At 71.1% G+C, this 56,905-nt stretch carries 55 protein-coding genes and 2 riboswitches (1 of these 57 only partly in view); of the genes, 35 read left to right on the plus strand and 20 right to left on the minus strand.

All coding sequences use genetic code 11. The features are described from left to right. Together BM290_RS34785 and BM290_RS34790 are read left to right on the plus strand one after the other, a co-directional pair. A protein-coding gene (locus BM290_RS34785) for a beta-phosphoglucomutase family hydrolase (RefSeq protein WP_093620168.1) crosses the window boundary here: on the plus strand, positions 1-167 show its end. It extends 568 nt beyond the left edge of the window; 167 of the gene's 735 nt are visible here — the last part of the coding sequence; its start codon lies off the left edge, out of view; its stop codon occupies positions 165-167. Positions 168-190: 23 nt separating this feature from the next. Further along, complete coding sequence (locus BM290_RS34790) at positions 191-2,554, plus strand: glycoside hydrolase family 65 protein (protein ID WP_093620169.1); 2,364 nt, start codon at positions 191-193, stop codon at positions 2,552-2,554. A 61-nt stretch (positions 2,555-2,615) separates the two neighbouring features. Here BM290_RS34790 and BM290_RS34795 read toward each other — a convergent pair whose 3' ends face one another. Continuing rightward, complete coding sequence (locus BM290_RS34795) at positions 2,616-3,644, minus strand: coiled-coil domain-containing protein (protein ID WP_093620170.1); 1,029 nt, start codon at positions 3,642-3,644, stop codon at positions 2,616-2,618. 6 nt (positions 3,645-3,650) lie between these two features. After that, positions 3,651-3,782, minus strand: a riboswitch (cyclic di-AMP (ydaO/yuaA leader). 207 nt (positions 3,783-3,989) lie between these two features. Then, positions 3,990-4,126, plus strand: a riboswitch (cyclic di-AMP (ydaO/yuaA leader). Here BM290_RS34795 and BM290_RS34800 point away from each other — a divergent pair. Further along, positions 4,125-5,159: a coiled-coil domain-containing protein gene (locus BM290_RS34800; protein WP_093620171.1), complete on the plus strand. Its 1,035-nt coding sequence runs from the start codon at positions 4,125-4,127 to the stop codon at positions 5,157-5,159. It overlaps the preceding riboswitch by 2 nt. Positions 5,160-5,183: 24 nt before the next feature. On the opposite strand, the gene BM290_RS34805 is transcribed toward BM290_RS34800, so the two are convergent. Both BM290_RS34805 and BM290_RS34810 read right to left on the minus strand, forming a co-directional pair. Further along, the gene (locus BM290_RS34805) at positions 5,184-5,954 is read right to left on the minus strand and encodes an ABC transporter ATP-binding protein (protein WP_093620172.1); all 771 of its coding nucleotides are present in this window, start codon (positions 5,952-5,954) and stop codon (positions 5,184-5,186) included. Beyond that, positions 5,947-6,843, minus strand: coding sequence for an ABC transporter permease (locus tag BM290_RS34810; protein WP_093620173.1), 897 nt, complete (start codon positions 6,841-6,843; stop codon positions 5,947-5,949). Before BM290_RS34810 ends, BM290_RS34805 begins: the two co-directional genes overlap by 8 nt. Positions 6,844-7,030: 187 nt before the next feature. On the opposite strand from BM290_RS34810, the gene BM290_RS34815 reads away from it, so the two are divergent. From BM290_RS34815 to BM290_RS34835, 5 genes are all read left to right on the plus strand, one after another. Continuing rightward, a complete protein-coding gene (locus BM290_RS34815) occupies positions 7,031-7,630 on the plus strand; it encodes a TetR/AcrR family transcriptional regulator (RefSeq protein WP_373871125.1) in 600 nt (199 codons plus the stop codon). 118 nt (positions 7,631-7,748) lie between these two features. Continuing rightward, positions 7,749-8,111, plus strand: a complete 363-nt coding sequence (locus BM290_RS34820) for an Atu4866 domain-containing protein (RefSeq protein ID WP_093620253.1) — start codon at positions 7,749-7,751, stop codon at positions 8,109-8,111. Between the two features lie 42 nt (positions 8,112-8,153). After that, positions 8,154-8,780: a nicotinamide riboside transporter PnuC gene (gene pnuC, locus BM290_RS34825; protein WP_093620175.1), complete on the plus strand. Its 627-nt coding sequence runs from the start codon at positions 8,154-8,156 to the stop codon at positions 8,778-8,780. After that, entirely contained in the window at positions 8,777-9,895 is a 1,119-nt protein-coding gene (locus BM290_RS34830; protein WP_093620176.1) for an AAA family ATPase, read from the plus strand. The genes pnuC and BM290_RS34830 overlap by 4 nt, the downstream gene beginning before the upstream one ends. Beyond that, entirely contained in the window at positions 9,892-10,482 is a 591-nt protein-coding gene (locus BM290_RS34835) for a hypothetical protein (RefSeq protein ID WP_239143909.1), read from the plus strand. Before BM290_RS34830 ends, BM290_RS34835 begins: the two co-directional genes overlap by 4 nt. 4 nt (positions 10,483-10,486) lie before the next feature. Here BM290_RS34835 and BM290_RS34840 read toward each other — a convergent pair whose 3' ends face one another. Next, on the minus strand, positions 10,487-10,942 hold the full coding sequence (locus BM290_RS34840) for a cysteine dioxygenase (RefSeq protein ID WP_093620178.1): 456 nt from the start codon (positions 10,940-10,942) through the stop codon (positions 10,487-10,489). 345 nt (positions 10,943-11,287) lie between these two features. Between BM290_RS34840 and BM290_RS34845 the strand changes: the two genes are divergently transcribed. From BM290_RS34845 to BM290_RS34855, 3 genes are all read left to right on the plus strand, one after another. Beyond that, positions 11,288-12,385 carry a neprosin family prolyl endopeptidase gene (locus tag BM290_RS34845; protein ID WP_239143908.1) on the plus strand — a complete coding sequence of 366 codons (1,098 nt, stop codon included), beginning with the start codon at positions 11,288-11,290 and terminating at the stop codon, positions 12,383-12,385. Positions 12,386-12,537: 152 nt separating this feature from the next. Further along, positions 12,538-13,059 (plus strand): sigma-70 family RNA polymerase sigma factor, encoded by a 522-nt coding sequence (locus BM290_RS34850; protein WP_093620254.1) that lies wholly within the window; start codon positions 12,538-12,540, stop codon positions 13,057-13,059. Beyond that, positions 13,056-13,778 (plus strand): zf-HC2 domain-containing protein, encoded by a 723-nt coding sequence (locus tag BM290_RS34855; RefSeq protein ID WP_093620180.1) that lies wholly within the window; start codon positions 13,056-13,058, stop codon positions 13,776-13,778. The genes BM290_RS34850 and BM290_RS34855 overlap by 4 nt, the downstream gene beginning before the upstream one ends. A gap of 10 nt (positions 13,779-13,788) precedes the next feature. Here the strand turns inward: BM290_RS34855 and BM290_RS34860 are convergent, their stop codons facing one another. Beyond that, entirely contained in the window at positions 13,789-14,262 is a 474-nt protein-coding gene (locus BM290_RS34860) for a response regulator transcription factor (RefSeq protein WP_093620181.1), read from the minus strand. Between the two features lie 83 nt (positions 14,263-14,345). Here BM290_RS34860 and BM290_RS34865 point away from each other — a divergent pair, with 83 nt between their 5' ends. Further along, the gene (locus BM290_RS34865; protein ID WP_093620182.1) at positions 14,346-15,359 is read left to right on the plus strand and encodes an NADPH:quinone reductase; all 1,014 of its coding nucleotides are present in this window, start codon (positions 14,346-14,348) and stop codon (positions 15,357-15,359) included. On the opposite strand, the gene BM290_RS34870 is transcribed toward BM290_RS34865, so the two are convergent. The 6 genes from BM290_RS34870 to pseB all read right to left on the minus strand — a co-directional run bounded on the left by BM290_RS34870 (position 15,346) and on the right by pseB (position 21,672). Beyond that, positions 15,346-16,344, minus strand: coding sequence for a PseG/SpsG family protein (locus BM290_RS34870; RefSeq protein ID WP_093620183.1), 999 nt, complete (start codon positions 16,342-16,344; stop codon positions 15,346-15,348). The two genes, BM290_RS34865 and BM290_RS34870, sit on opposite strands and share 14 nt — an antisense overlap. 141 nt (positions 16,345-16,485) lie before the next feature. Beyond that, on the minus strand, positions 16,486-17,214 hold the full coding sequence (locus tag BM290_RS34875; RefSeq protein ID WP_093620184.1) for a cytidylyltransferase domain-containing protein: 729 nt from the start codon (positions 17,212-17,214) through the stop codon (positions 16,486-16,488). After that, positions 17,208-18,755 (minus strand): class I SAM-dependent methyltransferase, encoded by a 1,548-nt coding sequence (locus BM290_RS34880; RefSeq protein ID WP_093620185.1) that lies wholly within the window; start codon positions 18,753-18,755, stop codon positions 17,208-17,210. The genes BM290_RS34875 and BM290_RS34880 overlap by 7 nt, the downstream gene beginning before the upstream one ends. Continuing rightward, positions 18,752-19,564, minus strand: a complete 813-nt coding sequence (locus tag BM290_RS34885) for a hypothetical protein (protein ID WP_093620186.1) — start codon at positions 19,562-19,564, stop codon at positions 18,752-18,754. The genes BM290_RS34880 and BM290_RS34885 overlap by 4 nt, the downstream gene beginning before the upstream one ends. Before the next feature lie 3 nt (positions 19,565-19,567). After that, on the minus strand, positions 19,568-20,692 hold the full coding sequence (locus BM290_RS34890; RefSeq protein ID WP_093620187.1) for a DegT/DnrJ/EryC1/StrS family aminotransferase: 1,125 nt from the start codon (positions 20,690-20,692) through the stop codon (positions 19,568-19,570). Then, positions 20,692-21,672 carry a UDP-N-acetylglucosamine 4,6-dehydratase (inverting) gene (gene pseB, locus BM290_RS34895; protein ID WP_093620188.1) on the minus strand — a complete coding sequence of 327 codons (981 nt, stop codon included), beginning with the start codon at positions 21,670-21,672 and terminating at the stop codon, positions 20,692-20,694. Before pseB ends, BM290_RS34890 begins: the two co-directional genes overlap by 1 nt. A gap of 182 nt (positions 21,673-21,854) precedes the next feature. Between pseB and BM290_RS34900 the strand changes: the two genes are divergently transcribed. From BM290_RS34900 to BM290_RS34945, 10 genes are all read left to right on the plus strand, one after another. After that, on the plus strand, positions 21,855-22,097 hold the full coding sequence (locus BM290_RS34900) for an acyl carrier protein (RefSeq protein ID WP_093620189.1): 243 nt from the start codon (positions 21,855-21,857) through the stop codon (positions 22,095-22,097). After that, positions 22,094-22,825: an SDR family NAD(P)-dependent oxidoreductase gene (locus tag BM290_RS34905; protein ID WP_093620190.1), complete on the plus strand. Its 732-nt coding sequence runs from the start codon at positions 22,094-22,096 to the stop codon at positions 22,823-22,825. The genes BM290_RS34900 and BM290_RS34905 overlap by 4 nt, the downstream gene beginning before the upstream one ends. After that, the gene (locus BM290_RS34910) at positions 22,822-24,039 is read left to right on the plus strand and encodes an AMP-binding protein (RefSeq protein ID WP_239143907.1); all 1,218 of its coding nucleotides are present in this window, start codon (positions 22,822-22,824) and stop codon (positions 24,037-24,039) included. Before BM290_RS34905 ends, BM290_RS34910 begins: the two co-directional genes overlap by 4 nt. Beyond that, complete coding sequence (locus BM290_RS34915; RefSeq protein ID WP_093620191.1) at positions 24,036-25,073, plus strand: LuxE/PaaK family acyltransferase; 1,038 nt, start codon at positions 24,036-24,038, stop codon at positions 25,071-25,073. Before BM290_RS34910 ends, BM290_RS34915 begins: the two co-directional genes overlap by 4 nt. Beyond that, positions 25,070-26,251: an acyl-CoA reductase gene (locus BM290_RS34920; RefSeq protein WP_093620192.1), complete on the plus strand. Its 1,182-nt coding sequence runs from the start codon at positions 25,070-25,072 to the stop codon at positions 26,249-26,251. The genes BM290_RS34915 and BM290_RS34920 overlap by 4 nt, the downstream gene beginning before the upstream one ends. After that, positions 26,248-27,222: a glycosyltransferase family 2 protein gene (locus BM290_RS34925; RefSeq protein ID WP_093620193.1), complete on the plus strand. Its 975-nt coding sequence runs from the start codon at positions 26,248-26,250 to the stop codon at positions 27,220-27,222. Before BM290_RS34920 ends, BM290_RS34925 begins: the two co-directional genes overlap by 4 nt. Further along, positions 27,219-29,489, plus strand: a complete 2,271-nt coding sequence (locus BM290_RS34930; protein WP_093620194.1) for a hypothetical protein — start codon at positions 27,219-27,221, stop codon at positions 29,487-29,489. The genes BM290_RS34925 and BM290_RS34930 overlap by 4 nt, the downstream gene beginning before the upstream one ends. A gap of 65 nt (positions 29,490-29,554) precedes the next feature. After that, positions 29,555-30,859, plus strand: coding sequence for a sensor histidine kinase (locus tag BM290_RS34935; protein ID WP_239143905.1), 1,305 nt, complete (start codon positions 29,555-29,557; stop codon positions 30,857-30,859). A 28-nt stretch (positions 30,860-30,887) separates the two neighbouring features. After that, entirely contained in the window at positions 30,888-31,532 is a 645-nt protein-coding gene (locus BM290_RS34940; RefSeq protein WP_093620196.1) for a LuxR C-terminal-related transcriptional regulator, read from the plus strand. A 71-nt stretch (positions 31,533-31,603) separates the two neighbouring features. Beyond that, positions 31,604-33,805 (plus strand): MMPL family transporter, encoded by a 2,202-nt coding sequence (locus BM290_RS34945; RefSeq protein ID WP_093620197.1) that lies wholly within the window; start codon positions 31,604-31,606, stop codon positions 33,803-33,805. On the opposite strand, the gene BM290_RS34950 is transcribed toward BM290_RS34945, so the two are convergent. Further along, positions 33,798-34,157 carry a fluoride efflux transporter FluC gene (locus tag BM290_RS34950; protein WP_093620198.1) on the minus strand — a complete coding sequence of 120 codons (360 nt, stop codon included), beginning with the start codon at positions 34,155-34,157 and terminating at the stop codon, positions 33,798-33,800. The genes BM290_RS34945 and BM290_RS34950 overlap by 8 nt on opposite strands. Continuing rightward, positions 34,154-34,498 (minus strand): FluC/FEX family fluoride channel, encoded by a 345-nt coding sequence (locus BM290_RS34955; protein WP_093620199.1) that lies wholly within the window; start codon positions 34,496-34,498, stop codon positions 34,154-34,156. The genes BM290_RS34950 and BM290_RS34955 overlap by 4 nt, the downstream gene beginning before the upstream one ends. A 307-nt stretch (positions 34,499-34,805) precedes the next feature. On the opposite strand from BM290_RS34955, the gene BM290_RS34960 reads away from it, so the two are divergent. Beyond that, positions 34,806-35,633: a hypothetical protein gene (locus BM290_RS34960; RefSeq protein ID WP_093620256.1), complete on the plus strand. Its 828-nt coding sequence runs from the start codon at positions 34,806-34,808 to the stop codon at positions 35,631-35,633. After that, on the plus strand, positions 35,630-37,339 hold the full coding sequence (locus BM290_RS34965) for a hypothetical protein (protein WP_093620200.1): 1,710 nt from the start codon (positions 35,630-35,632) through the stop codon (positions 37,337-37,339). Before BM290_RS34960 ends, BM290_RS34965 begins: the two co-directional genes overlap by 4 nt. Positions 37,340-37,378: 39 nt before the next feature. Here BM290_RS34965 and pseI read toward each other — a convergent pair whose 3' ends face one another. From pseI to BM290_RS34985, 4 genes are read right to left on the minus strand one after another with little or no spacing between them, the layout of a single operon-like run. Next, positions 37,379-38,395, minus strand: a complete 1,017-nt coding sequence (pseI, locus tag BM290_RS34970) for a pseudaminic acid synthase (RefSeq protein WP_093620201.1) — start codon at positions 38,393-38,395, stop codon at positions 37,379-37,381. Next, a complete protein-coding gene (locus tag BM290_RS34975; protein WP_093620202.1) occupies positions 38,392-38,841 on the minus strand; it encodes a GNAT family N-acetyltransferase in 450 nt (149 codons plus the stop codon). Before BM290_RS34975 ends, pseI begins: the two co-directional genes overlap by 4 nt. A 4-nt stretch (positions 38,842-38,845) precedes the next feature. After that, positions 38,846-39,907 (minus strand): glycosyltransferase family 2 protein, encoded by a 1,062-nt coding sequence (locus BM290_RS34980; protein WP_093620257.1) that lies wholly within the window; start codon positions 39,905-39,907, stop codon positions 38,846-38,848. 60 nt (positions 39,908-39,967) lie between these two features. Continuing rightward, positions 39,968-42,349 (minus strand): putative bifunctional diguanylate cyclase/phosphodiesterase, encoded by a 2,382-nt coding sequence (locus BM290_RS34985; RefSeq protein WP_239143904.1) that lies wholly within the window; start codon positions 42,347-42,349, stop codon positions 39,968-39,970. Between the two features lie 28 nt (positions 42,350-42,377). On the opposite strand from BM290_RS34985, the gene BM290_RS34990 reads away from it, so the two are divergent. Beyond that, positions 42,378-44,021: an APC family permease gene (locus BM290_RS34990; protein WP_239143903.1), complete on the plus strand. Its 1,644-nt coding sequence runs from the start codon at positions 42,378-42,380 to the stop codon at positions 44,019-44,021. A gap of 82 nt (positions 44,022-44,103) precedes the next feature. On the opposite strand, the gene BM290_RS34995 is transcribed toward BM290_RS34990, so the two are convergent. Continuing rightward, entirely contained in the window at positions 44,104-44,604 is a 501-nt protein-coding gene (locus tag BM290_RS34995; protein WP_177320017.1) for a hypothetical protein, read from the minus strand. Between the two features lie 104 nt (positions 44,605-44,708). Between BM290_RS34995 and BM290_RS35000 the strand changes: the two genes are divergently transcribed. The 9 genes from BM290_RS35000 to BM290_RS35040 all read left to right on the plus strand — a co-directional run bounded on the left by BM290_RS35000 (position 44,709) and on the right by BM290_RS35040 (position 54,189). Beyond that, on the plus strand, positions 44,709-45,113 hold the full coding sequence (locus BM290_RS35000; RefSeq protein WP_239143902.1) for a MarR family winged helix-turn-helix transcriptional regulator: 405 nt from the start codon (positions 44,709-44,711) through the stop codon (positions 45,111-45,113). A 111-nt stretch (positions 45,114-45,224) separates the two neighbouring features. Beyond that, positions 45,225-46,793: an alpha/beta hydrolase gene (locus BM290_RS35005; protein ID WP_093620206.1), complete on the plus strand. Its 1,569-nt coding sequence runs from the start codon at positions 45,225-45,227 to the stop codon at positions 46,791-46,793. 241 nt (positions 46,794-47,034) lie between these two features. Beyond that, the gene (locus BM290_RS35010) at positions 47,035-47,622 is read left to right on the plus strand and encodes a TMEM165/GDT1 family protein (RefSeq protein ID WP_093620207.1); all 588 of its coding nucleotides are present in this window, start codon (positions 47,035-47,037) and stop codon (positions 47,620-47,622) included. Between the two features lie 11 nt (positions 47,623-47,633). Further along, on the plus strand, positions 47,634-48,548 hold the full coding sequence (locus BM290_RS35015) for a cyclase family protein (protein ID WP_093620208.1): 915 nt from the start codon (positions 47,634-47,636) through the stop codon (positions 48,546-48,548). Continuing rightward, positions 48,545-49,825, plus strand: a complete 1,281-nt coding sequence (locus tag BM290_RS35020) for a tetratricopeptide repeat protein (RefSeq protein ID WP_093620209.1) — start codon at positions 48,545-48,547, stop codon at positions 49,823-49,825. Before BM290_RS35015 ends, BM290_RS35020 begins: the two co-directional genes overlap by 4 nt. A 138-nt stretch (positions 49,826-49,963) precedes the next feature. After that, positions 49,964-50,680, plus strand: coding sequence for a tetratricopeptide repeat protein (locus BM290_RS35025; protein ID WP_093620210.1), 717 nt, complete (start codon positions 49,964-49,966; stop codon positions 50,678-50,680). Between the two features lie 43 nt (positions 50,681-50,723). After that, complete coding sequence (locus BM290_RS35030; RefSeq protein ID WP_093620211.1) at positions 50,724-51,449, plus strand: LamG-like jellyroll fold domain-containing protein; 726 nt, start codon at positions 50,724-50,726, stop codon at positions 51,447-51,449. Between the two features lie 33 nt (positions 51,450-51,482). Beyond that, entirely contained in the window at positions 51,483-53,381 is a 1,899-nt protein-coding gene (locus BM290_RS35035; RefSeq protein WP_239143901.1) for an alkaline phosphatase family protein, read from the plus strand. Between the two features lie 97 nt (positions 53,382-53,478). Beyond that, positions 53,479-54,189, plus strand: a complete 711-nt coding sequence (locus tag BM290_RS35040; RefSeq protein ID WP_093620213.1) for a hypothetical protein — start codon at positions 53,479-53,481, stop codon at positions 54,187-54,189. Positions 54,190-54,257: 68 nt separating this feature from the next. On the opposite strand, the gene BM290_RS35045 is transcribed toward BM290_RS35040, so the two are convergent. Both BM290_RS35045 and BM290_RS35050 read right to left on the minus strand, forming a co-directional pair. Continuing rightward, positions 54,258-54,965 (minus strand): DedA family protein, encoded by a 708-nt coding sequence (locus BM290_RS35045; RefSeq protein WP_093620214.1) that lies wholly within the window; start codon positions 54,963-54,965, stop codon positions 54,258-54,260. 102 nt (positions 54,966-55,067) lie between these two features. Continuing rightward, positions 55,068-55,880, minus strand: a complete 813-nt coding sequence (locus BM290_RS35050; protein WP_093620215.1) for an RNA polymerase sigma factor SigF — start codon at positions 55,878-55,880, stop codon at positions 55,068-55,070. A 306-nt stretch (positions 55,881-56,186) separates the two neighbouring features. On the opposite strand from BM290_RS35050, the gene BM290_RS35055 reads away from it, so the two are divergent. Then, complete coding sequence (locus BM290_RS35055; protein WP_093620216.1) at positions 56,187-56,609, plus strand: ATP-binding protein; 423 nt, start codon at positions 56,187-56,189, stop codon at positions 56,607-56,609. Positions 56,610-56,905 lie beyond the last annotated feature (296 nt).

The following is a 56,905-nucleotide window of genomic DNA, read 5'->3' on the forward strand; positions in this document are numbered from 1 at the left end:
TCGACCCGGCCCAGTGTGCCGTGTTCGAGGACGCTCAGGCGGGCGTCGCCGCGGGGCGGGCCGGCGCTTTCGGCATCGTGATCGGTGTGGACCGGGTGGACCAGGCCGACGCGCTCCGGGAGCACGGCGCCGACATCGTGGTGAAAGATCTAAAAGACCTCCTCTGAAATCGGTTACGAGAGGCACGACCGTGATCCGTGAACGGGCTTACCCCGTCGACCCTTGGCACATCCGGGAGACCCGGCTCGATCTGGACCTGCTGGCCCAGTCCGAGTCGGTGTTCGCGCTCTCCAACGGCCACATCGGGATACGCGGAAACCTGGACGAGGGCGAGCCGCACGGCCTGCCGGGCAGCTACCTGAACTCGTTCTACGAACTGCGGCCCCTGCCGCACGCCGAAGCGGGGTACGGCTTCCCCGAGTCCGGCCAGACCATGGTCAACGTCACCAACGCCAAGCTGATGCGCCTGCTCGTCAACGACGAGCCGTTCGACGTGCGCTACGGCGAGCTGCGGTCCCACGAGCGCTGCCTCGACCTGCGGGCCGGCACGCTGGAGCGGATCGTCGAGTGGGTGTCGCCGTCCGGTCAGGGCGTCCGGGTGCGGACCGTGCGGCTGGTGTCCTTCACCCAGCGGGCGGTGGTGGCCTTCCTCTACGAGGTGGAGCCGCTGGACTCGTCCGCACGGCTGATCCTGCAGTCCGAGCTGGTGGCCAACGAGCAGTTGCCGCCGATGAGCAAGGACCCGCGGGTGGCCGCCGTGCTGGACCGGCCGCTGCTGGCCGAGGAGATGCTGGAGCAGGCCGCCGGCGGCATCCTCGTGCACCGCACGAAGGCCAGTGACCTGCGGATGGCCGCGGCGATGGAGCACCTGGTGGAGACGCCGGGCCGGCACGCCATCACCACCGAGGGCCACCCGGACTGGCTGCGCACCACCGTCGCCTGCCGGCTGGAGCCGGGGCAGAAGCTGCGGGTGGTCAAGCTGGCGGCGTACGGCTGGTCCAGCATGCGCTCGTTGCCGGCACTGCGGGACCAGGTCGGCGCGGCTCTCGCCAGCGCCCGCCTGGACGGCTGGGAGGGCCTGGTCCAGCAGCAGCGGGACTACCTCGACGCGTTCTGGGACCACTCCGACGTCAAGGTCGAGGGCGATCAGGAGGTCCAGCAGGCGGTCCGGTTCGGGTTGTTCCACACGCTGCAGGCCGGCGCCCGGGCGGAACAGCGCCCGATCGGATCCAAGGGCCTGACCGGTCCGGGGTACGACGGCCACACGTTCTGGGACGCTGAAACGTTCGTACTGCCCGCTCTGACCTACACCCAGCCCTCCGCCGCGGCCGATGTGCTGCGCTGGCGGCACTCGACGCTGGACCTGGCCCGGGAGCGCGCCCAGACGCTCGGCCTGCAGGGCGCGGCCTTCCCGTGGCGGACCATCCGCGGGCAGGAGTGCTCCGGGTACTGGCCGGCCGGCACGGCGGGCTTCCACATCGCCGCCGACATCGCCGACGCGGTCCGCCGCTACGTGCAGGCCACCGGCGACTACGACTTCGAGCGCGAGGTCGGCCTGGAGCTGCTGGTGGAGACGGCGCGGCTGTGGCGGTCGCTGGGCCACCACGACCGGCACGGCCGGTTCCACATCGACGGTGTCACCGGGCCCGACGAGTACACGGCCGTCGTCAACGACAACATCTACACCAACCTGATGGCCCAGCAGAACCTGATGACCGCTGTCGAGGCCTGCAAGCGCCACCCGGACCTGGCCCGGCGGTTCGGGGTCGACGACGAGGAGACGGCCTCCTGGCGGGACGCGGCGGCGGCCGTGCACATCCCGTACGACAAGGAGCTCGGCGTCCACCAGCAGTGCGAGGGCTTCACCCGGCTCCAGGAGTGGGACTTCGAGAACACCCCGCCCGAGGGGTACCCGCTGCTGCTCAACTACCCGTACTTCGACCTGTACCGCAAGCAGGTGGTCAAGCAGGCCGACCTGGTCATGGCGATGTACATCCGGGGGGACGCGTTCACGCCGGAGGAGAAGTCACGCAACTTCGCCTACTACGACGCGCGGACCGTCCGGGACTCGTCGCTCTCCGCCTGCATCCAGGCCGTCCTCGCGGCCGAGACCGGGCACCTGGAGCTCGCGCACGACTATCTGGGCGAGGCCGCCCTGATGGACCTGCACGACCTGCACCAGAACGCCCGCGACGGGGTGCACGTGGCGTCGCTGGCCGGCACCTGGATCTCGCTGGTCGCTGGTCTCGGCGGCATGCGTGACTTCAACGGTCAGCTGTCGTTCGCGCCGCGCCTGCCCAGCCGGATCAGTCACCTGGAGTTCTCGCTGCTCTGGCGTGGTTTGCGGCTGCGGGTGAGCGTGACGTCCGACGAGGTCACCTACTCGCTGCGCAACGGTGGCGGCCAGGCCAGGCTCACCCTGCTGCACCACGGCAAGGAGCTGGAGGTCACTCAGGTCCGGCCGGTGACGATGCCGATCCCGGCGGCGGTTCCGGCGGGTCCGGCGCCGTCCCAGCCGTACGGCCGGGCGCCGGTCCGCCGCTCGCTGCACTGATTCGAGCCGGCATACGCAACGGCCCCCGTCCTGAACAGGACGGGGGCCGTTGCGTATGCCTCTAGAGCATCGATACGTGCACGTGGTCGGTGTGGTCACTGACCCCGTGGTAGTTGCTCCAGCCGTTCGCCGGGAACCAGATCTGCTTGTTCCAGATGACGTAGTAGATGCCTAGTGCGTCCGCGTTACGCACCAGGAACGCCATCAGGTTGTTGCCGTACCGGAACTCCTTGTCGGTGTCATACGTCGAGAAGCCCGATTTCTGCAGCGACCAGTCGCAGGCGCGGCCCTTGGGATGCTCGAACGGTCCACCGTCACGGTGACAGCCGACGAAGTTGTTGAAGCCGGCCTTCTTGACTTCCTTGTACATGTGCAGCGTGCGCTTGGTGATGCAGCCGCCCGTGGTCGGGTCGTTCTCGGTGCAGCCCTCGGCCGAGAAGCCGCCGCTGGAGTTGCGGGGCGCCGGAGCCGCCTCGGGCGAGTTGGCGACCACCAGGCCCTTGGTGACACCCTTGCCGCCGACCAGGGCGAGCGCGTCGACCGCGGCGTCCTTCTGCTTCTTCATCGCGGCGGCGTCCTGCTGCTGCTGCTTCACCTCGGCGTCGAGCCGGGCCTTGCTCTCGGTGATGGTCCGGAGGGCCTCATTGAGCTCACGCAGCTTGGCGTCGTGCAGCCGGTTGATCTCCTCCAGGGAGACCGCCTTCTCCAGGAAGTCACCGGAGGAGTTGGCGTTGAGCAGATAGCCGATCGAGCTCAGGTTGCCCGTCATGTACTGCTCTTTGGCGATCTTGTCGACCTCGGGGATCAGCACGTCGCGCCGGGCCTCAGCCTGCTTGATCTGATTGGCCAGCTGAGCCTGGGCCTTCACCGACTTCTCCACGGCCGCCTTGGCGGACACGTAGCGCCGGTTCGTGTTCTCGATCACATCGGAGAGGATCGCGTTCTTGTCGTTGCCGTCCTGCTCCTGCTCTTGAGCAGTGGAAGAACCGCCGGGCTCGGCCGAGGCCGGAGACGCGGGTGCCGCGAGCATCACGGCAGCCATCAGCGGCGCCAGGGCAAGTATCAGCCACCGGCGGGGACTTGCGGTCATCAACAGTTCCTTCCGTGTCACCGCCGACCGAGTTAGCTGACGGGTTCGGGACGGAAGCAATCCCTACCGCAAACTGCGGATACACCCCAGTGACCTGGTTCCCCGGCTCGCCTTTCGACGATTGGGCGGCGGCCTGCCGGCAACTCGGGGGCGGTGCCGTCCTGGCAGGACCGGCGGTCAGTTTACCCGAGATATCGCTCCGGATCAGACCCCGGGAACGGCCAAAAGTGTTACCTCGTAATGACTATCCGTAATTGCTGTCACGGGCCGTGTCGAGGCAATTGCGACGCGTGCGAGAACTGTCGATCTGTCGATCGAGTGGGTATGGTCGGTGCGGTTCCCGCACGGGAGCCGCCGCCTAATCGCCGTCATTGGCGAGCCGGGGAACCAGTATTCCCTGGGGTGAATCCGCCACCAGCGGTAGGGATTTCCTTCGTCCCGAACCCGTCAGCTAACCCGGCCGGCGGCCGACGGAAGGAAATGCCTGTGCAGCAGAACACTGCGCGGCGAATAGCGGCGTTGCTGGCGCTGCTCGTCGCCGCGTGCGGACTGGCCGTCGCCCCGACGCCGGCCACCGCGGCCCCCCGGCTGCTCGCCGCTCCCGGCGACTCCGGTGACGACGGTGAGGGCGGCTCCGCGTCACTGATCGACAAACTCGAGAAGGCCTCCAAGGGCTTCGTGGAGGCCAAGGCCAAGCTCAAGACCTCCAAGGAGCAGCAGGCCAAGCTGACCGCCGAGCTCAAGCGCCTGGACGCCGATCTGGGGCCGCAGCAGGACCGGCTGGACCTGTTGGCCTCGCAGGCGTACACCGCGGGCCGGGGCGGGCCGATGGCGGCGCTGCTCAACTCCGACTCGGCCGAGGGCTTCCTGGGCCGGGCCGAGACGCTGGCGATCGTGGCCGCCGACCAGAACCGGGCGATCCAGGACCTCAAGACCACCCGGGAGACCCAGCAGAAGGCCAAGACCGCCATCGACATCGCCATCAAGGACCAGCAGAAGCAGGTCACCGTGATGGAGAAGCAGAAACAGCAGGCCGAGGCGGCGCTGAAGGCGGCGAACCAGGGCAGCGACGCCGGCTCCTCGTCCGACGGCGGCGGCAGCGCCGACGCGGCGCCGGGGCCGACCGGCACCAGCTGCAACCAGACCGACCCGACCGGGACGGGCGGCTGCGTCACCGCCACGCTGCTGCACGCCTACAAGCAGGCTCGCTCCGCCGGGTTCACCCGGTTCACCAAGTGCTGGCGGACGCAGAACAGCGGCGAGCATCCCAAGGGCCGGGCCTGTGACTTCTCCGCCGAGAAGGGCACCTTCGGTGGGGACGCCACGGGCGCCGACAAGACCTACGGCAACAACCTGGCGAACTACTTCATCAACAACGCCGACGATCTCAACGTGCTCTACGTGATCTGGTATCGCCGGATCTGGCTACCGAGCAGTGGCTGGAAGTCGTACAGCGGGGCGGGCGGAGACCCGTCCAGCGACCACACCAACCACGTGCACCTGTCGGTCAACTAGCCCGGAACCGAAGGGGTACGGGGCCTACCTGCGGGAGAAGGCCTCGTACTCCTTCATCACCTCACCGGTCGGGCCGTCCGCGCGGATCACGCCGGCCTCCAGCCAGATGCAGCGCTCGCAGGTGTCCCGGATCGACTGCTCGCTGTGGCTCACCAGGAACACCGTGCCGGCCTCCTGCCGCAGCTCCCGGACCCGGGCCTCGCTGCGCTTGCGGAATTTCGCGTCACCGGTGGCCAGCGCCTCGTCGATCAGCAGCACGTCGTGCTTCTTCGCGGCCGCGATGGAGAACCGGAGCCGGGCCGACATGCCCGACGAGTACGTCCGCATCGGCAGCGACGAGAAGTCGCCCTTGTCGTTGATGCCGGAGAACTCGATGATCGCGTCCCGTTTCGCCTGCACCTCGGCCGGCGACATGCCCATCGCGAGGCAGCCCAGCTCGACGTTGCGGTCGCCGGGCAACTCGTTCATCAGGGCCGCGTTGACACCGAGCAGCGACGGCTGCCCGGCCGCGTAGATCGCGCCGCTGGACACCGGCAGCAGCCCCGCCACCGCGCGCAGCAGTGTCGACTTGCCTGAGCCGTTGGTGCCGATCAGGCCGATCGCCTCACCCTTGTACGCGACGAAGCTCACGCCTTTCACGGCGTGCACCTCGCGGATGTTCGCGTTCTTGGCGCGAGTGGTGAGGCGCTTGAAGCTGGCGAGCGGGCTGGAGCTGACCGAACCGGCCTGGTGGATCTTGTAGACGATGTGGGCCTCGTCGGCGATGACCGTCGGGATGCGCTCGTTGTCAGCCACGGCCGTAGCCCTTCTCTCCGCGCCAGAAGTACAGGTATCCGGTGATGCCGACGACCAGGCTCCAGACGGTCGCCTCGGTCCACAGCACGGCGGGCGAGTTGGCCAGCACCACCTCTTCGAGCAGCGCGTGGCGCGCCAGCTCGATGAAGACCAGCAGCGGGTTGGCCTCGACGACCTGGAGCTGCCAGCCGCTCAGAACGTCACCGAACTTGGTGACCGGGTAGAGCACGGCCGATCCGTACAGCCAGAACCGCATGATGAACGGGATCAGCTGTTTCACGTCGCGGACCTTGGAGCCGAAGCGGGCCATGAACAGGCCCATGCCCAGGTTGAAGATCGACTGCAGAAGCAGCAGGGGCGCCAGGAGCAGCCACTGGAGGGTGATCGGCTCGCCGGTGATCAGCACGATCCCCATCAGGACGAAGAGCGCCACGATGAAGTTGCGGATCTCGACCAGCGCGGCGGACAGCGGCAGGCTGGCGCGCGGGAAGTGCAGCGCCCGGATCAGGCCGAGGTTGCCGGTGATCGCGTTGGCGCCGGTCTGGACCACCGACTGGGTGAACTGGAAGACGAAGACGCCGATGCAGAGATACGCGATGAAGTTGGGCATGTCACGGTGACCGCCCAGCACCAAGCCGAAGATCACGTAGTAGACGCCGGCGTTGATCATCGGGGTGAGCACCTGCCACACCGAGCCGAGCTTGGTGTTGCCGAGCGAAGAAGTGATCTTCGCGCTGGCGTGTGCCCGGATGAAGTGCCGGTACGCCCAGAGTGTCCGCGAATACTCCGGGAGGCTGGGCAGCCGCCCGGAGGCGCTCAGACCGTTGCGCCGGGCCAGCTCCTTGAGGGAGAGGCCGGCGTCGGCCGAGGCGACCGCCGTCTCTGTCATGGGGTGGTGCTCCGATCTGGTCGGCCCTTGGGGCGCGGCGGGATCCGATGCCTGGTGCGAGGACACAGCATGCAGCATGACAGGCCCTCGACCGCGCCGATGAAACGGGTTCGTATCGACGCGGCTGTGACGGTAGCTGACCAAACGGCGGAACGCAACCGTTACGTCGTAGCGCTATAGTGTCCAGGTGGCGACGATTAAGCGCGCACCTGCCGGAGCGGCGGTGCTCCGAGGCGACATCACCGTGGCGATCCGTAACGCGGTCATGAAAGAGCTGGCAGAGGTCGGTTACGGCCGGCTGTCCATCGAGGCGGTTGCCCGTCGTGCCGGGGTCGGCAAGACGGCCATCTACCGTCGATGGAGCAACAAGCTCGAAATGGTAATGGAGATAATCTCGGATGTCGCGGAACGAAAAGTTCCACTTCCCGACACCGGAAGTTTCTCCGGCGACCTCTCGTTGCTCCTGATGATCGTCAGCACGGCGCTTCAGCACCGGGTGGCCTCCCAGATCATCCCGGACCTGATGGCCGAGGCGGCCCGTAACCCGCAGATCGCGGAGACGCTCCAGCGCGCTCTGCGGACCCACCAGCAGGCCGTCGGCGAGAAGCTGATCGGCCAGGCGGTGGCCCGCGGCGAGCTGCCCGCCGGCACCGACCCGGAGGTGGCCGTCGACCTGATCCTCGGGCCGCTCTACTGGCGTCTGGCCGTGGCCCGGCAGCCGATCGAGGAGGACTACCTGGAGAAGTTCACGGTCGCGGTCACGGCGGCGCTGCGGGCCACCGGCTGACCCGCCGCACCCGTACACCCACCGGTTCGCTCCCCATCGCAACTCAGGAAATCCACTGGTGCGGGCCGTCGGTGCCGACCGGAGAGGCCGACCCCCCACCGATCCGGAGGCCAACACCATGACCACCTCCTGTGACCTCAGCGTCGACCTCACCGTGCTCGACGCGGCTTCCGTCCTGGCCATCGCCATGGGTGGGACCGAGGATCCGTACCGCGGCGCCACACCCACCCGTCCCCTCGTGGTCACCGGCGCGGCCGTGGTCGGCGCCTGGCGCAGCCCGGACGGCGTGGTGAAGCTCCAGCTGCGCGGGGACGGCACCTACGCGGGCGAGGTGGCCGGCCGCCGCCGCCCGGCCCGCGGCACCTACCGGATCGAGGGGGAGTCGGTCGTGTTGCGCGACGACTCCGGCCTCAACACCCCGGTGCACGTCCACGACGGCGAGCTGGAGATGGCCGGCCACCGCCTGCGCCCCACCGCCTGATCGGCTCTTCCCTGCCGGCCCCCGGCGGGCGATGCTGACACCGTGATCGATTGGCTGAACAGTCCGGCCCTGGTGGCGTTCGGTGTCGCGACCTCCTGGGCCGAGGTGCTCGGTTTCCTCACCGGCCTGGTGAACGTGGGCCTGCTGGTCCGCCGCCACATCCTCAACTGGCCACTCGGCATCCTGAACGTGCTGCTGCTGATGGTCGTCTTCTGGAGCGCCGGGCTGTACGCCGACGCCGGCCTCCAGATCGTCTACGTGGTCCTGGGCTTCTACGGCTGGTGGGCCTGGCTCTACGGCGGCGCGAACCGGACCCGTCTGGTGGTTCGCTCCACGACCCGTGCCGAGTGGCTCGGCCTGGCCGTCGCCGGCGTACTGCTGACCGGGGCTCTCTGGCTCTTCCTGGACCGGCTCACCGGCTCGACGGTGCCGCTGGCCGACGCGCTGACCACGGCGCTCTCCCTGCTGGCCACCTACGGTCAGACCCGCAAGCTGGTGGAGAGCTGGTGGATCTGGATCGCGGCCGATGTGATCTACATCCCTCTCTACGGCTACAAGGGTCTCTGGCTCACCGCGATCCTCTACGTGGCCTTCCTGGTGCTCTGCGTGCTCGGCCTGCGGTCCTGGCGGGCCGTCGAGCGCTCGCAACGGCCGGCGGTGCCCGCATGAGGTACCGGCACGGCCTGATCGTCGGCAAGTTCTACCCGCCGCACGCCGGGCACCACGCGCTCATCGACGCGGCCGCACAGGCCTGTGAGCGGGTCACCGTGGTGGTGGCGCCGTCCTCCCGGGAGAGCATCCCGCTGGCGGACCGGCTGGCCTGGCTGAGAGCCGAGCACGGGCCGCACGTGCGGTTCGCCGGGGTGATCGACGACCATCCGGTCGACTACGCCGATCCGGCGGTCTGGGACCTGCACATGGCGGTCTTCCGGGCGGCGGCCGGCACCGACCGGGTGGATGCGGTGTTCTCCTCGGAGGCGTACGGGACGGAGCTGGCACACCGCTTCCACGCCGAGGCGGTGCTGGTCGACCCGGACCGCGGCCGGGTGCCGGTCTCCGGGACCGCGATCCGCGCCGACCCGGTGGCGCACTGGGACCGGCTCCGTGCGGGCGCCCGGGCCTGGCTGGCCCGCCGGGTGATCGTGGTGGGCGCCGAGTCGTCCGGCACCACCACGATGGCACGCGCGCTGGCCCGGCACTTCCGGCTGCGTGGCGGGGTCTGGGCCGGCACCCGATGGGTTCCGGAGTTCGGCCGGGAGCTGACCGAGCGCAAGCTCGCCGAGCTGCGCAAGGAGCGGCCGGAGGCGACCGTCTTCGACGTGACCTGGGATCGTGCCGACTTCCGGACGGTGGCCGCCGAGCAGAACGCGGCCGAGGACGTGGCCGCGGGCGCCGGCTCGCCGGTGGTCTTCGGCGACACCGACGCCTTCGCCACCACGATCTGGGAGGAGCGCTACCTGGGCAGCACCTCGCCGGAGGTCCGCGCCCTGGTCCGCCCGCCCGATCTCTACCTGCTCACCGACTGCGCGGACGTGCCGTTCCAGGACGACGGGCTGCGCGACGGCGAGCACCTGCGGCAATGGATGACCGATCGGTTCCGGTCCGGCCTCATGGCCGGCGACACCCCATGGCAGGAGCTGACCGGGGGGTACGGACGACGCCTGCGCGCCGCGATCGAGGCGGTCGACGCCGTGCTCGCCCGGGGATGGACCTTCGCCGAGCCGATCAAGCCGGACGCGGCGGCGATGGCCCCTAAGAGCGGGCCGGACCCTGCCGATCGGTGAGGGACACCGACCCGGGGGGATTGATGCGGCACACCAGGATCGCGCTCGCGCTGGCGGCGGCCTCGCTCACGCTGGGCGGCTGCGCCGCGCTCGGCGCCGGTGGCGACAAGGCCGGCGAGTCGTCGGCGGCGGCCGGCGGCGGCAAGCAGTGGATCCTGTTCGACCAGGGCAGCCCGACGCCGTCCCCGGCCGCGACCGTGGGGAAACCGGCCGCCACCCCGCAGGTGTCGCTCTCCGCCGCGTCGCCGGACCCGAGCTGCACCAAGGTGTGGCCGCGGACCGAGCCGGTGATGATCCCGGTCGAGGTGACCCCGGGGTCCGGCTCGCTGACCGTCGAGTGGCCGACCCAGTACCGATCGAACTACCGGGTCACCGCGGTGCTCCAGGGCGTCGTGGTGGGCCGTCAGCCGGAGCCGGTGTGGCAGGCCGTGCCGGCCGGCACCGGATGCACGGTGCGCACCACGATCAGCGGGCTGACCTCGGGTGCGCCCTACATCGTCTGGCTCGACGCGCCGAACACCGGACGTGAGCGGGATGGCACCCGGCACCTGTACAGCGGGCGGTCGGGCGTCGTCTACCCGCGGTAGCGGATCACCACTGGGCGCCGGCGCGCTCCACGGTCAGCACCTCCAGGCGGTCCGGGCCGAGCCGGTACTTCGTCATGGTGGTCAGCGCCGGGCCGTAGACGTGCACGCTGACCGCGGGCCGGCCGGAGCGGTTCTCGATGCGGTGGATGTGGTGGCTGCCGAACCGGCGGCCGGCGCCCTCGCCCAGCTCGCGGGAGACCACCCGGGGCGCGCCGCCGCGGGCCGACACGGTGTCCTCGGCGAGGGTGCCGGCGTGCACGTGGAACGCGCCGGCCGAGCCGCCGTGGTCGTGGATCTCGGTGCCCTGCCCGGGCATCCAGGTGAGCAGCCAGACCTCGTAGTCGTCGGCCACCGCGAGCCGGTGATACCAGCGCTCGACCGGATCGAACCGGGGCGCGACGGCCCACTCGGCGGCGGCCGCCGAGAAGCGCTGAGCGATGGCAAGGTGATCGAGCGTCACGGTGGCCTGCCTCCTCTATAAACCCTATAGACGTGATAGGTCTTATCACATGATCGCCCGCCGTGTCCGCGCAACCCCGGATCTCGTGTCGGCGGAAAGAAGCTTGCTCGGCTTTGCCTCTTTCTAGCGAGGGTGCGAAAAACTTCGTTCCGCAATCAGGTCGACACACTGAGTGCAATAAATCGGTCGATGTGTCACCAGATCGGCCTAGCCCGATCAGCCGTTCCGCCGAAATACGCTGCTCAGACGGTCCCTGGCGAATAGTGAACGCTATAGGGTGACCCTCGCGCCCGGAACGGGCCGCCGGAGGCCCCCCTCCGTTGTCCCGACAATGAGGACGGACACGTGTTGAAGTCTCGCCGCGGACTGCTCGCCGCCGGCATATCCGCAGTCGTGATCGGCACCATCGGGGTCGTCTCGACTCTCAACGCGGGCGCCGAGGAGATCCCGGAGAGCCCCGCACCCGCCGCCGCCCCGGTCGAGGCGGAGGAGCAGGCTCCGACCCCGCCGGCCCGCCTTCCGTGGGGCGCGGAGCCCGAGGACATCCAGACCGGGCGGGACGGCGCGAGCAGCGGGTCGCTCAAGGCGTCCGGCCTCGACGCCGCCGCCCCCGACGCGACCGGCGCGGAGGCCGGGGAGTCCTACGCGCCCAAGGGTCGTACCTCACGTAACGGTTCGCTCAGGCGAGAGACGACGGATGTCGTGCCGCCGGCGCCCCCGGGGATCAACGCGAAGGCGGCAGCCAACGCGGAGGTGAACTTCCACTACAACGTCGCCTCGCAGGATGCGGTCACCCAGGGCACCTACGCGAACCTGACGATCCACAAGCCGACTCTGGCCAAGAACGACTTCCACACGCTGGCCGAGCTGGCCGTGGTGTCCAGCAAGGACAAGATCGACCAGGTCGTCGAGGTCGGCTGGACGGTCGACCGGGTGGTCAACGGTGACGACGACCCGCACCTGTTCGTCTACTCCTGGGTCGACGGCGTGCCCCAGTGCTACAACGGCTGCGGCTACGAGCAGTACAGCAAGAACATCCGGCCCGGCGACACCCTCCCGCTGGACACCACGAAGCGGTTCGGCATCGAGTTCCACGACAACGCCTGGTGGATCGCCTACGACTCGGAGTGGGTCGGCTACTTCCCGCTCAAGCACTGGACCGTCGACTTCTCGAAGACGACCCTGGTCAAGGTCTTCGGTGAGGTGGCGGCGGACAACGGCGAGCCGTGCACCCAGATGGGCAACGGCACCACCGGGACGACCGAGAACACCACCGCCGCCCGGATCGGGAGCATCTCGCTGATCGGGACGGCGACGGCCGTGGAACCGACCTTTTACACCGTGGGCTCCCCCTCGTACAAGCTCACCAGACTGAGCGCCCGGACGTTCCGATACGGCGGCGGACCCGACCTGAAACAGCGCCCGGAGTGCGTACCCTCCTGATCGCCGATCCTCGCCGGTTCATCGATGCCCGGTCCCCGAACGGGGGCCGGGCATCAACGATTTCCGGTTTTGCGGGCCACTCTTGAACCGGTCCACATGCCACGATGTACATCCGGGTGGCCGGGCCGAACCCGAGGGGAGAGCTGGCGCCGATGAAGCGACGGGTGAACCCCGACGAGCAACTGATGACCGCGCTCTACACCGAACACTATGCCGTCCTGATCAACTTCGTCTCCCGGTATGTGAACGACCGGCACAAGGCGGAGGACCTGGTTCAGGAGACGCTGCTGCGAGCCTGGAAGCACATCGACCACCTCGACCCGGAACCGGGGCGGACCAGGTCGTACCTGCTCACCATCGCTCGCAACGTGGTGACCAACGCCTGGCGCGCCGAACAGCGCCGGCCGAAACTGGTCGCCGATGAGAACGCGGTCAACTCGGTGCCGTCGGCAGACAATGTTGATCAGATGGTGGAAGGCTGGCTGGTGGCGGAGGCGCTCGAACGTCTGTCGCCCGAACACCGGGCGGTCATCCAGCAGATGTACTACGAGGGGCAGAGCGTGGCGGACGCGGCCCGAAGACTTTCGGTGCCGGAGGGCACGGTGAAATCGCGCGCGTATTACGCCGTACGCGCGCTGCGTACCGTCTTCGAGGAGATGGGGATGCTGCGATGAGCGACCTCGACGACCACCAGACACTGCACAGGTTGCTGGGCGGCTATCTCCTCGGTGGGCTGGACGAGACGGACACCGAGCTGCTCGATGCCCACCTGGCCGACTGCGCCGAGTGCCGGGCCGAGCTGGACCGGCTGTCACCCGTACCGGAAATGCTGCAGAAGATGCCCGACGCGCGGCATCTCGGAGGCGGCGCGGCGCTCGCGGTCGGTCCGGCCGCCAGGCCGAGCTCGCAGAACATCGAGACGCTGCTCAGCCGGATGCGGGCGGAGAAGTTCAAGGAGACCCGGGTCAGCCGGATGCGGTGGCTCACGGTCGCCGCGGTCACGCTGGCCGCCGCCGCCGGAGTCACCTACGGGATCTTCACCAACAACACCCCACCGAACAACGGCACCGAGGCGCTGCCGACGGCCAGCGTGCAGCTCATCGACGCGCGGTTCCAGCCGGCGCCGGGCAGCGGGCTGACCGGGGAGGCCAAGCTCACCCCGAAGGCGTGGGGTGTCGAGGTGTCCCTGGACGTGACCCGGATCAGTGGGAACGGGCCGTTCCTGTGCCTGGTCCGCAACCGCAACGGTCAGACCGAGCAGGCCGCGGTCTGGGGCGGCACCCCGAACGGCGAGGCGAAACTGACCGGCGCCAGCTCGACGAAGGCGACCGATGTCGAGGCGATCCTGATCACCGACCGGGACGGCAAGGTGCTCGGCACGGCGACGGTCTGACATCCATCCGTCAGGCGGTGTGGCGGTAGGGGACGGCCGGCGTCTCCTCGATCAGCGCGTGCCGGGATGCGAGCAGGGCGGCCCGGGCCGCCGAGGCCGAACGGGCCGCGGCGCTCGGGCGGGTCCGCAGCAGGGTCTCCATCCGGGTGGTGAGCTCGGCCCGGCTGAACGGCTTGGGCAGGAAGTCGTCGGCGCCGGCGTGCAGCGCGGTCATGATCTGATGGCGGTGCACGTCGGCGCTGATCACCATGATCGGCAGCAGCTCGGTCTCGGCGGAGCCGCGGATCTGGCGGCACAGTTCGATGCCGGAGCCGCCCGGCATGCGCACGTCGATCAGGGCGGCGTCGATGCCGCCGCCGGCGAGCCGGGCCAGCGCGCCGGCCGAGTCGGCGGCGGTCACCACGTCGTAGCCGAGCCGGTGCAGCGCGATGGTCAGCAGTTCTCGATGGTCGACCTCGTCGTCGGCGATCAACACGGTGGGCACGGGTACCTCCGAGAATGTGGCGGACTGCCGTTACTACTGTTCGGCAACCCGGCGGAGGCGCTGAGCGCGAATAGGGTGGAGGCATGCGTGCTGCCGTATTCGCCGAGCCGGGTCCCGCTTCCGTCCTGCAGATCGTCGACCGTGAGTTGCCGCTGGCCGGTGCGGGGGAGGTGCGTGTCCGGATCGTGCTCTCCGCGGTGAACCCGACCGACACCGGCACCCGGGCGGGCCGAGGAGTGCCCGACGGGGTGGCGCCACCACGGGTCCCGAACCAGGACGGTGCCGGCGTGGTGGACGCTCTCGGCGTCGGCGTGACCGACCTGGAGCCCGGCGACCGGGTCTGGGTGTGGGACGCCGGGTACGGCCGGGAGAACGGCACCGCCCAGGAGTATGTGGTGCTGCCCCGCCACCAGGTGGTGCGGATGAACGACGACGTCCCGTTCGAGATCGGCGCCGGCCTCGGCATCCCGGCGCTCACCGCGCACCGCTGCCTGACCGTCGCGGCGGACGGCCCGGCCCGGCTGGCGCCCGGCGCTCTCGACGGCTGGACCGTGCTGGTCGCCGGTGGCGCGGGCGCGGTCGGCAACGCGGCGATCCAGCTGGCCAAGTGGGCCGGCGCCACGGTGCTCACCACGGTCAGCTCGAAGGAGAAAGCGGAGCTGGCACTGGCCGCCGGCGCCGACACGGTGATCGACTACCGGGAGGAGGACGTGGTCGCCCGGGTGCGCGACGTCAGCCCAGGGGGCCCGCGCCTGATCGTCGAGGTGAACACCGGCAATCTCGACACCGACCTGGACGTGCTCGCGCCGGGCGGCAACATCGCGATCTACGTGGGCGGGAAGTTCAGCGTGCCCAGTTTCAAGGCGATGGTGAAAAATGCGAGCCTCGATTTCGTGCTGACCTACACGACCACGCCCGAGGAGAAGGCGAACGCGGTCGCCGCGGTCGCCGAGGCGGTCAACACCGGCGCCTTCCGGGTCGGCGAGGAGGCCGGGCTGCCGATCCTGCGCTTCCCGCTGGATCGGGTCGCCGAGGCGCACGAGGCCGTCGAGAACCACGCCGTCGGCAAGGTCGTCATCGAGGTCACACGCCCGTGAGCAGGGCGTCCGCCACCCGTTCGACACCACGGCCGTCGACCGCGGCCCATCCCCGGACGGCGAGCGCGGTCCGGTCGCCCGGCTTCAGCAGCAGACGTCGCAGCGTGGTCACGGCGTCGTCGTCGAACGCGCCGAGACGACCGATGCCGGCCGCGTAACCACGGGCCAGCGTTCGCTCGTACCCCTGGATCTGATTGTCGACGACCTGGACCAGCGCGGCGGCCCGCCCGAGGCAGAGCAGCTCCCACGTCGAGGTGCCGCTGGCGCTGACCACCAGGTCGGCGCCGGCGAGCAGCTCGGGCAGCCGATCGGTCGGGTCGATGATCTCGAACCGCTGGCCCTCACCCGCCGGGATCGCCAGCAACTCGGCGCGCAGGCTCGCGTCGGCGGCGACGACGGTCGCCTCGAAGGGCGCCGCGGTGTCCGCGAGCAGCCGCGCTACCTGCGGCGCGGCACGGTAGGCGTCGGTTCCGCCGAAAAAGGCGACAATCTTGGGGGTACGGTCGGACGAGCTCACCGGCGCCGCAAGAGGCCGGAGCCGCCGCACCGCCGAACGCAACAGCGCATAGTCGAGGCCCGCCAGCCGGACGTCGCCGACGTCGAGCACGGCGTCCAGGTTCTGGTCGACGTAGATGTCGGCGTCCTGGCCACGCGGGTCACCGTCCACGATGGCCAGCACCGTCGTCCCCGACGCGCGGACGGCCTTGCTGTGCGCGGGTGGCAGCGTGTAGGAGTCGATCACCAGCGCGTCCAGCCCGAGCCGCCGGATCGCCGACACGAGCCCCACCTCGTCGTACGGCGCCGGATGCCAGGCGAGGCCGCGCTGGGCGAGCTGGGACTCGGCCCAGGCCACGCCGCCGAGATCGCTGAGGAAGTGCACGTCCACACCCCGCGACGTCAGCTCCTCGGCCAGCGCCACACACCGAACCAGATGCCCCACACCGGTGAGCGCCCCGGCGTCACACCGGATCCCGATCGCGGTCACGCGGCGCCTGCCCGGGCATGCGCTGCCGGTGAGTGCCGCTCGGTGCGGTCGATCATGCTGTGCCTGCCTCGGCATGCTCTCCCGGCCCTCGCCTGCGGCGTTCGTGAGCGGGTGCCGGTGGCTGCCGCTCGGTGCAGTCGATCATGCCTGCTCCAGGTCCTTCTGCATGATGTGCGCGTTCAGTTCGGCCAGCTCCGGCTGACCGCCCAGCCAGTCGGCGATCTCCCGGACCGCGACCGGCGCGTCGCCGAAGTGGTCGACGATCGCCTCGATCAGCTGCCAGTCGTCCTCGGTGTCGAGGGTGAGCCGCAGATACGACATGTCCGGCTGCACGGTCAGCCCGATCAGGTCGAAGTCGGCGGGGTGGGTGTAGACGTACGACGTCACGTGGGTGCGGTGGTGGTCGTACGCCAGCTTGTCGACCTCCTTGAGCACCGCCGCCCGGATCACCTCGACGTCCAGCCCGCGCGGCAGCGTCCGCATGATCGACGTGGTCAGGTAGTCGACGTCGGCCGCCGCGAACACCCGGTACGCCCGGGCGACCAGCCGCGGATCGAGCAGCGGGCAGTCGGCGGTGAACCGGAGCACGTCGTCGGCGGTCCGGGTCTCCAGCACCCCGAGGAACCGGGTGAGCACGTCGTCGACCGGCCCGCGGTAGCAGTCCACCCCGATCGCCGCGCACTCGGCCTCGACCGCGTCGTCGTCCGGCAGGATCGTGGTGGCCACCACCAGGTCGTCGACGACGCCGCTGGCCCGGGCGGCGCGGACCACCCGGTCGAGGACGGTCCGTCCGCCCAGGTGGCGCAGTACCTTGCCGGGCAGCCGGGTGGAGCCCATCCGGGCCTGAATGATGCCGAGGGTGCTCATGATCGTCCTTTTCGGATGCGGTTGCGGGCGGCGCGGGCCAGGACGAGCCCGGCCTTGGCGGCGCGATAGCCGAGGTTGCCGCTGAACGCGGCGATCTGTGTCTTGGCGCGGCCCAGCTCGGCCTCACGCTTCTCCAGCTCGATCTCGAAGAACCGGCACCGCTCCTCGGCGTCGGCGAGCCGCTGCCGCAGCGCGTCGAGCTGCGCCTCCTGTTCGCGGCGCCCGGGCGGGCCGTCAGCGGCGGCGGTCTCCGGCACGGTGTCGAGTCCGGCGGCCCCGGCGAGGACGGCGATCAGCCGTGCCGGATCGGTGACGCCGGGCCACGGGTGGTGATATCCGCCGTCGAGGAGCGTGTGCGCGAACCTGGCCAGCGCGTCCGGCTGATCCGGCACGGCCGGGTCCAGCAGGGCGTACCGGTCGCCGTCCACCAGCACGTTGCCCGCCGCGGCCATCGGCAGCTCGGTCATCCAGCCGGTGAGCAGCCGCCGCAGCCTCGGCAGGTCATGCCCGAGTGCGGCCGTCAGCAGCCGTTCCTCCAGCAGCCGCCCGCCCGGAAGCGGCTCGGTCTGCCGGTCCGTCATCGAGGGCCCCGGCTGGTGCTCAGTGTCGTCTCCCGGTGCGGGGGACAGCGCCGGCGACCAGCCGCGCACCACACGCCGCAGCCAGCCGTGGTCCGGTGTGCCGACCACCTCGGTCACCGCCCCGGAGGGGCCGGTGAACAGCGCGGGCGGGAGCGGCACCACGGCCGGGCCCGGGCGGGTGGCGCGCTGCGCCACGACCAGCCAGGCGGGAGCGAGTTCGGCGCCGACTCCACGGCGCACGGCCGAGGCGGCCAGCCGGCGCGGGTCGCTGAGCACGGACCGGCCCGCGTAGGCGGGGGAGACCGCCGCCGCGGCCAGGGCGGCCAGCGCGTCGAGCGGCCCGCGACCCAGCGTCTCCGGGGTGACCAGCAGGGTCGGTGAGACCGGCAGCGGCCAGGCGGTGGCCAGGGCGGCGACCGGCAGCCCCTCGGCGGCGAGCGCGGCGGCCAGCCGGTCCGGGCGTCCGGGCGTGCCGCCGTATTCGCCGAGCGGCCGCCACGCGTCCGCGGAACGGGCCGCGGTCGGCGTGCCCGGATCGACGAGACGGTGTACGCCCAGCTCATTCTCGACGGTGAGCAGCAGCGTGCCGCCGGGCCGCAGGCTACGGGCCAGGACGCGGACCGATTCGGCCCAGTCGAGCGGGGTGTCCTCCGGGGAGCAGAGGCGGCCGACGCCGTCGAGGGCGATCACCATGTCGTACCGGTCGGCGTCGGTGAGTTTGGAGAGGGTGCCGCAGAGCACCGTGACGTCCGGGATCGTGGCGGCGTCCGGTTGCGACCGGATCAGGCACGTCACGTCGCGGCGTTCGGCCAGCGCGCCGATCAGGCCGGTGTCGTGCGGCCCGGCGACCAGCACCCGGATCCCGGTGGGCAGGCGGTCCAGCAGGTGCCGGAGCAGGACTCCACCCGCGGGCGGGTGCTCCTCGGCGTACTCCGGCATCTCGCCGCCGATCATCCGGATCATGCGGCGGCCCAGCCCAGCGTCGCGCGCAGCTCGGCCGGCGAGGCGAGCCAGCCGTCACCCAGCTCGGCGAGCACGATCTCCCGGGCGGTCGCCGGATCGGGTGCGGCGCCGTGCAGTTCCGGCCACTCCCGGCGGATCCGCTCAGCCGTCGGGGTGTCCTCCCGATCCAGGTACATCGGGTCGCCGTACACCGCGGGCTCGCAACCGGCGGCAGTGCCGTAGAAGATCGCCGTGCTCAGCCGGTTGGAGGCCACCCGGCGATGCCGGCGCAGCTCAGCGAGCTGGCCACGGAGGAAGCCGGCGTCGGTGCGCATCCGCATGTACCCGCGGTAGCCGTGGCAGATGACACGTCCGGCCCGCTCGTAGACGGCCCGGATCCGCCGGTCCTCGTACTCGTTCCAGTACAGGCAGAAGGTGATCGGCCCGTCCTCGGTCGCGGTGATCTCGTCGATCAGCCGGTGGTGGTCGCCGCTGACCTTCTGCCCCTCCCAGCCGTGGAACGGATACCAGATGGTCCCCTCCCGGCGGCCCGCCGCGGTGTCGTCCGGTGTGGACCTCAGCAGGTAGAGGAAGGGCGCGCCGATCACGGTGGCCAGCGGGCGGCCCATCGACCGGGCACGCCGCCGGGTCCGCTCGGACCACACGAAGATCGTGCTGCCGGGCGCGTACGGCGTGCCCCCACCGAGCCCGTCCACCACGTTCCACCCGTGCTGCAGGTAACCGTCGATCCGGGGCGGGGCGGCCGGGTCCAGTCCGCAGTACCCGGCCAGCACGTGCGCGTGCCCGTAGAAGTGGTTCCCGTGGTGCACCCGCTAGCTCCCGAGGATCCCGCGCAGTGTCTCGACGACGCGGTCCTGGTCGGCATCGGTCAGGTCGTGGAAGATCGGCAGCGACAGCTCCTCGGCGTAGAAGGTCTCGGCCACCGGGCACATGCCACGGCGGTATCCGAGGTCCTCGAAGACCGGGTGCCAGTAGACCGGGATGTAGTTGACCTGCACTCCGATCCCGGCGGCGTGCATCCGCTCGTAGACCTCACGACGGCGCCCGTCCAGGACACGTACCGGGTAGAGGTGACGCATCGGGTCGACCCCGGCACGCTGGACCGGCAGCCGCAGGCCGGGTACGTCGGCGAGGAGTTCGTCGTACCGGGCGGTGAGGTGCTGTCGACGGGCCTTGAAGTCGGCCAGCCGGAGCAACTGCGAGCTGCCCAGGGCACAGAGCACATCGGGCAGGCGGTAGTTGAGGCCGAACTCGTGCACCTCGTAGAACCAGCCGCCCTCGTCCGGCCGGCGCAGTCTCGCGGGGTCCTTCACCATGCCGACCGAGCGGAAGGTACGGGCCCGCTCCAGCAGGTCGGGCCGGGTCGACGCGACAGCGCCGCCCTCGGCGGTGGTGAGGTTCTTGGTCGGGAAGAAGCTGAACGTGGTCAGGTCGGCGAGCGTGCCGACCGGCCGGCCGTCGACCGTCGAGCCGATCGCGTGCGCGGCGTCGCCGATCAGCACCGCCCCGGCCGGTTCAGTGACCTTGCGGAGCGCGTCGTACTCGGCCGGGTGGCCGGCGTAGTCGACAGCGGTCACCGCACGGGTGCTCCCGGTGACCAGCGCCTCGACCGCGGCCGGGTCCAGGTTCGCGGTCTCGTCCTCGACATCGGCGAAGACCACCCGGGCGCCGAGCATCGCCGCGGTCGACGCGGTGGCCACGAACGTCATCGGCGTGGTGATCACCTCGTCACCGCTGCCGACACCGGCCGCCGCGTACGCCGCATGCAACGCTGTCGTCCCGTTGGTGACCGTGACGGCGGGCGCCCCGGCCACCGCCTCGATGTCGGCCTCGAACTGCCTGACCCGCGGTCCGGTGGTGAGCCAGTCACTGCCCAGGGCCGCGACCACCGCCGCCACGTCGGAGGCGTCGATCGACTGTCGTCCGTAGGGCAGCATCAGTCCTCCGCGAGGAGGTCGCGCATCTCGTCGACCGAGAGCCACAGGTCGTTGTTGTCCGAGCGGTAGTTGAAGCCGTCCGGCACCTCCTCGCCACCCAGCGGGGTCTCGTAGCCCCAGCTCGCGACGACCGGCTGCACCACGTAACGGTCCTTGAACCGCAGCGTCCGGCGGCTGTCATCGGCGGCGATCATCTCCTCGTGCAGCTTCTCGCCGGGGCGCATGCCCATCTCGTGGGTGCCGGCGCCGGGCGCGACCGCCTCGACCAGATCCATGATCCGCATGCTCGGGATGCGCGGGACGTACAGCTCGCCGCCCTGCATCACGTCGAAGGAGTCGACGACGAACTGGACCGCCTGGTCCAGGGTGATCCAGAACCGGGTCATCCGCTTGTCGGTGATGGGCAGGCTCTTGCCCTCTTCGGCGAGCTTGCGGAAGAACGGGACGACCGAGCCGCGGGAGCCCATCACGTTGCCGTAGCGGACCACGGCCAGACGGGTCGGGTGGGTGGCGGCGTAGTGGTTGCCGGCGATCACGATCTTGTCGGCGGCGAGCTTGGTCGCGCCGTACAGGTTGATCGGGCTGGAAGCCTTGTCGGTGGAGAGCGCGACGACCTTCTTGACCTCGGCGTTGATGGCCGCGTCGATCACGTTCTGGGTGCCGTTGATGTTCGTGGCGACGAACTCCGACGGGTTGTACTCGGCGGTGTCGACCTGCTTGAGGGCGGCGGCGTGCACCACGTAGTCGATGCCGTGCATGGCCCGGGCCAGCCGCTTCTCGTCGCGGATGTCACCGATGAAGAAGCGCAGGCGCGGGTCGTCGCCGAACATCTGGCGGACCTCGTACTGCTTCAGCTCGTCACGGGAGAACACCACGATGCGGGACGGGTCGAGGTGCGTCAGCGCGTACTTCAGGAAGGCCTTGCCGAAGGAACCGGTCGAGCCGGTGACAAGGATCGAGGAGCCGGCGAGTTCAGACACGAGATTCTCCGGGGGTTCAGGGGGTTACGAGGCGGAAGCATAAACAGACCGGAACGCATTTCTGCCAGGCGCGGGAAAATGCTGCGTGCAGTTCATTCTCAGTTCAGCCGCGATTGGTCGTGGCGACCGGGAAGCTGCGGGATCGTAGTCCTCCTCTGAACACCCCACCCTGGAGTAATACCGTGACTGAGCTGCAGAGACTACGCGAGGCGTTCCGTACCGCCCTCGATCTTCCGGCGGACGAGCCCGTGGACGACCTGCGCTACCAGGACAATGAGAAGTGGGATTCCCTCGCCCACATGTCACTCGTCGCGGCCATTGAAGATGAATTCTCGGTAATGATCGACACCGACGACGTCATCAATATGTCCAGCTTTGCCGAGGCCGTGCGAATCCTCGGTAAATACGGGGTGGACGTCAAGTGAGCGTCGCCCTGGTCACCGGGGCGTCCCGCGGTATCGGCCGGGCTGTCGCGCATCGTCTCGCCGAGCAGGGGCACGATCTGGTGCTGCACGGCCACGACCCGGAGCGGATCGCCGCGACGGCCGACGAGATCGCCGGGAAGTCCGGCGTCACCGTCGTGCACGCGGCGGGTGACATCGCCGACCCGGCGACCAGCAAGGCCCTGGCCCGGCTCGCCTTCGACACCTTCAAACGGCTCGACGCGCTGGTGGTCAACGCCGGCACGCACGCGGCCGGGATGCTGGGGATGACACCGGACGCCACTGTCGAGCGGCTCTTCGCGGTCAACGCGGCCGGTGCGGCGTACACCCTGCAGAACGCGGTCCGGCTGCTCGCCCGCGGCCGTAACCCGGCAGTGGTCCTCACCGCCTCGATCACCGGCGACCAGGGTGTCGCCGGGCAGGCCGTCTACGCCGCCTCGAAGGCCGCCGTGGCCGGGCTGACCAGGTCCGCGGCCAAGGAGCTCGGTCCGCGCGGCATCCGGGTCAACGCGGTCGCGCCGGGCTTCATCGCCACCGACATGCTCGACACGCTGGACGAGGCCGGGCGCGCCGAGCGGATCGCGCACACCGCCCTGGGCCGTCTCGGCGACGCCGACGAGGTCGCCGACGTGATCGCCTTCCTCCTCTCCGAGCAGGCGCGATTCGTCACCGGCCAGATCATCGGGGTCGACGGGGGACTGACACTGTGAACCTGCTCCACCCCTCCGCCCGGGTCGTCGACGCGGCCACCGGGGCGGTCCTGACGCCCGCGATGATCGACGCTGCCGCCGCTGAGATCGCCGGGCACCCGATCGTCTTCCTGCCGATGCCGAGCACGGTGGAGGCGGTGGCCCGTTACCTCGCGGCGCTGCGCCTGGAGAAGCCGGTCCTGCTTCTCGACCCGGATCTCGACCACACCGCGCTGATCGCCCGCTACACCACCGACCAGGTGCACCCGGACCTGGCGCTGCTGCTCACCACCAGCGGCTCCACCGGCGATCCGAAACTGGTCCGGCTCTCCCGGGCGGCGGTGCTCGCCAACGCCGGGCAGGTGGCCGACAGCCTCGGCATCACCGGCGACGACGTCGCGATCACCACGTTGCCGCTGTTCTACTCGTACGGGCTGTCGGTGCTGCACTCGCACCTGCTCCGCGGGGCGACGGTGGTGCTCGAACGCACCGGGATCATGCAGCGGGACTTCTGGGCCGCGGTCGGCGAGCACCGGGTCACCTCGCTGGCGTTCGTGCCGTCGCAGTACGAGATGTTGCGGCGACTCCGCTTCGACCCGTCGCGGTACCCGTCCGTGCGTACGCTCACGCAGGCCGGCGGCCGTTTGCGGACCGACCTCGTGACCGATTTCGCCGCCCGGATGGACGCCGTCGGCGGCCGGATGTTCGTGATGTACGGACAGACCGAGGCCGGCCCGCGGATGGCCTGCCTGCCGCCGTCCCGGTTGGCCGACAGGCTCGGCTCCGCCGGCCTCGCGATGCCCGGCGGCACCTTCACCGTCGAGGACGGCGAGGTCGTCTATCGAGGACCCAACGTCATGATGGGGTACGCCGAGACGGCCGCCGATCTGGCCCGGGGCGACGACCTGGCCGGCGTGCTGCACACCGGTGACCTGGGCCACCTCGACGACGAGGGGTTCCTCTTCATCACCGGCCGGCGCAAGCGGATGGCCAAGGTCTTCGGTGTCCGGATCAACCTGGACGACGTGGAGCGGCACTTCCCGGTCGCGGCCGTGGCCGGCGACGACAAGCTGCACGTCTTCACCTCCGGCGAGGACGACGTCCGCGCGCTGCGCAGCAAGATCGCCGAGTGGCTCGGCACCCACTTCACGGGCGTCGACGTGCGCACGATCTCGTCCCTGCCGCTGCTGCCCAACGGCAAGACCGACTACCGGGCGCTGGAGGCGTCGTTGTGAGTGTCTTCACCCTGCCGCAGTCCTCGAAGGAGAAGGCGCTGCTGGCCGAGCTGTCCGACCTCGTGGATCTGCATCGATCCCGCTGCGAGCCGTATCGCCGCATCCTCGCCGCATCCGGCTTCCGGTCTGCTTCGGACATCTCCGAACTGCCGTGGCTGCCGGTCCGGCTCTTCAAGACGCTGGAGTTGAAGAGCATCCCGGACGACGAGGTCTTCAAGGTGCTGACCTCCAGTGGCACGACCGGCGAGGTGAGCCGGATCTATCTGGACAAGGCGGCCGCCGCCACTCAGACCCGGCAGCTCGGCGCGACTCTGCAGACCGTGCTGGGCCCGAAGCGGCTCCCCATGCTCATCGTCGACACCAAGTCGATCCTCAAGGATCGTCGCTCGTTCAGTGCCCGCGGCGCCGGTGTGCTCGGCATGGCCACCTTCGGCCGGGACCACGTGTGGGCGCTCGACAACGACGGCGCGGTCGACCTCGACGGCATCCGCGGCTTCCTGGCGAAACACGGCGACCAGCCGTTCCTGATCTTCGGATTCACCTACCTGGTCTGGCTGCACCTCTACGAGATCGCCCGGGAGCACGGCCTGGACCTGGGCAACGGCATCCTGATCCACTCCGGCGGCTGGAAGAAGCTGGTCGACCAGGCCGTCTCCCCGGAGGAGTTCCGCAACCGGCTGGCGGCCGTCGGGCTCACCCGGATCCACAACTTCTACGGCATGGTCGAGCAGATCGGGACGATCTTTCTCGAGGGCCCGTCGGGTGGATCGCTGTACTGCCCGGACTTCGCGGACGTGGTGGTTCGTGACCCGGAGACCTGGGCGGAGCTCCCGCCCGGCGAACCGGGCCTGCTCGAGGTGGTGAGCACGCTGCCCACCTCGTACCCCGGTCACGTGCTGCTCACCGAGGACCTCGGCGTGGTGCACGGCATCGACGACGGGGACTGGCCCGGCAAACGCTTCTCGGTGCTCGGCCGGCTGCCCCGCGCCGAGGCCCGGGGCTGCTCGGACACGTATCGGAGCGCTGACTCATGAGGTTCCGTTTCGGGGCCGAGGGCGACCTGACGGCGCCCTCGGCGGACCGGCTCGCCGTCGGTGACCCGCGGGTGGTCGACTTCCTCGCCGCGCTGGCCCGCCGGCTGCTGGCGCCCGCGGTGGCCCGGCGATTCCCCGAGCTGGGGTCGCTCGGCTACTTCCTGCGGCCGGCCGAGCTGAAACGGTCGGTCGAGGCGATGACGGCGCGGCAGGAGGCGCTCGTCTTCCCGAGGGGCAACGTCTTCCACGTGCCACCGGCCAACGTGGACACGATCTTCGTCTACTCCTGGGCGATCTCGGCGCTGGCCGGCAACCACAACGTGGTCCGGATCTCGTCGCGGTCCGCGGGCGCCGCCGAGGTGATCCTGGAGGCGCTGAACGCGGTCGACGCGGACCCGGTGATCGCCCGTACCCAGCGGATGGTCACCTACGGGTACGACGACACGATCACCGCCGCTCTCAGCAAATGGTGTGACCTGCGGGTGATCTGGGGCGGCGACCGTGCCGTCGACACCATCCGCAAGCATCCGCTCAAGCCGTCGGCGCGAGACCTGACCTTCCCGGACCGTACGTCCTGGGCGGTCCTGTCGGCCCCCGGCTGGCGGGCCGCCGACCCGGACGCACGCCGCGCCGCCGTGGTCGGGTTCGCCAACGACGCCTACTGGTTCGACCAGGCCGCCTGCTCCTCCCCGCGGACGATCTTCCTGGTCGGCGGCGGGGACACCACCGGCATCCGGGCCGAGTTCGTGGAGCTGCTGCTCGACGTGGTGGACCGGCGCGGCTGGACCGTCGACCCGGCGATGGCGGTGGAGAAGCGGGTCAACGCGTACGAGCTGGCCGCCACCGGCGCCGCGACCGCCCTGGACTTCCCGGACAACCGGCTGACCGCGGTCACCCTGGCCGGCGCCGAGCGGGCGCCCCGGCGCTGGATCGGCGCCGGCGCGTTCCCGTTCGCCGAGGTCGGCTCCCTCACCGACCTGGTCCCGGCGATGAACCGGCAGGACCAGACCGTCAGCTACTTCGGTTTCACCCCGGCCGAGCTGCGCGCCTTCGCCACCGAGCTGGGCGGTCGCGGCGTGGACCGGATCGTCCCGTTCGGTTCGGCGCTGACCTTCGGCGCGATCTGGGACGGCTATGACCTCAAACGCGAATTCACGAGATTGACGACGCTGCAATGACTGCTTTGTCAGTAGTGATCCCGATGTACAACGAGGAAGCGGTCATCCCGGCCCTCGTCGCGCGGCTGCGGCCGGTCCTCGACTCCCTCGACGTCGGATACGAGGTGATCGCGGTGGACGACGGCAGCGCCGACGCCACCGCGAGCCTCGTCGAGCAGCACCGGGCCGAGTGGCCGGAGCTGCGGCTGATCCGGCTCCGCCGCAACAGCGGGCACCAGGCCGCCCTCACCGCGGGTCTGCACCGGTCGTTCGGCGAGTGGGTGGTCAGCATCGACGCCGACCTGCAGGACCCGCCGGAGACGATCCGCGAGATGCTGCGGGTGGCGGTCGAGCAGAACCTCGATGTGGTGTACGGCGTACGCGGCGACCGGACGACCGACACCGTGTTCAAGCGGAACACCGCGGGCCTCTACTACCGCCTGATGCGCCGGATCGTCGGCCCCGACCTGCCCTCCCAGGCCGGGGACTTCCGCCTGGTCAGCCGCGCGGTCGTGGACGTGCTGCGGCGCATGCCGGAACGGGTCCCGGTCTACCGGCTGCTGATCCCGTCGCTCGGCTTCTCCTCCGGCGCCGTCGCCTACACCCGGGAGCGGCGCGCGGCCGGCGAGACGAAGTACCCGCTGCGCAAGATGGTCGCCCTCGCCTGGGACAGCACCGCCGACTTCACCGCGGCCCCGCTGCGCCTGGCCACCTGGCTCGGCATGGCCGCGTTCGCCGCGTCCCTGGTGGCGATGGTCTTCGGCCTGGTGGTGTGGGCGAACGGCACCGTCATCCCGGGCTGGACCTCGCTGTTCCTGGCGGTTCTGCTGTTCGCCGCGGTCCAGCTGATCTGCCTGGGCCTGCTCGGTGAGTACGTGGCCCGCATCTACCGCACCCTGCAGAGCCGTCCCGCCTTCCACATCGGGTCGGACTCGGCCGAGACACCCGCTCCGATCGTCCCGGCCCAGCGCACTCCGGCCACCACGCCGTGACCCGTGCCGCCTGGGGGCGGTTGCTGCCGTGGTTCGTCCCGGCCGCGACCGCCTTCGCCGTCCTGCACTTCTTCGGGACCCCGGATCGCCAGATCGCGCTGTACGCGGTGTATTTCCTGGCCGCCGTGGCCGTACCCGGCACCCTGGTCTTCCGCGCCCTGTTCGGCTCCCGCGGCAACTGGCCGGAGGATCTCGGCCTCGGCGCGGCCACCGGCCTGCTGGTCCTGCTGGCCGGCTGGGCCCTCGGCGCGGCCCTCGGCGCGCAGCATCTGCTGATCGCCTGGCCGGTCCTGATCATCGGCGTCTTCGCGCTGGTCCCGCTGCTGCGCCGGCACTGGCGGATCAGCGAGCCGGACCCGCTGCCGATCGCCTGGTCCTGGGTGGTCGCCGGGGTGCTCACGGTGGTCGCGCTCTGGGGCGTGTCGATCTTCGAGACGAACCCGCTGCCGCCCGCCACCGGTGTCATCTACCAGGACCTCTACTACCACCTGGCGCTCGTGCACGAGATGACCCGCACGATGCCGTTCCAGGTGCCGCAACTCGCGGGGGACGAGCTGCGGTACCACTACCTCTCCGACGCGGACATCGCCACGGCGAGCATGATCACCGGCATCCCGCCGGCGACCGTGCTGCTGCGGCTCTGGATCCTGCCGGTCACGGCGGCCGCTGTGGTCACCTTCGCGGCGGTCGGGCGGACGGCCGCCGGGCGCTGGCAGGCCGGAGCGATCGCGGCCGCGCTGGGCTTCGCCGGTCACGCCCTCACCCTGGGCAGCCCCACCGGCCCGGTGAACAGCGGCCTTCCGGTGTCGCTGGTCAGCCCGTCGCAGACGTACGCCATGCCCTTGATCGGTCTTTTCACTCTGGCCGCCCTCCAGGCACTGCGCGGCCGGTCGCTGAGCCGGGTGGCGTGGGCGCTGCTGCCGGTCCTCGCGCTGGTCTGCGCGGGGGCGAAGTCGAGTGTGCTGCCGCCGCTCGCCGCCGGTGTCGGGCTGGCCGGTGTGGTGCTGCTCTGGCGTCACCGGCGGATCCCGTGGCCGGCGGTGGGCCTGCTCGGCGCGATCGTCTTCGGCATTTTGCTGGGGCAGCGGCTCTTCGCCGGCGGCGGGGCGAGCATCCTGACCGTGCAGCCGTTGCAGGCGCTGCACTGGGTCAAGCCGTACAGCACGACGCTCGGCCGCAACGACGGGCTCGGCCTGGGCGGCTTCCTGCTGCCCGGCATGGCGAAGGCCTCGGCGGCCGGCTGGGTGTTCATCCTCGGCCTGGTGGCCTGGTGGGCGCTGATGCAGGCGCCGCGTCTGATCGGGCTGGTGCTGCCGCCCGCGGGACCGGACGGCGTGGTGGACCGTACCGATCCGGGACGCTGGCTCCTCGGCGGCATCGTCGTGGCCGGCGCCGGTGGACTGTGGACGTTCGCGCACCCGTCGCTGAGCCAGGGGTACTTCTTCACCGGTGTCCTCCCGGCCGCGGCCGCGCTGACCGCGTGGGCGCTCACCGACCGGGTCCGCAACTGGTGGATCGCCCTGGCCGGGGCGTCGGCAGGTGCGGTCTGGCAGCTGCTCGCCCCGGGGCCGGGCGCACCGGCCCGGCCGTCGGTGGCCGGGTGGGCGTGGGCGCTGGCCGTGCCGGTGCTGACCACCGCCGCGGTGATGGTCGTGGCGTCGCTGATCGCGGTGGCGATCTGGCGGTCGCGGGCGGTCCGGGCGCTGCCCGTGCTGGTGATCGCCGCGGTCGCCGGGGGCAGTCTCGCGCAGGCGGGCTACCAGATCGGCGGCAGCGCGGTGACAGTGCCGCCGAAGCGCACCACCGTCACGCCGACGACGATCACCGCCGCCGAGATGCGGGCCGCGCTCTGGCTCGACGAGCACGCCGGCGAGGAGGATCTGGTCGCCACCAACGTGCACTGCTCACCGATGAACCCACCGGTCCGGTGCGACGCCCGGGGCTTCTGGGTGGCCGGGCTCGGCGGCCGGCGGGCCTTCGTCGAGAGCTGGGGATACGCCGACGAGGCGGTGGCCGCGCACGGGGCGGGCGGGCTCAACTACACCCAGCAGCCGGCGCCGGACCCGGCGCGGTTCGCGCTCAACGAGCGGGTCTTCCGGGACGGGGATCCGGCCGATGTCGCCCGGTTGCGCGACGAATACGGCGTACGGTGGCTTTTCGCCGACCGCCGGGCCGGGGCCGTGTCACCGAACCTGGCCGCCGTCGCGGAGCTGCGGCACTCGGGTGGGCCGGTGACCGTCTACGAGCTGACGTCGAGGTCGGGTTAACCCTACCGCCGGGCGGGCGGTCCACGGGATCGCCGGGGAGGCGCCGGATGCCTAGCGTCTATGACATGACCACCACCTACGCCGAACCGGCGCCCACCCGTAGCCCCGCCCGGCGCTACCTGCGCCAGCTGGGCATCGACACCCAGTACGTACTGCTCGGCTTCCCGATCGGCCTGATCACGCTGGTCGTCGGCATCACCGGTTTCGCCGTGGGCATCAGCACCGCGATCATCTGGATCGGCCTCCCGGTCCTGGTGGGCACGCTGATGCTGGCCCGCGGGTTCGCCATGGCCGAGCGGGCCCGGATCGGCCCGGTCATCGGCGTGAAGAGCACCCACCCGATCTATCGGAGCAAGCGTGGCGAGGGCTTTCTGCGCCGCACCCTCGGGCCGCTGAGCGACGGGCAGACCTGGCTCGACCTGGTGCACGCGATCTTCCGGTTCATCCCGAGCACCATCGGCTTCTGCTTCGTCGTCGTCTGGTGGGCGCTCGCGCTCGGCGGCCTCTCCTACCCGCTCTGGGACTGGTCGCTGCCGCACCCGCCGGACAACTACGAGCTGCACGAGCTCCTCGGCTTCCAGGACACGATGGCCAACCGGATGCTGCTCAACTTCGCGATCGGCGTCTTCTTCGCCGGCACCCTGTCCTGGGTGGTCCGCGGCGTCGCGCTGATGGAGGCCTGGTTCGCCCGGGGCCTGCTGGTCAGTGTGTACGAGCTGCGCCGGCAGGTGACCGAGGCCGAGCAGGCGCGGGATGTGGCACAGCTGCAGAAGGCGGCCGCGGTCTCGGCCGAGGCGGTGGCGCTGCGCAAGCTGGAGCGCGACATCCACGACGGCCCGCAGCAGCGGCTGGTCCGCCTCGCGATGGACCTGGGCCGGGCCGAGCAGCAGTTCGCCGACGACCCCGAGCGGGCCCGGGCGATCGTGGCCGAGGCGCTCACCCAGACCCGGGAGACCCTGGACGAGCTGCGTGCCCTGTCCCGCGGCATCGCCCCGCCGATCCTGGTGGACCGGGGCCTGCAGGCGGCGCTGACCGCGCTGGCCGGCCGGTGCACGATCCCGGTCGACCTGGATGCGCCGGCGATGGAGCGGCTGGACCCGGGGGTCGAGTCGACCGCCTACTTCGTGGTGGCCGAGGCGCTGACCAACGTCGCCAAGCACAGTCACGCCAGCGAGGTGCAGGTCAGCGTGCAGCGGATCGCCACCGGCCTGATCGTGACGGTCGCCGACGACGGTGTGGGCGGGGCGAGCCTGGCCAAGGGGCACGGGCTGTCCGGCCTGGACGACCGGGTGCGCGCCGCCGGGGGAGTCCTCGCGGTGGACAGCCCGCAGGACGGCGGCACACGCCTCACCGCGGCGCTGCCCCTCTAGAACGAACGCGATCTGACAGCATGAGCGGATGCGGGTGGTCATAGCCGACGATGCGGTGCTGTTGCGAGAGGGCCTGATCCGGCTCGTCGAGGAGAACGGTCATACCGTCGTCTCGGCTGTCGGGGACGGGCCCTCCCTCGTTCAATCGATCAAGGAACACCGTCCGGACGTCTCCATCGTGGACGTCCGGATGCCGCCGTCGCACACCGACGAGGGGCTCCGTGCGGCTGTCGAGGCCCGGGCCGCGGTGCCGGGCAGCCCGATCCTGGTGCTCTCCCAGTACGTCGAGGTGTCGTACGCCGACGATCTCCTGGCCGACCGCCGCGGGGCGGTCGGCTATCTGCTCAAGGACCGGGTGTCGCTCGTCGCCGAGTTCCTCGACGGGCTCCGGCGGGTGGCCGAGGGCGGCACCGTGCTGGACCCCGAGGTGGTCGCCCAGCTGCTGGTCCGGCGCCGCCGGGACGACCCGATGCGCAGCCTCACCCCGCGCGAGCGGGAGGTGCTGGGGCTGATGGCCGAGGGCATGTCGAACACCGCGATCGCCCGCAAGATGGTGGTCACCGACGGCGCGGTGGAGAAGCACGTCCGCAACATCTTCACCAAGCTCGGTCTGCACCAGGACGAGGAGCAGCACCGGCGGGTCCTGGCGGTGCTGGCCTACCTTCAGCCGTAGGGCTGGCCCTACCCCGGACCCGGGTGTCCGCCATATCGATCGGCCACTGCGCAATCCATAGCGTCTTCCCCATGGAGAACAGAGAAGACGTCAAGGGGATCGCGGCTCGTGTCGCGATCTGGAGTGCCCGCCATCGGGCGCTCGCGATAGCCGGCTGGATCGCCTTCGTCATCGCGACGGTGGTCCTCAGCGCCCAGATCGGCACCCGCCAGGCGGACGAGGGCACGGCCGGGCACGGCGACTCCGGCGATGCCGACCGGATCGTCGCGGCGGCCGGTTTCCCCGAGCAGCCGGCCGGCGAGATGGTGCTGATCCAGAACCGGGCCGGCACGAACCGGGTGGCCGCTGCGGAGGAGGTCACCCGGGTCCTCGGAACGGTCCGGGACGTCACCGGCGTGCAGCCGCCGATCGACTCGGCGGACGGCCGGTCCACGCTGATCACCTTCAGCGTCACCGGTGATCCCGGTACGGCGGAGGAGCGGGTCGGCCCGGCCCTGGAGGCGGTCGCCCGGGTGCAGAGCGCCCACCCCGACCTCTATATCGCCGAGGCCGGCGGGGCGAGCGCCGACCAGCTGGTCAGTGAGGAGCTGGAGGGCGGCCTGAACCGGCTGGGCATGCTCTCCATCCCGGTCACGCTCGGCATCCTGCTGGTGGCCTTCGGCGCGGTGGTCGCGTCGTTCCTGCCGGTGCTCCTGGCGATCATGTCGGTGGTCGCGGCGATCGGCCTGATGGCGGCGGCGAGCCGGTTCGCTCCCGCGGTCGACGAGACCACCCACGTCATGCTGCTGATCGGTCTGGCCGTCGGCGTCGACTACTGCCTGTTCTACATCCGCCGGGAGCGTGACGAGCGCCGCCGGGGCGTCGACCCGCACCGGGCACTGATGATCGCGGCGCAGACCTCGGGCCGCTCGGTCTGGGTCTCCGGGCTGACCGTCATGATCGCCATGGCCGGCATGTTCTTCACCCAGGACGTCGTCTTCGTCAGCTTCGCCGCCGGCACCATCCTGGTGGTGGCCACGGCCGTACTCGGCTCGCTGACCGTGCTCCCAGCGCTGCTCTCGGCGCTGGGCGACCGGGTCGACGCCATCAAGATCCCCGGGCTGTACCGGCGCGACAGTGCCGGCCGGGTGTGGAACGCGCTGCTCCGGGTCGTACTCGCCAAGCCGTTGCTCTCGGCGATCGTCGCCGTCGCCGCGCTGGCCGCACTGGCCTTCCCCGCACTCGATCTGAAGACCCGCGGCCAGGCCATCCAGGACATCTCGCCGGACGCCCCGGTGGTGCAGACCTTCCTCGCCATCGGCGAGGCCTTCCCGAGCAAGACCACTCCGGCCCAGGTGGTGGTGCGGGACGACTCGGTCCGGTCGGCGGAGTTCGAGCGGACGCTGACCGCGTTCAAGGCGGCCGTCGCCGGCAGCGGCGGGAAACTGGTCGAGCCGGTCGACGTCGAGATCAACCCGGCCGGGACCGTCGCGGTGGTCTCGGTCGGCCTGGCCGGCAAGGAGAGCGACGATGTCGCCGTCGACGCGCTGAAGCTGCTGCGCGAGCGGGTCGTGCCGGACACCTTCGGCCGGATCGGCGGGGCCACGGCGCTGGTCACCGGCTCCACAGCTGGTGGCGTCGACTACAACGAGCAGCTCGCCAAGACCCTGCCGCTGGTGTTCGCCTTCGTCCTCGGGCTGGCCTTCGTCCTGCTGCTGGTGTCGTTCCGGTCGGTCGTGGTCGCGGTCACCGGGCTCGTGCTCAACCTGCTGTCGGTCGCGGCCTGCTACGGCATGCTGGTCTACGTCTTCCAGTACGGGCACTTCGAGGAGCAGCTCGGTTTCGTCTCCGGCGGGGGCATCACCAACTGGATCCCGATGTTCCTCTTCGTGATCCTCTTCGGGCTCTCGATGGACTACCACGTCTTCGTGGTCAGCCGGATCCGTGAGGGGCACGACCGAGGGCTGTCGACGCGGGACGCGGTCCGCGAGGGCATCGGCCGGACCGCCGGCGTGATCACCAGCGCCGCGGTGGTGATGGTCGCGGTGTTCGCGCTCTTCGCCACGCTGCCGCTGACCGCCACCAAGGAGCTGGGCGTCGGTCTGGCCGCGGCGGTCCTGCTGGACGCCACGCTCATCCGGGCGGTGCTGTTGCCCTCGGTGATGACGCTGCTGGGCCGTGCCAACTGGTGGCTGCCGAAGTGGCTGGGCCGGCTGCCGGAGATCGCTCACGAGCCGCCCGCGCAGGACGTCCCGGTTCGCCCGGACGACCGGGAGCCGGCCCTGATCAGCTGATCAGGTGACCCAGGGCGCCGCCGATCACGGCGGCGCCCATTCCGGCCGTGATGCTCAGCAGCGCGTAACCGGTGGCGGCGAGGATCTCCCGCCGCCGGGTGAGGGCCAGGATCTCCCAGCTGAACGTCGAGTACGTGGTGAGCGCCCCGCAGAACCCGGTGCCGAGCAGGGCCACCGCTCCGGGGGCCAGCGGCAGCCCGAGGACCAGTCCGAGGACGAACGAGCCGGCCACGTTGACGGTCAGCGTGCCCCACGGGAAGGCCGTCCCGAACCGGGCCTGCATCACCCGGTCGGTGAGGAACCGCAGCGGCGCGCCGACCGCCGCGCCGAGGGCCACCAGCAGGGCGGTCATCGGGCCAGGACGCTTCCGGCGGCGACCGCCGCCACCGCGCCGATCAGGGTGGCGGCCAGGTAGACGAGACCGGCCTGGGAGACCTCGGCGATCGCGGTGGAGAAGGTGGTGTAGCCGCCGAGGAACCCGGTCCCGAGGAGCAGTCGTGGAATCCGGCCCCGGACCCGGGTGTAGAGCACCCCGATCAGGAAACAACCGGACACGTTGATCGCCCAGGTGGCCCACGGGAAACCGCCCGGCTCGTGCGGCCAGGCGGTGGCGATGCCGAACCGGGTCAGGGCGCCGAGCACGCCACCGGCGGCGACGGCGGCCAGGTCGGCGGGGTGCACGTCGAGATCCATCACCCGCCGACGTTAGCCGACCGGCCGTGGGGTGGCCGGGGGGACGTGGCGGCGCCCACCCCGGCCGGTCCAGGCGCTCCTGCTGGAGAGCGGACCTGTTCGTCCACTGTAGAACACGATCTTGATAGTCCGCTGAGTGCCCCGGGTGGGGGCGCCCGCCTGAATTCTGGCTGTCGAGGTGGTGACTTCGTGATTGTCTGCCGGCGGCATCGTTCGCAGAATGCTTACAAAAATGGGCAAAGTGGGCAGGTTCATCGCCGGAAAAGCTGATAACGTGCGGCTCCGCACGCGGATGGAGCGGAAGACGATGCACCACGCCAATCACCACTACGGGCACTCCCACATCCTGGCCCGGTACTGCGAGATGCCGGAGCCGCTGCATCCGCCCCGGATCCAGGGATATCTCCAGCACGGCTGGAACATCGGGGACGGACTGGCCCCGGGTACGCCGTACGTCTCCGGCACGCCCCTGCTGGTCTGGTCCGAGGAGACCCGCCGCCGATCCTGGTCGCAGGGCCGCCGTGACGTGGTCGTGGTGGGCGCCCCGTTCGCCTACCTGGTCGAGATGACGCCGCCGCCCGCCGAGCCGGGTGAGGGGACCATCTTCTACCCCTTCCACGGCTGGGAGGGCCAGCAGGTGCACGGCGACCACCAGCGGCTCATCGACGAGGTGAAGGCGACCGAGACCGGGCCGATCACCGCCTGCCTGTACTGGAACGAGTACCGGATGCGCTCGGTCCGTCACCTCTACGAGCGGGCCGGGTTCCGGGTCATCTGCCATGGGTACCGGGGCTTCTGGTGGCGCGATCACAACCGCGACTTCCTCGTCGGCCAGCTCGCCGAGCTGCGCCGGCACCGCCGGGTGGTCTCCAACCGGCTGTGCAGCGCGATCTGGTACGGGCTGCTCGCCGGCCGGGAGGCGGCCGTCTACGGCGACCCGATGGTCCTGGACAACGCCGACATGACGTTCGGTGGCGAACCCCGCCTGCACCGCCAGTGGCCGGAGCTCTACGGCCGGGAGACCGACTTCGAGACCTGCCACCGACTCGCCCGCATCCAGCTGGGCGCCGACGAACTGGCCTCCCCGCAGGAGCTGCGCAAGCTCCTCGGCTGGCCGAAGGAAGGGTACGTGTGATCCCGGACCGTCCGGACATGGCCGCGGCGCTCGCCGCCCCGCCGCTGACCAACCTGGTCCGTGCAGGTGGTGAGATGTTCAACTGGAGCGATCCGGCCGGCCCGCGCAACGCGCTGCTCGGGCACCTGGTCGCCGAGTCGAGCGGCCCCGGCCGTACCGTGCTGATCGCCGGGCCGCACCCGGCCGGCCTGGTGGCCGCGCTCGCCGCCGGGGGCGCCGAGGTGACCTGGGCGCTGCGGTCGCTCGCCGACGCGGAGCGGGCCGCGGGCGCCCATCCGGCGGTCACCGTGATCTCCGGCGCCTTCGGCAAGATCGATCTGACTTCGGGGTACGACCTGGTCGTCGCCACCGACGGAGTGCGACGCCTGAACTCCGCGGAGGGTGAGCAGCTCTCCGCCGTCGAGCTGCTCGACCGCCTGGCCGGTGCGGTGCGTCCCGGCGGCACCCTGATCCTGATGCACGACAACCAGCTCGGCGTGCACCACACCGTCCGGCTCGACCCGGGCAGCCGGTTCCGCGACGACGCCGCCTGGTACCCCGGCGAGGCGGACGCCAGCCCGGCCGCACGCGCCCAGCTGACCGCCCACCTCGCCGGCGCCGGACTGGTGATCGACGCCGACTACGCGGCCTTCCCGGAGCCGGGCGCCCCGGCTGTACTGATCGGCGGCGACGCGCTCGGCGACGTCACGTCACCGGCGCGGCCCTGGCTGGCCACGGTGCTGGCGCAGGCCTACACCACGGCCTTCCGTGGCCGCCCGGTGCTCAGCGATCCGCGCAAGCTGATCAGCCGCGCGCTGCGGGCCGGCGCCGAGGACACCGTGGCCGGCGGCTGGCTGGTGGTGGCCCACGCCCCGGGCGACGAGGACCGCCCGCGACACCGGCACGACGTGCTGGTCGGCGACGTGAACGGGGTCTACGCCGTCGAGGCGGACGGCCCGCGGATGCTGGCCCCGGCCGAGGATCCGCGTGAGGTCCAGGGTCTGCGCCGGGTCGAGGTGATCCGGCCGGTCGCCGGCCGGCAGTGGGAGGAGCGGCTGCTGGAGCTCTGCGCGGCCGCCGACGTGCGCGGGCTGCGGCAGGAGATCGCCCGGTACGAGTCCTGGCTCGGCTCCGGCCCGGTCGGCGGCCCCGAGGCGCTCGCCGACTTCTCCAGCATCGGGATCACCGGTGACGGACCGGTGGTGCTCTCCGCCCGCTGGGAGCCGGCCGAGCCGCTGCCCGCCCAGCTCGTCCTGGTCCGGACGCTGTGGCAGTTCGCGGTCCGGTTGATCACCTGGGGCCGCCCGCATCCGTGGCCGATCACCGCGAGCGCCGCCGACCTGGCCGCGATCCTGGTCGGGATGGCCGGGCGCAGCCTCACCGACGAGGAGCTGCGGGCCGCGATCGACCTGCAGCTGACGATCGACGGCGCCGAGTTCGACCTGGACCAGGCCGGGCTGCAGGCGCAGCGGCTGGCGCTGCTCGCCGTGCGCCCAGGCACCGCGCCGGTCGACGTGACCGGCTATCACGAGCTGACCGAGGCGCTCTGGCGGCAGCGGTACGAAGCCAGCCACCTGCTGGCGATGATGGAGTGGAACGAGCAGATGATCCAGTCCCGCGACGCGGCGCTCAGCCGGATGGACTGGGAGCTGCAACTGCTCCGGCGCGGCTGGGGCGCCCGCGGGCTGATGCTGGCGAAACGGGCGTACAAGAAGGTCAAGAAATAGCGAAGGGGGCGGCCGCGGCCGCCCCCTTCTCCGTTCGGTCTAGATCAGATCCCAGGTGAGCGGTGTGCCCTTGGCCGCGTCGACGGTGAAGGTACGGCCCAGCACGGTCCCGATCAGGTCCGGTTCGAGCCCGCCGGTCGGCCGGATCGAGCGGACGTTCTCCTCGGTGACCGGATCGCCGGCCCGCACGTCGGTGACCACGTAGAGCGAGCGGCGGAACCGCAGGCTCTCCTGCTCCGCCTCGGTCGGGCCGATCGCCGTGGTGCCGAGCGCCTGCCAGGCCCGCTCCGACTCGGTGACCAGCAGTTTCAGCTCGGCCTGGTCGAGGGAGAAGGCGGAGTCCACACCGCCGTCGGCCCGATCCAGGGTGAAGTGCTTCTCGATCAGCACCGCGCCGTACGCGACGGCGGCGATCGGCACGCCGATGCCCATCGTGTGGTCGCTCAGCCCGATCGGCAGTTGCAGCGCCTCGGCCAGCACCGGGATGCGCCGCAGATTGGTCTCCTCCGGCGGGGCCGGGTAGGAGGCGGTGCAGCTCAGCACGGTGACGTCGGTGGCGCCGGCGCCCTGGGCGGCCTCCACCGCGGCGGTGATCTCGCGGAGCGTGGCCATGCCGGTGGAGATGATGATCGGCTTGCCGGTCGAGGCGGCCAGCCGGATCAGCGGCAGGTCGGTGATCTCCGAGGACGCGATCTTGTACATCGGCGCGTCCAGCTTCTCCAGCAGCTCGACAGCGGTCCGGTCGAACGGGCTGGAGAACGGCGTGATACCCCGCTCCCGCGCGCGTTCGAAGATCGGCGCGTGCCAGTCCCACGGCGTGTGCGCCCGCTCGAAGAGCTGGTAGAGGTAGTCGCCACCCCACAGGTCGTGCCCGGCGGAGATCTGGAACCGCGGGTGCTTGACGTCCACGGTCATGGTGTCCGCGGTGTAGGTCTGGATCTTGATGGCGTCGGCGCCGGCCTCGGCCGCGGCGTCCACCAGGGCCAGCGCCCGGTCGAGCGAACCGTTGTGGTTGCCCGACATCTCCGCGACGATGTACGGCTTCCTGTTGCTCATCTGCTTCTCTCCGTCCAGACGACCGTCTTCGGCACGCCGTCGACCAGCCGTTCGTATCTGCGTGTCTCGCGGAACCCGAATCGCCGGTGCAGCGCGAGGACCTGCGTGTTCTCGGCGAGCGTCTCGCCGCCGAGGGTGTCCAGGCCGAGCGGGCCGAACGCGTGCTCGACGGCCTCCTTCTCCAGCCGCATCCACGCGGGCAGCAGGCGCCGGCCGAGGCCCTCGACGTCGAGGTAGAACGACCACGTGGAGCCGTCGAAGATCACCACCCCGGCCGGGACGCCGTCCTCCTCGTAGATCAGGACGTCATCGCTGCGCCGGGCCCACCAGGCGGCGTGCTCGTCGGGTCGGATCTCGTGCGTGGTCAGGCTGACGGCACGCACCGACGGGTGGTTGCGCCAGGGAAGGACCAGGTCACGGTCGGAGTCACGGGCGGGTCGAAGCACGCCGTCAAGGTATGGAGGTGGTCTTGACCCGCTGTGGCGCCGAGGGGATGTCCGGGGAAACCGCAGGTGTCCGTTGGGTGCCCCGGCGGCGCAGGCCGGCCAGCCGGTAGCCGGCGCGCAGGGCCGCGTACAGCGGGTAGCTGTTCGCGGCGACTAGCCGGTGCTTGAGCCCCGAGGCACCGGCCGGCGGCAGATAGCCGGTGGGCCGGTGCCGCCGGTGCAGCGCCGCGATCTCCCGGAAGAACGCGCGGCGGCGGCTCGGGTGCATCCGGTTCTCGTTGCCGGCGACGACGAGCAGGTGGCTGATCATCAGGGTGAAGACACGGACGCGCAGCGCGGGGTCGGCGCCGGCGTCGTCCAGCCAGGCGTAGAAGCGGTCCCACTGACCGAACGCCTCGAAGTGCCGGTCGCTGCGGGTGGCGGTGATCGCGCCCTCCCGGCCGATGCGGTAGTGGTAGCAGACCCGGTTCAGCACGTCGAGGCGCTCGGCGGCGATCAGGACCGGGTTGCTGAACGGCACGTCCTCGTACCACCCGGCAGGGAACCGCAGGTCGTGCTTGGCCAGGAAGTCGCGCCGCATGATCCGGTTCCACGCGGTGTGCTGCAGGCCGATCAGCCGGTGCCGGTCGGGTGGGCCGGCCAGCAGCGCCGAGCTCGCGTCGGTCTGCAGCCGGCCGTCCTCGTGCATCCGCAGATGGTCGATGAGCAGCACGTCGGGGTCGGTCTCGGCCAGCCGCTCCAGCACGGCCCGGACCGAGCCGGCCGGCAGCACGTCGTCGCTGTCGACGAACCACACGAACCGGCCGCGGGCCTCGGCCAGGCCCGCGTTGCGAGCCAGGCCCAGGCCGACGTTGCTGCTCAGGTGCACGACCCGCAGGTCACCGTGACGGGCGGCGTACGCGTCGAGCATCGCGCCGCAGTCGTCCGGTGAGGCGTCGTCCACCGCGATGACCTCGACCGACGCGTTCTCCTCCGGGGTCAGCCCGGCCCGGATCGAGTCGAGGCACTGGTGAAGGTAGTCCGCGACCGCGTAGACCGGCACCACGACGGTCAGCACAACGTCCATGCCGAACACCGTCGACCCCGTACGTGAACCCGGAGGGAACGTACGGGGTCGAGGGCGGGTCTACTGCTTGTCGGCCGTTCTCTCGGGCGCTTCCGGGAACAGCAGCGCCTGCATCGCGTCGGGGGTCAGCGGCTCGGCGAAGTAGTAGCCCTGGCCCAGCTCACAGTTGCCGTCGGCCAGCTCACTGAGCTGCCCGGCGTCCTCGATGCCCTCGGCGACCGTGGAGAGCTGCAGCGCCTGGCCGAGCTGGATGATCCCGAGCGTCAGGGCCGCCGCGGCCGGCACGTCGCCGACATCGTCCACGAACGACTTGTCGATCTTGATGATGTCGACCGGGAACCGCCGCAGATATGCCAGCGACGAGTAGCCGGTGCCGAAGTCGTCGATCGCCAGCCGTACGCCGAGGGCCTTGATCGCGTGCAGCCGCTCCAGGGTCTCCTGGCGGTGGTCCACCAGCAGCGACTCGGTCAGCTCGATCACCAGACGGTGCGCCGGCAGCCCGCTGTCGGTCAGCGCAGCGCCCACCACCTCCGGCAGGTCGGCACGGTCCAGCTGCACCGCCGACAGGTTGACGCTGACCGTCAGCCACTGCTCCATGCTGCGCTGCGCGTTCCACCGGGCGGCCTGACGGCAGGCCTCACGCAGCACCCACTCGCCGATCGGGACGATCATCCCGGTCTCCTCGGCCAGCGGGATGAAGTCCAGCGGCGGGATCATCCCGCGCTCCGGGTGCTGCCACCGGACCAGCGCCTCCAGCCCGGAGATCTCGCCGGTGGCCAGCCGTACGATCGGCTGGAACCGCAGCTGGAACTCGTGCCGCAGCACGGCCCGGCGCAGGTCGGCCTCCATCTCCAGGTGCTTCTGGAAGGACTCGCGCATCGACGGCTCGAAGATGGCGTACTGGTCCTTGCCCTTCTTCTTCGCCTCGAAGAGCGCCAGGTCGGAGCGGACCAGCAACTCCTGGGCGTCGAGTTCGCCCGGCTCGCTGAAGGCCAGGCCGATGCTGCAGGTCACGAACGTCTCGCGGCCGTCCAGGTCGAACGGGTCGCGCATCGCCGAGACGATCCGCCGGGCCACCGGGAGGGCGGCCTCCATCGAGCCGGTCTCCGGCAGCAGCACGGCGAACTCGTCGCCGCCGAGCCGGGCCGCGGTGTCGTCGGTGCGCAGGCAGTCCCGCAGCCGGTCGGCCACCAGGGCGAGCAACTGGTCGCCGGAGGTGTGCCCGAGCGAGTCGTTGATCATCTTGAACCGGTCGAGGCCGATCAGCAGCGCGGCGACCCCACCGGGGCGGGCCGCGCGCAGGGTGTTCTCCATCCGCGTCACGAACAGCGAGCGGCTGGCCAGCCCGGTCAGCGCGTCATGGAACGACGCGTTCATCTCGCGGAGCGTCCGCGCGTCGGCGACCGCGAGGCCGGCGTGCTCGGCGAAGGCCAGCAGCATCTCCTGCGAGGCCTTGTCCCAGGTACGCGGCTCGGTGTGCGACCCGGCGAACATGGCGCCCACGACCACGCCGTTCTCGTGCACCGGCACGGCGATCACGCTCTTGATCCGGTTCGCCACCATCTCCGGCACGGCGATCGGCGAGTTGGCGTAGTCGTCCACGGCGACCAGCTCGTCGCCCATGATCGCGAGCCCGGCGACGGCGAGCGACGTGACCGGGATGCGCTGCATCCGGGCCAGCACCTCGTCCGGCACGCCGGCGCCGGAGACCAGGCTCATCCGGCCGGGCTCGTCGCTCTCCAGCACGACCAGGCCGGCGATGTCGACGTTCAGCAGCTCGGCGACGCCCGCGGTGACCCGGTCCAGGATCCGGCGCAGCGGCTCCCGCCGGGCGATCGCCCGCTGCACCGTGCTGAGCTCGTCGAACAGCCGCTGCCGGCGCTGCAGCGAGTCGATCAGGCGGTTGTTCTCCTCAGCCTGGCGACGCTCCGCCTCGACCAGGTGCAACGCCTGCAGGCTCAGCTCCAGCACCCGGGCCATGCCGCGGAGCAGGCACACCTCCTCGTCGGTGAAGTCACCGGAGCGGCGGCCGAGCACGAGCATCCCGGAGGAGGCGCCGCCGAGCGGGGCGACCGCGAGCGAGTAGACGACCTCCCCGGCGCGCAGCGTCGCAGGATGGCCGACGTGATAGCCGGCGGTCAACGCGTAGACCGGGATCTCGTCGGCGGGAAGACCGATCGCGGCGGCTATTCCGCCGTCGATCGTCAGTACCGCGAGGTCGGCCCCGAGGGCACGCGACGCACACTCGACAGCGGCATGCTGGGCGGCAGCCTCGTCGGGTCGGTCGGCTACGACGGCGAGAAACTCCGTCAGTTGCTGGGTGGCGAGCACGTGGTTGCAGTCGGCGACCGGAGCCCTCAGCTGAGGGAAACGCGCATGCTGTTCGGCGTTCGTGCCAACCTGGTCACGAACGGTCAGTGCGCCGATACGTACGGTTGTCAAACTCGACGGGTTGCGACTGAATGGATCTGTGGAGACATCCGAGGCGGGTCTGGCATCCGGACGGGTGGGCGCCGCCTCCATCGCCTTCGTCGGCGTGGCCGCGACCGCCCCGATCGTAACTCTGGTCACCGTGGTCCCGGCCGCACTCGCCACCGGCGCCGGCCCGCTCGTGCCCTGGTCGTTCGCGGTGGCCGGGCTGGTGCTGCTGTTCTTCTGCGCGGGGCAGGCCGCGATGATCCGGCGGTTCCCGAGCGCGGGAGCGGCGTACACACAGGTCGCCCACGGGCTCGGCCGGCCCGGCGGTGTCGTCGCCGCCTGGCTCGCGATCGCCGGCTACCAGGCGATCCAGTTCGGTCTGTACGCGCTGGCCGGTCTCGCCGCCGCGCCGCTGCTGAGCAGCTTTCTCGGCCTGACCGCCCCGTGGTGGGCGGTGGCCGCCGCCTGCTGGGCGATCGTCGCGCTCTGCGGGACGATGCGCATCGAGGTGACCGCCGCGCTGATCGGGCTCGTCGCGGTCGCGCAGACGGCCGTGCTGGCCGGCGTGGGCGCGGCCGGCGTGCTGCAGCCCGCCGACGGCCGGGTCACCGCCGACACGATCCGGGTCGCCGGGCCGGCCCTGCTCGACCGCCCGGCGCTCGGGCTTCTCCTGGCCGTCGCGGCGCTCGCTTTCGCCGGGCTCGAGTCGTCCGCCGGATACGCCGAGGAGGGCTTCCAGCCGCGGCGCAGCGCCGGGTTCGGCGGCTACTGGGCGGTGCTCCTGCTCACCCTGCTCCTCGGGGGCTTCGCCTGGTCGATGATCGTCGCCGCCGGGCCGGACCGGGTCGCCACCGCCGCCGCCCGGGGTCCGGAGCTGCTCTTCGACCTGGCCGCCGAGCGGCTCTCCCCGTGGGCGGTCACGCTCAGCCGGGTGATGCTGCTCGCCGGGGTGCTGGCGGCGATCCTGGCGCTGCACACGGCCATCACCCGCTACCTGTACGCCCTCGGCCGGGAACGGGTGCTCCCGGGTGTGCTCGGCCGGACCCGTCGCCGGACCGCCGCGCCACGCGCCGCCTCGGTGACCCAGTCGCTGATCGCGGGCGCCGCGCTGGCCGGAGCACACGCCGCCGGCGCCGGCCCCGGGCCGCGTACCGCGCGCTGGCTGATCACCGGTGGGTCCCTCAGCATCCTGACGCTGTTGCTGCTCGTGTCGGTGGCCGCGCTGCTGCGCCTCAACCGTGTCCCCGGCCCCGAAGGGCCGTGGAGCCGCTTTCTCGCGCCCGTTCTGTCCACAGTGTCCCTCGGGGCCCTGGCCGTCCTGGCGTTCCGCGACCTGCCCGCGCTGCTCGCCCTGCCACCCGGATATCCACTGGTCAAGGTGATCCCGGCGGCCCTCGCGGCGAGCGTTCTGCTGGGTGTCGGGCACGCCCTGCTGCTCCGCCGCCTCCGCCCGGTGATCTACGCCGGCATCGGCCTGGCCGGCACGCCGGTCGTGATCACCCCGCCACCGCCGCCGCACGCCGAGCCCGCCCCGGCCGCCCCTGGCCCTGCCTCGGTTGCCGCCGGATCCGCCTCCGCCGCTGAGCCTCCGAAAATCCCTCGCCAGCGAGACCCCGGCGCCCATCGCCCGGAACGGGTCGACCGAAACCAGACTGGCATCGCGCCCGCTGGGGTCGAGGGCTCCGAAATCGGCTAGGCGAAGCCGTGGTCGATTTCGGAGCCCTCGACCCCAGCTTCTCGGGGCGCGATGCAGCGAGCCGGAGGCGAAGCAATTTAACTCAGCCGAAGAAGTCCTGGACCTGGGTGAGCGTCAGGTAGCCCTGTGGCTCCAGTTCCCGGGGGATCGACGGCAGGCTCCGGGCGGTCACCGGCCCTTCGCCGGCCCCCTCGGGTGCGGCGGACGGCGCCGGGGTGGGCGGCAGGCCGGGCAGGGCCATCGCCTCCCGGATCACCTCGAACATGGTGCGCACCTCGGTGGACGCCCGGTGGGCGAGTTCGTCGTGCCCGGTGCCGGCCGGGGGGAGCGCGCAGGTGAAGTTGGCCCGGAGGTGGTCGCCGACCCGCCGGATGTCGGCGCTGGGGCGCAGGTGGTCGAGCCGGCCTTCGGTGACGATGCCGAGTTCGCAGCCGCGGAAGCCGGATCCCTGCCACCACTGCTGCCAGCCTGGGTCGGCGTCCAGGGTCCGTACGGCGTGCCGCAGCGCCCGCAGATAGTGCCGCGGCTGCTGGCCGTCCCGAGTTGCCGTCCCCAGCCGCGGGTGGAGCCAGAACTCGTCCATGGTTCGCAATGGTCGCAAATCAGACGGCGCTCGGCAGGGATTCCGGGCTCGCGCGTCGGAGTGGATTACATAAGCACGTGATATGACTTCCGACCGTGAACATCGTGTCGACCCTCGACCGCCTGCACGCCGGTCTGCGCCGGATCGCGCCGCGCCACGAGATCAGCCTCATCGCGGCCTCGACGCTGGCCCGGCTGGAGCGGTCCGGCCCGCAGCGCCTCAGTGACCTGCACGACCCCGAGGGCGTCTCGCAGCCCGCGATGACCCAGCTGATCACGCGGTTGGAGCGGGACGGTCTGGCCACCCGCGGCAGCGATCCGGCCGACGGGCGGGCCGTCCGGGTCGCCGTCACCGACGCGGGACGGGCCGCGGTGGCCCGCCGCCGCGGCGCCCATGCCGAGGGGGTCGCGCGCGCCTTCCGGCAGCTCTCCGCCGAGGAGCGGGCCATCATCCTGACCGCGGTGCCCGCTCTGGATCGGCTGAGCGAGTTGCTGCGTACGCCTGATTAGCACCATTAATCCGTAAAAAGCACCTTATGGAGTGGCGGTTCGGCGTGGACGGGTGATGGGTCCCGTTAAGCCCTTGACCATATGGACTTAAACGGACACAAGGGGCTTGGTATGAGTAGATTCTGGGCGGCCGCCTTCGCGGTGGCGCTCGGTACGGTCGGCGTCGCGGTGACCGAGGCGCAGGCCGGGACGGCTCGCGGCGAACCGGCGCCGATCGCCTGGAGCGCCTGCGGCGAGGGCGCGCTGAAGCAGCAGGGTGCCGAGTGCGGATTCCTGTCCGTGCCACTCGACTACGCGAAGCCGGACGGGGCCAAGATCGAGATCGCCGTCTCGCGGATCAAGGCCACCGCGCCCGCCGACAAACGCCAGGGCCCCATCCTGGTCAACCCGGGCGGGCCGGGCGGCTCCGGTCTGGGGATGGCCACGCTCGGCCAGCACGTGCCGAGGCAGGTCGGCGCCGCCTACGACTGGATCGGCTTCGACCCGCGCGGCGTGGGCGCCAGCAAGCCGAAACTCACCTGCGACAGCACATACACCGGGTACAACCGGCCGCCGTACGTGCCGGCCACCCCGGAGATCGAGAAAGCCTGGCAGGCCCGGACCAAGGCGTACGCGGTGGCCTGCGCCAAGGCCGGCGGCGCCCTTCTGGACAACATGCGCAGCGAGGACACGGTCCGCGACATCGAGCGGATCCGGGTCGCCCTCGGCGCCGAGAAGATCAGCTTCTACGGCTTCTCGTACGGCACCTACCTCGGCCAGATCTACGCCACCCGCCACCCGGAGCGGGTGCACCGGATGGTTCTCGACGGCGTCGTCGACCCCGGACGGGTCTGGTACAAATCGAACCTCGACCAGGACGTCGCCTTCGACAAGTCGATCAAGGTCTACTTCGCCTGGATCGCCAAGTACGACGCGGTTTACCACCTGGGCCGTACCGCTGCCGATGTGGAGAAGCTCTACTACCGGCAGCTCGACGAGCTGGCGAGGAAGCCGGCCGGAAAGATCGGGCCGGCCGAGCTGACCGACGTCTTCCTGCAGCCCGGCTACTACGTCTTCGGCTGGGAGGAGACGGCCCGCGCGTTCTCGGCATGGGTGCACCGCCAGGATTCGGCCCCGCTCAAGGCGCTCTTCGACGAGAACCACGAGCAGACCGAGGGCGCCGACAACAGCTACGCGGTCTACCTGGCCGTCCAGTGCACCGACGCGCCGTGGCCGGACGACTGGACGAGGTGGCAGCGCGACAACTGGCGGGTGCACCGGAAGGCGCCGTTCGAGACGTGGGGCAACGCCTGGTACAACGCGCCCTGCCGGCACTGGGCCGGTCACGCCGGCGCCCCGGTCGAGGTGAACGGCGCTCAGGCCCCGCCGATCCTGTTGATCAACGAGACGCTGGACGCGGCCACCCCGTACTCCGGCGCTCTGGAGGCCCGCCGCCGCTTTCCGCGGTCGGCGCTGCTTGAGGGCATCGGCGGCACCACTCACGCCGGCTCGCTCTTCGGCAACGCCTGCGTCGACAACACGATCGCCGACTACCTGGCCGCCGGCACGCTGCCCGGCCGGGTCAAGGCGGACCGCTCCGACAAGCAGTGCGAGCCGATCGCCAAGCCGACGCCGCTGGCGGCCGACGGCAAGAGCGCGCCCACCGAACGGCTCCGGCTGCAGCGCGACTTCGTCAGGTAACCGGGACCGCGGCCCGGTGGCGTACGCCACCGGGCCGTTGACCAGCTCGTGAGCTATGCTCGGTCGCGCGAAGGGGAGTAGCTCCCAATGTCGCGGTCGACATACTGACCCCGGTTCTCCGGGTTCCGGCCGCGCGGCCTCGTTTCGGGGCGAGCGAGACCTTCGACCAGGCCGTATTCGTTTATGGCCGGGTCGAGGTCGCCCTGCGCCAAGGCCCGGTCATGGTCACCGGGAGTTTCTTGTGGATGGTTTCCTAGCCGCGCTGGCGATCAGCTTCGCGGTCATCTTCGTCGCCGAGCTCGGCGACAAATCGCAGCTGATGGCGATGACGTTCGCCACCCGGTTCAAGACCTTGCCGGTGCTGATCGGGATCACCGTGGCCACCGCCGTGGTCCACCTCGTCTCGGTCGGCATCGGGTACGGTCTCGGCGCCACCCTCCCGACCGGCTGGATCTCGCTGATCGCCGGTATCGCGTTCCTCGGCTTCGGCGCCTGGACCCTGCGCGGCGACTCGCTGACCGACGACGAGAAGGGCAAGGCCGAACGCTCCACCGGCTCGGCGATCTGGGCCGTCGGCGGCGCGTTCTTCCTGGCCGAACTCGGTGACAAGACCATGCTGGCGACCATCACCCTGGCCACCCAGCACGGCTGGTTCGGTGTCTGGGTCGGCTCGACGGTCGGCATGGTCGCCGCCGACGCGCTGGCCATTCTCGTCGGCCGATACCTGGGTAGACATCTACCGGAAAAGGTCATCAAGTACGGAGCTGCCGCACTCTTCGCTATCTTCGGCATCTGGTTGATCGCCGAAGGTGTGATCGAACTGCGATAAAAGGAGCCGCCGTGCTGGACTACCGGGCCGAGTTCGACGCCGAAGTCACCCTCGACGGCGGGGGCGAACTGAGGGCGCGGGGCTTCCGCCTGAACATCCCGCACGCCGACGTCACCGAGTCCGAGATCACCGCGCTGCTCGTCGCCGCGCTCGCCCCGCAACGGGTGGAGCGCGCCGCCGTCAGCGACGTCCGGATCATCGCCGAACCGCACCCGCCGGCCGACACCGAGGCCGAGCGGGTCCGGTTCGTCGATCTCAGCCACGTCATCACGGCCGGGATGGTCACCTCGCCGGGCCTGCCCGGGCCGGAGATCACCCCGCACCTGACCCGGCTCGCGTCCCGCGGCGTCTACGCGCCCGGCACCGAGTTCGCCATCGACCGGATCAGCATGCTCGGCAACACCGGCACCTACCTGGACAGCCCGTACCACCGCTACGCCGACGGCGCCGACCTGGCCGGCCTGCCGCTGGAACGGCTCGCCGGGCTCCCCGCCGTGGTGGTCCGGGCGGTCGGCGGCGACCGTGGCGTCACCGCCGAGATGCTCGCCCACGTCACCGTCGCCGGCCGGGCCGTGCTGCTGCACACCGGCGGTGACCGGCACTGGGCCACCCCCGGCTACGCGGTCGACGCGCCCTACCTGACCGCCGACGGCGCGCAGCTGCTCGTCGACCGGGGCGCCGCCCTGGTCGGCATCGACGCGGTCAACATCGACGACGTGTCCCCGGCGGCGGCCGGCGAACGGCCGGCACACACCCTGCTCCTGGCGGCCGGCATCCCGGTCGTCGAGCACCTGACGAACCTGCGCGAGCTGCCGCCGCTCGGCGCCCGCTTCACCGCCACCCCGCCGCGCGTGGCAGGATTCGGCGCCTTCCCGGTCCGCGCCTTCGCCACCGTCCCCGCCGACCCCGCCGAGGAGCCAGAATGAGCGGCAACGCAGCAGCCGGCGTGAGCGGCGGCGCCGGCCACGACCGCAACCTGGAGCTGGCCCGCATCCAGCTCGGCCGCGGCGAGCCGGCCGCCGCCGCCGAACTCCTCGGCCCGGTCCTCGCCGCCGAGCCCGACCACATCACCGCGCTGGTGCTGATGACCCACGCGCAGCTCGCGCTGAAACGGCCCGACCTCGCCGACGAGCTGGCCCGGCGCGCCGTCGAGCACGCACCCGAGTGGCCCGACGCGCTGGCCGCGCTCAGCCGGGTGCACACCGAGCTGGGCCGGCACGACGAGGCGATCGCCACGGCCCGGGAGGCGGCACTGCGCCAGCCGGAGAACCCGTACCGGCACCACCGCCTGGCCTGGGCCCTGCTGGAGGACGGCCGGCGCGCGGTCGAGGCCGAGCATGCCGCCCGCGAGGCGATCCGGCTCGACCCCGACGAGGCGGACTTCCGGATCACCTACGCCATGGTGATGAAGCAGCTGCACCTCACCGACCGGGCCCGCGCCGCCCTCCGCGACGCTCTGGCCCTGGCCCCGGACAGCGCGGTGGCCCGGCACGAGCTGGCCGCCCTCGACGTCGTCCACCACCACCCGTTCGCCCTCGGCCGCCTGGCCCGGGGCGCCTCCGGCCTGGTCGGGGCGTTACGCGCGGATCCCCGCCAGGAGGCCAGCCGCTTCCTGCTGGACGTGGCACTGCGCCAGTTCCTCGTCTACACCGCGATCATCCTGGTCCTGCTGGCGTACCTCGGCTGGCGCGTCGCCGACTCGTCGCCCGGCGTGGCCCGGCTCTTCGCCGCCCTCGCCGCCCTGGTGCCCGCCGCGTACGCCGGCTACTTCGTCTCCCGCCTCGACCCCGGACTGCGCTCCTATCTGCGCGGACTGCTCACCCACGGCCGGCAGCGGATCGCCCTGGGCGCCGCCGCGGTCGCTGTCGTGCCGCTGCTGATCGCCCTGGCCGCACCGGCCGCCTGGCTGCCGTCGCTGCTCGGCACCGCCACGTTCGCCGGCTTCGCCGTCCGCCTGCTGACCGCCCCCGTCGACGAGCCCGGTGAATCCACCAGAGGCCTGACCAGCCACTCCCTCCTCCTGGTAGCGGGCGTCTTCGCCGCCATCGGCATCGGCGTGATCACCACCGAGGTCCTCCCGCCGATCTGGCGCCCACCCGTGGCCCTGGCCGTGTTCGCCGCCACGGCCACCTGCCTGACCCTGATCGCCAGGCGCCGCCGCCGCTCCACTCCACACCAGGCGGGCCTTTTCCTTCCGCTATGACCTTTTTGCGGTACGCCGTACCGGAAGAAGGTCTTTAAGGGTGAGCCAATCGCCTTCGGTGGGCGGGGAGGCTCAGAAATCGTGTGTTTCTGCCGATGTGAACCTCGTGATCCACACCCGTGTCCCCGGAGCGGACCGATGACCGAGCTCGCCCCTTCCCCGGGCATGGCGGCAGGTGATGCCTCTGCCCGGGCGTTCGCTGATCCGAGTGACCTGGGGGTGGCGCGGGCCGCTGCCCTCTTCGAGCACATGCAGCCGGAGAAGGCGGCCGAGATGCTGCATCCGGTGCTGGCCGGGCGGCCGGATTCGGCGCCGGGCTGGATCCTGATGGCGCGGATCCGGTTGACGCTGGATCAGGTGGAGCCGGCGCTGGACGCGGCGAACCGGGCGGTCGAGCTGGCGCCGGAGGACCCGCGGCCGCTGGCGATCGCGAGTCGCGCGCTCACCCTGCTGGGACGGCACGAGGAGGCGATGAGCATGGCCTACCGGGCGGTGATCGTCGAGCCGAAGAATCCGCTGTGGCACGACCGGGTGGCGTGGGCGCTGCTGGCCGCGGACCGGCAGCTCGGGGACGCGGAGCAGGCGGCGCGGACCGCGGTGGGTCTGGATCCGAACGAGGCGCACTACTACTTCACGCACGGGGTGACCCTGGCCGCGCTCGGGCATGTGGATCAGGCGCGGCAGGCGCTGGAGACGTCGTTGCGGCTGGAGCCGCAGAACCCGGTGGCCCGGCAGCGGCTGGAGGTCCTGAACGGTGCGCCGCAGCCGGTGGTGGAGAAGAAGAAGCGGGGCTGGCGGCTTTTCGGGCGCAAGGAGCAGGCGAAACCGGTTCGCCCGGAGGAGTTCCGCCCCTGAAAGCCGGGCACCGACACAATACCGCACAAGTAATAATCCGGACATGCAATCACGGATGTCCGCGGCGGTTCTCGCTCTCGTGCCCGTCGTCGTCCCGGCCGCGGCGGCCCGGGCGAGCGACCCGCCGATGCTGACCGGGATGACCGCACACTACGGCTTCAACGGCCGCTCCAGCACCATCGTCGACGAGTCCGGCAACGGGCACACCCTGCGCGTGATCTCCGCCCAGGGCGGCCGCGTCCGCCCCGTCGCCCACGGCCCCGGCACCGCCCTCGCCTTCCCCGGCAAGTGCACCCAGCCGGTCTGCCCGCACGTCGCCCTGCAGAGCGGCGACTCCGCCGACCTCAATCCGGGTGGCCGCGACATCGCCTTCGGCGCCGACGTGCTGCTCTCGCCCGGGCAGACCAGCTCCGGGCAGAACGTGGTGCAGAAGGGCTACTCGGCCACGAGCAGCCAGTACAAACTGCAGATCGACGGTACGGCCGGACACCCCAGCTGCGTGCTGGTCGATGTGAACCGGCCGGTCATCCGGATGGCCCGCAGCTCGGTCACCACCGCGGACGGCGTCTGGCACCGGGTGCGATGTCAACGGGCCGGCACCCGCCTGGAGATCTACGTCGACAGCGTGCTGCGGGGCCGTACCACCGTGCCCGCCGACCTGTACGTCTCCAACGACCTGCCACTGAGCATCGGGGCGAAGGGCGCCTACCGCGACAACGACCAGTTCAACGGCACCCTCGACAACGTCTGGGTACGGATCACCCGCTGAGCGTCGTCTGTCCCGGTGTGCCATCGTCGAGGGGTGGTCATCAGCGGCGGAGTACGTGCCCTGCTCAGACGGGCCCGCGCCGTGCTGCGCAGCGCCCTCACCACGTTCGTGGTGCTGACCCTCACGCTGTGGCTGATGCCCGGGGTGGCCGCCTCCGACATCGTCGACACGCTCGGCCTGGTCGTGCTCGTCGCCGTGGTCGGCGCGGTCCTGCGGCCCCTGCTGCTCGTCGGCATCACCGCGCTCGGCGGCTGGGCGGCGATGCTGCTCGGCGTGGTCACACAGATCGCCGTCATGGTGGTGGCGCTGCGCCTCGACCCGGGCAACCGGATCAGCGGCCTGCCCACCCTGGTGACCGCGGCGATCCTGGCGGTGATCGTGGCCGCGCTGCTCGACTGGATGGCCGACGCCGGCAGCGACGACACCTTCGTCCGGGAGGCCCGCCGCCTGATGCGCGGGGTGCGCCGTCGCGCGGCCGGCCGGCTGATCAGCCTGCGCCGCCTGCCCGCCGGCACCGAGCCGGGCCTGCTGATCATCCAGCTGGACGGGGTCGCCGAGCCGGTGCTGCGCTGGGCGATCCGCGCCGGGAACCTGCCGACCCTCGGTGACTGGCTGCGGTCCGGCAGCCACACGGCCCGCGGCTGGCACACCGGCCTCCCGTCGACCACCCCCGCGTCGCAGGCCGGCATCCTGCACGGCGCCTCCCGGCAGATCCCCGGCTTCCGCTGGTACGAGAAGGAGACCGGCAAGCTGATGGTCTCCAACCGTCCCCGGGACGCCGCGATCATCGAGTCCCGCCTCACCGACGGCCAGGGTCTGCTCCGCGACGGCGGCGTCAGCATCAGCAACGCGTTCAGCGGCGACGCCACCACCAGCCTGCTGACGATCAGCCACGCCGCACTGCCCGGCCGCACCGCCCGCGGCTGGGCGGCGTTCATGGCCAGCCCGTACGGCTTCACCCGTGCCCTGGTCCTGGGCGGCGCCGAGGTCGTCACCGAGCTGCACCAGGCCCGCCTGCAGCGCCGCCGCAACCTGCAGCCCCGCGTCAGCCGATCCGGCGCGTTCCTGGCGCTGCGCCCCGCCTCGATGCTGCTGCGCGACGTCAACATCTCGCTGGTCTCCGAGCAGATGGCCCGCGGAGCCCCGGTCATCTACTGCGACCTGGTCGACTACGACGAGGTCGCGCATCACGCCGGCCCGGCCCGCCCCGAGTCGATGCGCCAGCTGGAGAGCCTGGACCGGATGCTCGGCGTGCTGCGGCGCCTCACCCCGGAGGCGGCCCGCCGGTACCACCTCGTGGTCCTCTCCGACCACGGGCAGAGCCAGGGGCCGACCTTCCGCCAGCGGCACGGCGAGACCCTGGAGGAGGTGGTCGGCCGGCTCGCCGACGAGGCGCTCGTGGTCTCCTCCGGCAACCTGTCCATGGTGTACCTGACCCGGTTCCCGCACCGGCTCCGCCAGGCCGCGATCGAGCACGCACACCCGGCCCTGATCAGCGGACTCGCCGGCCATCCCGGCGTCGGCGTCGTGGTGGTGCAGGGGGAGGACGGCCCGATGGCGTACGGCTCCGGCGGCTCCCACCGGCTGCGGGACGGCGTGGTCGTCGGACTGGACCCGCTCACGCCGTACGGCCCGCACGCCCGTGCCGACCTGCTCCGCCACCAGAGCGCCGCCCACGTCGGGGACCTCGTGGTGATCAGCGCGGTGGACCCGGCGACACAAGAGGTCTCCGCCTTCGAGGAGCTGGTCGGCTCACACGGCGGCCTCGGCGGCTGGCAGACCGACGCCATGCTGGTGCACCCCGCGTCCTGGACGGTCTCCCACGACCTCGACGGCCCCGACGCGGTGCACCGGCAACTCGTCGACTGGCTCGTCATGCTCGGCCTGCGCAAACCCGAGGCAGTGCCGCTGGTAGCCGTCGAAACGTCTTGACAAGCAGCACCTATCGGCCGCACAGCGGACGCACAGCCGTGCTCGGCAGTCTTCTCGGCGTCAGCGAAGCAGCCGGACGTCACCGAGGAGAGCGCCGATGAATCAGTACGATCCGTCCGCACCGGGCCCGCGGCACTCCCCGGGCCGGCCGGCCGGGTGGCCGTCCGAGGTGCCGGAACCCGCCACCGTGCCCACCGACTGGTCACCGTCCGGCGCGTACGCCGGCCACCACTCCACCGGCGTGACCCCGGTCGGCGCGCCCACCGCCTGGGACCGTGCCGGATCCGCGCCCGGCTGGAGCGGCCGCCACCCGGAACCCGATCCGGCGGCCTCCTGGAACGGCAACACCACGATGGGGCCGGCCTACCGGGGCAGCCACACGGAGCCGACCGCCTGGAACGGCGGCTACCCGGCCGCCCACAGCGCCGGCCCGGTGCCGGACCGGATCCCCGCCGACTGGAACTCCGCCCCCGTCCCCGACTCGGTGCCGCCGTCCTGGCACGCGGAACCGCCGGCCGCCACGTGGAACACCGACCCCGAACCCATCGACCTGGGCGTCATACCCACCCGTGACGAAGTCCGCAACCACGGCCGTACCACCGAAAGCCCGAACCGGACCGCCCGCCGCAACCCGAAGCTGATGATGGCGGCCGCGCTGGCCGCCGCCGCCCTCGCCGGCGGTGGCGTGGGAGCCGGACTGATGGCCGCCTTCGGCGCGGACACCGCCGCGACCGTGCCGCCCGGACCGGGAGCGGGCCAGCCGCCGAACGGCCAGGCGCCCACCACGAGCCCGTCGAAGGCCACCTGACGACGACGTTGTTCGGGGGAAAGAAGCGAGGGCGGTTCCCGCTGTGGGCGGCGGGAACCGCCCTCGTGTCAGGCCTGGGTCTGCTCGCGGGCCTCGGCCGGCTCGGTGCCCGTGGACTCCTCGGCCGCCCGGATCTCCGCGGCCGTCCGCGCGCGGCGCCGCCGGATGTGCCGGACGTGCAGGACCACATAGGTCGCGACCGCCAGCACCAGCACCCCGATGGCCGGCCACTGGTAGTGATGGATCTTGCCCATGATCGGCCCGAGGTTGGCGCCCAACTGGTACGCCAGCGTGCACCAGAACCCGACCCAGAGCGCCGCGCCGATCGCGTTGTAGAGCAGGAACGTCTTCCACGGCATCCGGGTGATCCCCGCGATCACACCGTTGAGCTGCCGTAAACCGTCGATGAACCGGGCGATCACGATGATCCGGTTGCCGCGCCGGGCGAAGAACTGCTCCGCCTTCGCCAGCCGGGCCGGTGTCACCAGGATGTACTTGCCCCACCGGTTCACCAGCTTGCGGCCGCCCCGCAGCCCGATCCAGTAGCCGATGTTGTCGCCGACGACGGCGGTCACGAAGCAGATCGCCGCGACGACCCAGATGTTCATCCGCCCATAGCCGGCGTAGACCGAGGCCGCTGCCATGATCGTCTGACCGGGCGCGGGCACACCGAAGCTCTCGACCACGATGATGCCGCCGATCGCCAGATAACCCCAGCGATCCAGGATCGGCGCCACGGTGTGCAGGAACCCGGGAAGTTCGGCTGAAGGTGGCATCCGTTACACGGTAGCCGCAGCTGTCAGGAGCGGCCGAGCGGACCTTCTCATTGAATGGCGACGGCGCCGCTCAGGCTGAGCGGCGCCGTCACTCGGCAGGGGTCAGATGACATCCGGGGCCAGCTGGCCGCGCAGCTTGGTCAGCGCCTTGGTCAGGAGCCGCGAGACGTGCATCTGGGAGATGCCGATCTGCTCGGCGATCTGGCTCTGGGTCAGGTTGCCGTAGAAGCGGAGCGTCAGGATCTTCTGCTCGCGCTCGTCCAGGGTGGCCAGGGCGGGGCCGAGGGCGACCCGGGTCTCGGCGACCTCGAACTCGTGGTCCTCGCCACCGAGCGTCTCGCCCAGCTCGGTGGTGCCGTCGGCGCTGATCGGCGTGGAGAGGGAGGTCGCGTTGTAGGCGCGGGCGCCTTCCAGGCCCTCCAGCACCTCTTCCTCGGTGATCCCGAGGTGGGTCGCGATGTCGGACACCTGCGGGGAGCGGCCCAGCGAGTGCGTCAGGGTGGCGTTGGCCTCGGTGATGGCGAGGCGCAGTTCCTGGAGGCGGCGGGGGACGCGGACGGACCAGGTGCGGTCGCGGAAGTGGCGCTTGATCTCGCCGATGATGGTGGGGATGGCGTATCCGGCGAAGTCGACGCCGCGTTCGGGGTCGAACTTGTCGACGGCTTTGATGAGGCCGACGGTGGCGGTCTGGACGAGGTCGTCGGTGGGCTCGCCGCGGCCGGAGTAGCGGTGCGCGAGGTGGCGGGCGAGCGGCAGCCAGGCCTCGATCGCCCGGTCGCGGAGCGCGGCGCGGGACGGGTGGCCGGCCGGCATCGCGGCCATCGCGGAAAGCAGCTCGGCGGCGCTGTCGGCCGGAGCCTGGGCGCTCGCGGTGGTCGACGGCGACACCGACGTGGTGGTCTCGGTGACGGTCATGTCGTGGTCCTCCCTGACACCTTTTCCGGAGAGCCGGTCCCTGGTTTGGGACCCGGTCGGTCGGGCATCCATATACGTGGGACAGGCGTAAACAACCTGTCCGGAGCACAGTTGGCCGTTCGGTTACGCAGACTCTATACGACAGGCGGAGAGAACACTAGCCGAAAGTATGATGCGTTTTACGTGACAAACCAGACATAAGGGCCCAGTATCCGGGCTGACTTCGGCAAAAGCGCCCGTCCGACCGCCTGAACCGGTGGAGAATCTCCCCTCTGCTTTCCCTCGGAAGTGGGCAAAGATGTGCCCATGACGTCGCCGCCCGCCTCGGTCCCGCACCCGGCAGCGGCGGAGTTCCGCCACTGGACTCTCGACGACATCACCGGCCTGCGAGACCTCCGCGCCGATCTGCGCCGAGCGGTCGCCGGCACCCCGCTCGACGACGAGGACGGGCTGGACCGGATCACCGTCGTCGCCACCGAGCTGGCCACCAACGCCCTCCGGCACGGGCGCCCGCCCGCCCGCATCCGTCTGCTCCGCGAGCCGGACGCTCTACTCCTCGACGTCGCCGACCATGATCTGACCGGCGAGCCTCTCTTCGATCAGGACCGTCCGATCGGTCACGGCGGGCTCGGCCTCCGGCTCGCCCAGACGTTCGCCACCGAGCTGGGCTGGTACCGGACGGCCAAGACCAAGAACATCTGGGCGAGATTCGATTTCGTACGGGATTAGCGACACCCCGCACCCGCAATCCACCCCGCACGTCTCCACCGCGCGAGCGAGGCGGCCCGCGCCGGCCGCGGCGCGACCGCCGGGCTTGCTGCCCGCCTCGCCGGGATGCCCGTACGCATTCCGTATCGGCTCCGCTGCGGGATGTCATTGACCTCATTCACCCCGTCCACACCTCCGGTAACGGGAGTGCGATCGCGTTGGGGGGTCGATTTGGCGTTGCGAGGACGACCGGGTAATGTTCTTCGAGCCGGCAGGGAAACGGACGAGGCAAGCGGGACCTGAAGTTAGGGCCCGGA

It is taken from the genome of Actinoplanes philippinensis (assembly GCF_900113015.1).
Classification (GTDB): domain Bacteria; phylum Actinomycetota; class Actinomycetes; order Mycobacteriales; family Micromonosporaceae; genus Actinoplanes; species Actinoplanes philippinensis.

Excerpts from the sequence above, each read along its gene's own strand:
- BM290_RS34795 (WP_093620170.1), bottom strand. The coding sequence starts at position 3,644 with ATGACCGCAAGTCCCCGCCGGTGGCTGATACTTGCCCTGGCGCCGCTG.
- BM290_RS34800 (WP_093620171.1), top strand. The coding sequence starts at position 4,125 with ATGCCTGTGCAGCAGAACACTGCGCGGCGAATAGCGGCGTTGCTGGCG.
- BM290_RS34810 (WP_093620173.1), bottom strand. The coding sequence starts at position 6,843 with ATGACAGAGACGGCGGTCGCCTCGGCCGACGCCGGCCTCTCCCTCAAG.
- BM290_RS34820 (WP_093620253.1), top strand. The coding sequence starts at position 7,749 with ATGACCACCTCCTGTGACCTCAGCGTCGACCTCACCGTGCTCGACGCG.
- BM290_RS34830 (WP_093620176.1), top strand. The coding sequence starts at position 8,777 with ATGAGGTACCGGCACGGCCTGATCGTCGGCAAGTTCTACCCGCCGCAC.
- BM290_RS34850 (WP_093620254.1), top strand. The coding sequence starts at position 12,538 with ATGAAGCGACGGGTGAACCCCGACGAGCAACTGATGACCGCGCTCTAC.
- BM290_RS34855 (WP_093620180.1), top strand. The coding sequence starts at position 13,056 with ATGAGCGACCTCGACGACCACCAGACACTGCACAGGTTGCTGGGCGGC.
- BM290_RS34865 (WP_093620182.1), top strand. The coding sequence starts at position 14,346 with ATGCGTGCTGCCGTATTCGCCGAGCCGGGTCCCGCTTCCGTCCTGCAG.
- BM290_RS34880 (WP_093620185.1), bottom strand. The coding sequence starts at position 18,755 with ATGATCCGGATGATCGGCGGCGAGATGCCGGAGTACGCCGAGGAGCAC.
- BM290_RS34890 (WP_093620187.1), bottom strand. The coding sequence starts at position 20,692 with ATGCTGCCCTACGGACGACAGTCGATCGACGCCTCCGACGTGGCGGCG.
- BM290_RS34920 (WP_093620192.1), top strand. The coding sequence starts at position 25,070 with ATGAGGTTCCGTTTCGGGGCCGAGGGCGACCTGACGGCGCCCTCGGCG.
- BM290_RS34925 (WP_093620193.1), top strand. The coding sequence starts at position 26,248 with ATGACTGCTTTGTCAGTAGTGATCCCGATGTACAACGAGGAAGCGGTC.
- BM290_RS34935 (WP_239143905.1), top strand. The coding sequence starts at position 29,555 with ATGACCACCACCTACGCCGAACCGGCGCCCACCCGTAGCCCCGCCCGG.
- BM290_RS34940 (WP_093620196.1), top strand. The coding sequence starts at position 30,888 with ATGCGGGTGGTCATAGCCGACGATGCGGTGCTGTTGCGAGAGGGCCTG.
- BM290_RS34945 (WP_093620197.1), top strand. The coding sequence starts at position 31,604 with ATGGAGAACAGAGAAGACGTCAAGGGGATCGCGGCTCGTGTCGCGATC.
- BM290_RS34950 (WP_093620198.1), bottom strand. The coding sequence starts at position 34,157 with ATGACCGCCCTGCTGGTGGCCCTCGGCGCGGCGGTCGGCGCGCCGCTG.
- BM290_RS34955 (WP_093620199.1), bottom strand. The coding sequence starts at position 34,498 with ATGGATCTCGACGTGCACCCCGCCGACCTGGCCGCCGTCGCCGCCGGT.
- BM290_RS34960 (WP_093620256.1), top strand. The coding sequence starts at position 34,806 with ATGCACCACGCCAATCACCACTACGGGCACTCCCACATCCTGGCCCGG.
- pseI (WP_093620201.1), bottom strand. The coding sequence starts at position 38,395 with ATGAGCAACAGGAAGCCGTACATCGTCGCGGAGATGTCGGGCAACCAC.
- BM290_RS34980 (WP_093620257.1), bottom strand. The coding sequence starts at position 39,907 with ATGGACGTTGTGCTGACCGTCGTGGTGCCGGTCTACGCGGTCGCGGAC.
- BM290_RS34995 (WP_177320017.1), bottom strand. The coding sequence starts at position 44,604 with ATGGACGAGTTCTGGCTCCACCCGCGGCTGGGGACGGCAACTCGGGAC.
- BM290_RS35005 (WP_093620206.1), top strand. The coding sequence starts at position 45,225 with ATGAGTAGATTCTGGGCGGCCGCCTTCGCGGTGGCGCTCGGTACGGTC.
- BM290_RS35020 (WP_093620209.1), top strand. The coding sequence starts at position 48,545 with ATGAGCGGCAACGCAGCAGCCGGCGTGAGCGGCGGCGCCGGCCACGAC.
- BM290_RS35025 (WP_093620210.1), top strand. The coding sequence starts at position 49,964 with ATGACCGAGCTCGCCCCTTCCCCGGGCATGGCGGCAGGTGATGCCTCT.
- BM290_RS35030 (WP_093620211.1), top strand. The coding sequence starts at position 50,724 with ATGCAATCACGGATGTCCGCGGCGGTTCTCGCTCTCGTGCCCGTCGTC.
- BM290_RS35040 (WP_093620213.1), top strand. The coding sequence starts at position 53,479 with ATGAATCAGTACGATCCGTCCGCACCGGGCCCGCGGCACTCCCCGGGC.
- BM290_RS35045 (WP_093620214.1), bottom strand. The coding sequence starts at position 54,965 with ATGCCACCTTCAGCCGAACTTCCCGGGTTCCTGCACACCGTGGCGCCG.
- BM290_RS35050 (WP_093620215.1), bottom strand. The coding sequence starts at position 55,880 with ATGACCGTCACCGAGACCACCACGTCGGTGTCGCCGTCGACCACCGCG.
- BM290_RS35055 (WP_093620216.1), top strand. The coding sequence starts at position 56,187 with ATGACGTCGCCGCCCGCCTCGGTCCCGCACCCGGCAGCGGCGGAGTTC.